47 protein-coding genes (1 of these 47 only partly in view) are annotated in these 57671 nt (G+C 37.0%); 11 read left to right on the top strand and 36 right to left on the bottom strand.

Annotated features, from left to right (window positions below; translation table 11 throughout):
* Window positions 1-146: 146 nt before the first annotated feature.
* Entirely contained in the window at window positions 147-719 is a 573-nt protein-coding gene (locus BN6556_RS10320) for a nitroreductase family protein (RefSeq protein ID WP_066190696.1), read from the bottom strand.
* A 198-nt stretch (window positions 720-917) separates the two neighbouring features.
* Here BN6556_RS10320 and BN6556_RS22090 point away from each other — a divergent pair, with 198 nt between their 5' ends.
* From BN6556_RS22090 to BN6556_RS10310, 3 genes are all read left to right on the top strand, one after another.
* A complete protein-coding gene (locus BN6556_RS22090; RefSeq protein ID WP_161485688.1) occupies window positions 918-1079 on the top strand; it encodes a hypothetical protein in 162 nt (53 codons plus the stop codon).
* Between the two features lie 74 nt (window positions 1080-1153).
* Complete coding sequence (locus tag BN6556_RS10315; protein ID WP_066190693.1) at window positions 1154-2398, top strand: helix-turn-helix domain-containing protein; 1245 nt, start codon at window positions 1154-1156, stop codon at window positions 2396-2398.
* A gap of 553 nt (window positions 2399-2951) precedes the next feature.
* On the top strand, window positions 2952-3107 hold the full coding sequence (locus BN6556_RS10310) for a DUF1540 domain-containing protein (RefSeq protein ID WP_066190690.1): 156 nt from the start codon (window positions 2952-2954) through the stop codon (window positions 3105-3107).
* 84 nt (window positions 3108-3191) lie between these two features.
* On the opposite strand, the gene BN6556_RS10305 is transcribed toward BN6556_RS10310, so the two are convergent.
* From BN6556_RS10305 to BN6556_RS10290, 4 genes are all read right to left on the bottom strand, one after another.
* Window positions 3192-3326 carry a YvrJ family protein gene (locus BN6556_RS10305; RefSeq protein ID WP_066190688.1) on the bottom strand — a complete coding sequence of 45 codons (135 nt, stop codon included), beginning with the start codon at window positions 3324-3326 and terminating at the stop codon, window positions 3192-3194.
* Window positions 3327-3396: 70 nt separating this feature from the next.
* A complete protein-coding gene (locus BN6556_RS10300; RefSeq protein WP_066190686.1) occupies window positions 3397-3615 on the bottom strand; it encodes a DUF2922 domain-containing protein in 219 nt (72 codons plus the stop codon).
* Window positions 3616-3651: 36 nt separating this feature from the next.
* Window positions 3652-3876: a DUF1659 domain-containing protein gene (locus tag BN6556_RS10295; RefSeq protein WP_066190683.1), complete on the bottom strand. Its 225-nt coding sequence runs from the start codon at window positions 3874-3876 to the stop codon at window positions 3652-3654.
* A gap of 163 nt (window positions 3877-4039) precedes the next feature.
* Window positions 4040-5113, bottom strand: coding sequence for a glycosyltransferase family 4 protein (locus BN6556_RS10290; RefSeq protein ID WP_066190680.1), 1074 nt, complete (start codon window positions 5111-5113; stop codon window positions 4040-4042).
* A 200-nt stretch (window positions 5114-5313) separates the two neighbouring features.
* On the opposite strand from BN6556_RS10290, the gene BN6556_RS22085 reads away from it, so the two are divergent.
* The 4 genes from BN6556_RS22085 to wecB all read left to right on the top strand — a co-directional run bounded on the left by BN6556_RS22085 (window position 5314) and on the right by wecB (window position 9301).
* Window positions 5314-5454 (top strand): hypothetical protein, encoded by a 141-nt coding sequence (locus BN6556_RS22085; RefSeq protein WP_161485687.1) that lies wholly within the window; start codon window positions 5314-5316, stop codon window positions 5452-5454.
* 263 nt (window positions 5455-5717) lie between these two features.
* On the top strand, window positions 5718-6878 hold the full coding sequence (locus BN6556_RS10285) for an LCP family protein (RefSeq protein WP_066190676.1): 1161 nt from the start codon (window positions 5718-5720) through the stop codon (window positions 6876-6878).
* 122 nt (window positions 6879-7000) lie between these two features.
* Window positions 7001-8002 carry an LCP family protein gene (locus BN6556_RS10280; protein WP_066190673.1) on the top strand — a complete coding sequence of 334 codons (1002 nt, stop codon included), beginning with the start codon at window positions 7001-7003 and terminating at the stop codon, window positions 8000-8002.
* A 198-nt stretch (window positions 8003-8200) separates the two neighbouring features.
* Window positions 8201-9301: a non-hydrolyzing UDP-N-acetylglucosamine 2-epimerase gene (gene wecB / locus BN6556_RS10275; RefSeq protein ID WP_066190670.1), complete on the top strand. Its 1101-nt coding sequence runs from the start codon at window positions 8201-8203 to the stop codon at window positions 9299-9301.
* Window positions 9302-9534: 233 nt separating this feature from the next.
* Here the strand turns inward: wecB and BN6556_RS10270 are convergent, their stop codons facing one another.
* The 8 genes from BN6556_RS10270 to BN6556_RS10235 all read right to left on the bottom strand — a co-directional run bounded on the left by BN6556_RS10270 (window position 9535) and on the right by BN6556_RS10235 (window position 20911).
* Window positions 9535-11862, bottom strand: a complete 2328-nt coding sequence (locus BN6556_RS10270) for a CDP-glycerol:glycerophosphate glycerophosphotransferase (protein ID WP_066190668.1) — start codon at window positions 11860-11862, stop codon at window positions 9535-9537.
* A gap of 527 nt (window positions 11863-12389) precedes the next feature.
* Window positions 12390-13112 (bottom strand): WecB/TagA/CpsF family glycosyltransferase, encoded by a 723-nt coding sequence (locus tag BN6556_RS10265; RefSeq protein ID WP_235817485.1) that lies wholly within the window; start codon window positions 13110-13112, stop codon window positions 12390-12392.
* A 45-nt stretch (window positions 13113-13157) separates the two neighbouring features.
* A complete protein-coding gene (gene galU, locus BN6556_RS10260) occupies window positions 13158-14033 on the bottom strand; it encodes a UTP--glucose-1-phosphate uridylyltransferase GalU (RefSeq protein ID WP_066190665.1) in 876 nt (291 codons plus the stop codon).
* Window positions 14034-14052: 19 nt separating this feature from the next.
* Window positions 14053-14850: a teichoic acids export ABC transporter ATP-binding subunit TagH gene (tagH, locus tag BN6556_RS10255; RefSeq protein ID WP_066190664.1), complete on the bottom strand. Its 798-nt coding sequence runs from the start codon at window positions 14848-14850 to the stop codon at window positions 14053-14055.
* Between the two features lie 15 nt (window positions 14851-14865).
* The gene (locus BN6556_RS10250) at window positions 14866-15687 is read right to left on the bottom strand and encodes an ABC transporter permease (RefSeq protein ID WP_066190663.1); all 822 of its coding nucleotides are present in this window, start codon (window positions 15685-15687) and stop codon (window positions 14866-14868) included.
* An 84-nt stretch (window positions 15688-15771) separates the two neighbouring features.
* On the bottom strand, window positions 15772-16971 hold the full coding sequence (locus BN6556_RS10245; protein WP_066190658.1) for a CDP-glycerol glycerophosphotransferase family protein: 1200 nt from the start codon (window positions 16969-16971) through the stop codon (window positions 15772-15774).
* Window positions 16928-19618, bottom strand: coding sequence for a CDP-glycerol glycerophosphotransferase family protein (locus BN6556_RS22750; RefSeq protein WP_066190654.1), 2691 nt, complete (start codon window positions 19616-19618; stop codon window positions 16928-16930). The genes BN6556_RS10245 and BN6556_RS22750 overlap by 44 nt, the downstream gene beginning before the upstream one ends.
* A 255-nt stretch (window positions 19619-19873) precedes the next feature.
* Window positions 19874-20911, bottom strand: coding sequence for an acyltransferase (locus BN6556_RS10235; protein WP_066190651.1), 1038 nt, complete (start codon window positions 20909-20911; stop codon window positions 19874-19876).
* 290 nt (window positions 20912-21201) lie between these two features.
* Between BN6556_RS10235 and BN6556_RS10230 the strand changes: the two genes are divergently transcribed.
* Window positions 21202-24495 carry a CDP-glycerol glycerophosphotransferase family protein gene (locus BN6556_RS10230; protein WP_066190648.1) on the top strand — a complete coding sequence of 1098 codons (3294 nt, stop codon included), beginning with the start codon at window positions 21202-21204 and terminating at the stop codon, window positions 24493-24495.
* Window positions 24496-24683: 188 nt separating this feature from the next.
* On the opposite strand, the gene BN6556_RS10225 is transcribed toward BN6556_RS10230, so the two are convergent.
* The 16 genes from BN6556_RS10225 to BN6556_RS10150 all read right to left on the bottom strand — a co-directional run bounded on the left by BN6556_RS10225 (window position 24684) and on the right by BN6556_RS10150 (window position 46002).
* Window positions 24684-26285 carry a Na/Pi cotransporter family protein gene (locus tag BN6556_RS10225; RefSeq protein WP_066190645.1) on the bottom strand — a complete coding sequence of 534 codons (1602 nt, stop codon included), beginning with the start codon at window positions 26283-26285 and terminating at the stop codon, window positions 24684-24686.
* Window positions 26286-26334: 49 nt separating this feature from the next.
* Window positions 26335-26979: a phosphate signaling complex PhoU family protein gene (locus BN6556_RS10220; protein WP_066190642.1), complete on the bottom strand. Its 645-nt coding sequence runs from the start codon at window positions 26977-26979 to the stop codon at window positions 26335-26337.
* 81 nt (window positions 26980-27060) lie between these two features.
* On the bottom strand, window positions 27061-27795 hold the full coding sequence (locus BN6556_RS10215) for a Cof-type HAD-IIB family hydrolase (protein WP_066190640.1): 735 nt from the start codon (window positions 27793-27795) through the stop codon (window positions 27061-27063).
* Window positions 27796-27837: 42 nt separating this feature from the next.
* Complete coding sequence (locus BN6556_RS10210) at window positions 27838-28659, bottom strand: MBL fold metallo-hydrolase (protein WP_066190636.1); 822 nt, start codon at window positions 28657-28659, stop codon at window positions 27838-27840.
* 78 nt (window positions 28660-28737) lie between these two features.
* Window positions 28738-29712: a Gfo/Idh/MocA family protein gene (locus BN6556_RS10205; RefSeq protein WP_066190634.1), complete on the bottom strand. Its 975-nt coding sequence runs from the start codon at window positions 29710-29712 to the stop codon at window positions 28738-28740.
* On the bottom strand, window positions 29709-30365 hold the full coding sequence (locus BN6556_RS10200) for a hypothetical protein (protein WP_066190628.1): 657 nt from the start codon (window positions 30363-30365) through the stop codon (window positions 29709-29711). Before BN6556_RS10200 ends, BN6556_RS10205 begins: the two co-directional genes overlap by 4 nt.
* A 50-nt stretch (window positions 30366-30415) precedes the next feature.
* Window positions 30416-31474: a Gfo/Idh/MocA family protein gene (locus BN6556_RS10195; RefSeq protein WP_066190626.1), complete on the bottom strand. Its 1059-nt coding sequence runs from the start codon at window positions 31472-31474 to the stop codon at window positions 30416-30418.
* Between the two features lie 19 nt (window positions 31475-31493).
* Complete coding sequence (locus BN6556_RS10190; protein WP_066190624.1) at window positions 31494-32228, bottom strand: glycerophosphodiester phosphodiesterase; 735 nt, start codon at window positions 32226-32228, stop codon at window positions 31494-31496.
* 65 nt (window positions 32229-32293) lie between these two features.
* Window positions 32294-32917, bottom strand: a complete 624-nt coding sequence (locus tag BN6556_RS10185; protein ID WP_066190621.1) for a YesL family protein — start codon at window positions 32915-32917, stop codon at window positions 32294-32296.
* Window positions 32918-32945: 28 nt separating this feature from the next.
* Window positions 32946-33836: a carbohydrate ABC transporter permease gene (locus BN6556_RS10180; protein ID WP_066190617.1), complete on the bottom strand. Its 891-nt coding sequence runs from the start codon at window positions 33834-33836 to the stop codon at window positions 32946-32948.
* A 14-nt stretch (window positions 33837-33850) separates the two neighbouring features.
* Window positions 33851-34804: an ABC transporter permease gene (locus BN6556_RS10175; protein ID WP_066190615.1), complete on the bottom strand. Its 954-nt coding sequence runs from the start codon at window positions 34802-34804 to the stop codon at window positions 33851-33853.
* Window positions 34805-34956: 152 nt separating this feature from the next.
* Complete coding sequence (locus tag BN6556_RS10170; protein WP_066190610.1) at window positions 34957-36564, bottom strand: type 2 periplasmic-binding domain-containing protein; 1608 nt, start codon at window positions 36562-36564, stop codon at window positions 34957-34959.
* A gap of 493 nt (window positions 36565-37057) precedes the next feature.
* Window positions 37058-39334, bottom strand: a complete 2277-nt coding sequence (locus BN6556_RS10165) for a helix-turn-helix domain-containing protein (RefSeq protein ID WP_066190607.1) — start codon at window positions 39332-39334, stop codon at window positions 37058-37060.
* A gap of 754 nt (window positions 39335-40088) precedes the next feature.
* Window positions 40089-41840 (bottom strand): IS1634 family transposase, encoded by a 1752-nt coding sequence (locus BN6556_RS10160; protein ID WP_066190602.1) that lies wholly within the window; start codon window positions 41838-41840, stop codon window positions 40089-40091.
* 389 nt (window positions 41841-42229) lie between these two features.
* Window positions 42230-43735 (bottom strand): glycosyltransferase, encoded by a 1506-nt coding sequence (locus BN6556_RS10155; protein ID WP_066190599.1) that lies wholly within the window; start codon window positions 43733-43735, stop codon window positions 42230-42232.
* A gap of 290 nt (window positions 43736-44025) precedes the next feature.
* Window positions 44026-46002: an acyltransferase family protein gene (locus tag BN6556_RS10150; protein WP_066190597.1), complete on the bottom strand. Its 1977-nt coding sequence runs from the start codon at window positions 46000-46002 to the stop codon at window positions 44026-44028.
* A gap of 480 nt (window positions 46003-46482) precedes the next feature.
* Between BN6556_RS10150 and BN6556_RS10145 the strand changes: the two genes are divergently transcribed.
* From BN6556_RS10145 to BN6556_RS10135, 3 genes are all read left to right on the top strand, one after another.
* A complete protein-coding gene (locus BN6556_RS10145; RefSeq protein WP_066190594.1) occupies window positions 46483-49560 on the top strand; it encodes an SH3 domain-containing protein in 3078 nt (1025 codons plus the stop codon).
* Between the two features lie 408 nt (window positions 49561-49968).
* Window positions 49969-50367: a glycerol-3-phosphate cytidylyltransferase gene (tagD, locus tag BN6556_RS10140; protein ID WP_066190592.1), complete on the top strand. Its 399-nt coding sequence runs from the start codon at window positions 49969-49971 to the stop codon at window positions 50365-50367.
* 91 nt (window positions 50368-50458) lie between these two features.
* The gene (locus tag BN6556_RS10135; protein WP_235817484.1) at window positions 50459-51514 is read left to right on the top strand and encodes a CDP-glycerol glycerophosphotransferase family protein; all 1056 of its coding nucleotides are present in this window, start codon (window positions 50459-50461) and stop codon (window positions 51512-51514) included.
* A 12-nt stretch (window positions 51515-51526) separates the two neighbouring features.
* On the opposite strand, the gene BN6556_RS10130 is transcribed toward BN6556_RS10135, so the two are convergent.
* The 7 genes from BN6556_RS10130 to murJ form a co-directional block, all read right to left on the bottom strand.
* Complete coding sequence (locus tag BN6556_RS10130) at window positions 51527-52579, bottom strand: glycosyltransferase family 4 protein (RefSeq protein ID WP_066190588.1); 1053 nt, start codon at window positions 52577-52579, stop codon at window positions 51527-51529.
* A 122-nt stretch (window positions 52580-52701) separates the two neighbouring features.
* A complete protein-coding gene (locus tag BN6556_RS10125; RefSeq protein ID WP_066190583.1) occupies window positions 52702-53670 on the bottom strand; it encodes a GNAT family N-acetyltransferase in 969 nt (322 codons plus the stop codon).
* An 11-nt stretch (window positions 53671-53681) separates the two neighbouring features.
* Window positions 53682-54161, bottom strand: coding sequence for a PssE/Cps14G family polysaccharide biosynthesis glycosyltransferase (pssE, locus tag BN6556_RS10120; protein WP_066190581.1), 480 nt, complete (start codon window positions 54159-54161; stop codon window positions 53682-53684).
* Window positions 54158-54628, bottom strand: coding sequence for a PssD/Cps14F family polysaccharide biosynthesis glycosyltransferase (pssD, locus tag BN6556_RS10115; RefSeq protein WP_066190578.1), 471 nt, complete (start codon window positions 54626-54628; stop codon window positions 54158-54160). Before pssD ends, pssE begins: the two co-directional genes overlap by 4 nt.
* A gap of 11 nt (window positions 54629-54639) precedes the next feature.
* Window positions 54640-55722 carry a glycosyltransferase gene (locus BN6556_RS10110; protein WP_078060025.1) on the bottom strand — a complete coding sequence of 361 codons (1083 nt, stop codon included), beginning with the start codon at window positions 55720-55722 and terminating at the stop codon, window positions 54640-54642.
* A complete protein-coding gene (locus BN6556_RS10105; RefSeq protein WP_066190576.1) occupies window positions 55719-56957 on the bottom strand; it encodes an O-antigen ligase family protein in 1239 nt (412 codons plus the stop codon). The genes BN6556_RS10110 and BN6556_RS10105 overlap by 4 nt, the downstream gene beginning before the upstream one ends.
* 12 nt (window positions 56958-56969) lie before the next feature.
* On the bottom strand, window positions 56970-57671 hold the end of the coding sequence (murJ, locus tag BN6556_RS10100) for a murein biosynthesis integral membrane protein MurJ (protein WP_066190572.1). The gene runs 804 nt beyond the window's last position; only the last 702 of its 1506 coding nucleotides appear in the window; its start codon lies beyond the right edge, outside the window; its stop codon occupies window positions 56970-56972.

The raw sequence follows: 57671 nt of genomic DNA, 5'->3' as shown, positions 1-57671 counted from the left end.
TATCCATTTTGATTGTAAGCGTTAACTTTTGATTTGTCTATGGGGGAGGGGGAGTGATAGATGTCTATTTTTGTGAGAAGTAATAAAAGAAGAGGGAAATCATTGCAAACAAAAAGAAACCTAGGGAATCCCCTAAGTTTCTCCTCTTACCCTCTATATTCTCCTTCAAAAACTGTTTCTGCTAATGGACGACGTGGAGAAGGTGCTTCACGTTGTTGCAGCTTCTCTGCTAATTTTTCTTTGGCATCCTGATAACCAATCGCAATCACGGCATGAGGTTGGAACTGCTCTGGAATATTTAAGGCTTCACGAGCTTTGTCTTTATAGAATCCACCCATCGCATGGGTTACTAAGCCTTTTTGCATCGCTTGCAGGGCTAAATATCCCCAAGAAGTACCTGCGTCAAAGGCATGAGAACCATTTGCCTCAGCGTCTGAAACGATTAAGGCTAAGACCGGCGCCTTCTTACACCAAGCAAGATTGGTATCCTTAATAAAAGAATAAAATTTCTCTTTATCCACTTCTGAACGGGCAATAATATAACGCCAAGGCTGCTTATTGCTACCTGATGGCGCCCATCGTGCTGCCTCAAATAAACTCATTAAGTCCGACTCTTCTATCTGTTTATCCGAAAACGAACGCGGCGACCAACGCTTCAAGAAAAGCTCATCTATCGGATGATCCGCTATTCGATAATCCTTGATATTAACATCTACCATACGTATCTTCCTCCTTTGTTTCCTTCATCATTATAGAACAAAATCCTCTCCTTCTCAAAAATCACGCTTGAACGGCGTCGGCATATCTTATAAAGAGATGGGCGAACGAATCAGAGGCATGTCTCCAAACACCATGCTTGCATTCCATGAAGGTAAAACCATCGATTCGGATTCCAAACGACGAAAAGAGGAAATCTAATGAAGACATTTGTGTATTTTCAGCTTTTTATGATCTTTGCTTTTCTCTTATTTATCCCTATTTTATTGTTAGTTATTCCACTAATAGGGATAAAAACATTTGTCATTATTATACTTATCCTCATCATCGGATATCTGATTGAGCTATTTTTGTGTAAATAATTTGCTTAATCATCATTTTTATAGTATTATATACTTAGTTACAAATAATCATATAAAGGAAGTGTGAGGAATTAATGTATGAAGTAGGAAGAATCATTAAGATACACCGTAATAAAAAGAAATGGTCACAGAAGCAATTGGCCCACTTAGCTAAATGCAGTATTTCCACTATAAGCAAGTTGGAACAAGGAAAACAAGAACCTTCTCCTGAATTGCTGTTGCGGATTTTTCAAGCGTTAGAATTGGAAGCGCTAGCAAAAGAAAATAAACCGATTCGTTTTCAACAATTGAGTAATTGGCTGAAAAGTATCGCACATCGCCAATATGAATCTGCTGATAGCCATTATCAACACTTAAAGGATTTTCCGATTGCTTGCTTTGGTAATCAAAAAGAACAACGTCACTTATGTCATTTTCGCTATGCTTTGCTATATTGTGATCTGGAAAAGGCAGAAAGATACTTACCCCACGTGATTAGCTATACAGAAGTATTAGCTTCCCCCGTTAGCTACCCTTATTTAAAAGCGGTTGGTTACTATTTCATGTTAAAGCGACATTTCATCCATGCCCTTACCTACTTAAATAAAGCCGCTGAATCATACCCAAAACAATTAGAACATGATGGGGAACTTCATTTGTACTATGCAAATACATATTATCACATGAAAAAACATGCCCGTACTCATGAACATGCTGCAAAAGCGTTTCAATTATTTCAAAATTCATGGAATACCGCCAATATGGTATTATCACGCCTATTGCTGATGATCAATTCCTTTGTAGATCGCACGCTGGCTCATCATCATTTGACCAGTGAATTACAAACTATGCTAGACAATGACGGGAAGTCGAATCATTATTTTATTTATTATGTATTAGGTATGGTGCACGCTGACAAGAAAGATTATGAGAGTGCACTGAAATATAGCAAATTAAATCTGCGTCAATCGGCACAGGGATTGACACTTAAACTGAATGCCATGTTGTTCGCTGCCTATATTTATCTGCTTCGAAAAGAAAGGGATAAGGCCATTCACGTCATTCAAACAGCGGAGAAGTCCAAGCTTTCGAAGGCTTTTGAATATCAATTTTTCATTTTAAAAGGGATCGCCAAGCGTACCTATCATTCGGAATTATTTCTGCAGCGCTTAAAGGACAAAGTCTTGCCTTTTTTTGAGAGGACGGGAGATTGGATGTCGATTGATTATTGTCATGATATCTTGGGATATGTTACTTACCATAAGCATAATTACAAAGCAGCAGCCAATCATTATTTTGTTCACCGACGTGATGTTGTTATCAATCATTTGTTGACGTGAGATGTTTGAAAGATAGTGCAGTGGATTGGGGGGCTGCGCGTTTGGGTCTTAGCGCCTAGGAACGGGAATGGCTACTACCAGTCCGCGTGATTCTTATGGACTTAGGAACGCGATTGTTTTCCTCAGTCCGCGAGATTCATTCTTACGGACAAAACTTTGCGATTCAGCGGTTTTTTGTCCGCGAGATCCATTCTTACGGACAAAACTTTGCGGGTTGGCGGTTTTTTGTCCGTTAGATTCATTCTTACGGACAAAACTTTGCAGGTCGGCGGTTTTTTGTCCGTGAGATCCATTCTTACGGACAAAACTTTGCAGGTCGGCGGTTTTTTGTCCGTGAGATCCATTCTTACGGACAAAACTTTGCAGGTCGGCGGTTTTTTGTCCGTGAGATCCATTCTTACGGACAAAACTTTGCGGTTCGACGTTTTTTTGTCTGTGAGATCAAATTCTCACGATAAAATTTTACAATCCAGTCAGCTTCCTAAGGCAAAGGAAAAATTACCATGCATGATTAGCGGATAGCTCTGCAAACTATCACTAGGAGGTGTGCCAGATGGCGAAGGATGTTAAATGTGAAGTGAACAATTGTATGTTTTGGACGGAAGGCAACAAATGTAATGCAGACGTCATTTATGTAGTAAGTCACACGGGCCACAGTGCGGCTTCGAAAAAAGAAACCGATTGTACAACATTTCAGCCTAGCATCTAATTCCCTTCTCGGTTGGAACATGTCACCCCTACCATCAATGAAAGAACCTCTGCCTGTTCAACAAGCGGAGGTTCTTTCGATTCACTACATCTTATCGGGCAGGGCGACAATGGATTCGATCAGCATATTGAGTTTTGTTTCAATGCGATGCAACAAGTAGAATGTCACAATAACTGGAAAACCAACGTCTGTTAGCATGGAAATCCATGTATCTTCCATTTTATATTCCCCCTTTTTTCGTATGATAAAAAATAGAAAAGGAGAGCACGGTGGCCCTCCTTTTTCCTGCTTAAACGCCGATGTCAATCTCTTCCACATTGCGTTCCACAACGCGGGCGCTTTTTTTAGCAATCAGGTCCCCGCCGGAAGAAAAAATCGCATTCTCTGCAATAATCGTGTCCATTGCTGCTGAAACCACTGATTCATCCACTGGCTCGACAGGTTGATCCAAAGAGATCGTCGTTGTTTTACCCTCTTCGTTTTCGAATTTGAGTTCCAATTTTTTCATTGCTTTCACCTCCTTTTTGACTAACGTGGGTGTTCGTTACTCTGCCATCAACAATTCGGTGTCATTACGTTTCACAGATGATAAGGTTAACTGCTGTAATGGCGCAAGTGCTGAGGCGATTGCAAATAACTGATCTGCTGTTGCCGCCGTCTTTACATTGTTGAAAGACTTGGTCTTATACAACTCCCTGCCAGAGATCGGGTCAAGTCCGTTCTGGAAGGTTAACTTCAGTCTTGAATCGAGATGTTCTGCTACTGCCATGTCGCTCACCTCCTTTCACTTCTATAATCAATCGGCAGGAGAAAAAGGTGTCAAACCGATTTAATTTTTTCGTGAAAAGGGACGCCTGTGAATGTTCAAGACATTTATCTCAACTAATAGTAACCAAACAAAAACCAGTATCTCCGTAGAAATACTGGCTCGTTTATATCTTTTGATTTTTTCCAAATAGCTTGCGGATACTGCTAATCAAAGGTTGCTGCCCGTTGAAAACAATGCCAGACAATTCGGCGATTAACTGGATCGCTAAAGTGATAATCCCTAAAATAATAAGTGATGTCAGCATAGTGGCGCTGTTAAAGATAATCGCCATCAGGCCAAAGAAAAAGCTAAACGCATAGATGATCAATACCGCCGTTTGATGGCTGTAGCCCATCTCAATCAATTGATAATGGACATGTTTGCGATCGGCTGCACCTATACTCTGCTTATTGATAAGACGGCGAATAATCGCAAAAATGGTATCAAATATCGGCACCGCAATAATAATGATCGGAATAATAAAACTGAATAAAGCGACGTTTTTAAACAAACCGAGCATGGAAATAACCGAGATCGAATAACCCAAGAACATCGCTCCCGTGTCGCCCATAAAGACTTTGGCTGGATAGAAATTGTGATATAAAAAACCCAAACAACTGCCCACCAATACCATTCCTAAATAAACAACCACCACTTGATAATCCATAATCGCAATAATCAAGATACTGGTTAAACCAATGGCCGAGACACCAGCAGCCAGTCCATCTAGCCCATCGATTAAATTAATCGCGTTGGTGACACCAACCACCCAGAATACCGTTAAGATCAATCCGGCTTGTGATATGTCCACCGTTCCCAAAAAAGGCATCGTTACTTTATCAATAATAAGGCCAGATGAAACAAGCACCAGTGCTGCAGAGACTTGTCCAATTAATTTTTGGTAAGGCTTGAGTCCAATAATATCGTCTAATATACCAGTAATAACGATGATAATACCGCCAATAATTATTTCCATCATATGCGGATGTTCTGGGTGCTCATACAAGAGACCAGCCACAACCCCAAGCACAATGGCCAATCCACCTAGCCTTGCTTTAACTCCTTCATGCTTTTTACGACCCGTCGGATAATCTACTGCACCGATCTTGATCGCCAGCTTCTTAATGAAAGGAGTCGAGGCAAACGCTACCGCGGCAGAAATCAAAAAGGCCACAATTAACTCCATAATATTATACATACACACACCTACTTGTTTTAGTTACCGTTTCTCGCTTTGCCTCATTATAGCACGAGTGTTGTGGAAGAATACAGCACTGTCTAGCATTTTATAAAAAAAGAATGTGAACTGTAACTTTTTACGCTTTTTATCGTCCATTACAGTAACAGCTTTTTTAGGAAGGAGGAGTCGATTGATACGAGCAATATAGTGTTATAGTATTGGAATTTATAAAAATAGAAGCAAACGGATTAAAAACCTTGAACATCATAACGAACGATTATGGCTATACCTTATCAACGTATCAATTATCAGAAGAGCAGCTGCTCCAACTGGATGCTTCTATTGATTTTTCAGGATAGCGGTAGCGCGTTGTATCAAGCCCTAGCAGGGGTGAAACGGCTTTAAATTCTTGTGTTTTGATCGATTTTACAGTAAGATGATAGAACAAGTATCTGTTGTGAAGGTTTTTGAACGAGTGTAACAAAAATTTAATCTATTTGACATGGAATGACTAGTGACTATTTACCCTATCCATTGTACAATGAAGGTTGATGTTTTTTATAAATGATCGATCATGCACATATAATAATGATGACTTAACAATCAAGGGAGATCTCATACAATGAAAAATAAAAACAAGAAGTCAAGAGTGGTAAGACGAAAAACGAAAAAAAGAAATAAATGGGCCCTTATTTTAATCCCTTTACTAGTGATTGCGGTAGGGATCGGTATTTATGCCATGCAGATTATTAATCAAGCCGAAGAAATTATGGATTCTTCTTATGAAGATGATGGCCGAGAAAAATCGGATCTACGTGAAGAGCGAGTAGACCCCAATGTGGATGATGTTTCGATTCTTTTTATCGGTGTGGATGAAAGCGAGAAACGAGGCACCGACACCAACGGACGCTCTGATGCCCTGATCCTTGCCACATTAAACAAGGATGAGAATAGTGTCGACCTGTTAAGTATCCCGCGTGATTCTTATGTGTTTGTCCCTGAGATAGCGACAGAAGATGGCTATAAGGGCGGTTATGAAACAAAGATTAATCACGCACATGCCTTAGGAGGTCCTCAAGCAAGCATTCAAACCGTCGAGAACCTATTTGATATTCCGGTCGATTATTTTGTGAAAGTGAACTTTGACGCTTTTGTTGATGTCGTCGATACATTGAATGGTATCGATGTAGAAGTTCCTTATGAAATGACCGAACAGGATTCCGATGATCAGGCAGGCGCGATTCACCTTATGCCTGGTGAACAAACACTGGATGGCGAAGAAGCATTGGCACTTGCCCGAACCAGAAAACAAGACAATGATATTGAGCGTGGTAAAAGACAGCAAGAAATCATTAAGGCGATTGTAAATAAGGCAGTATCCTTTAACTCTGTCTTAAAAGTAGATGACTTAATGACAGCCGTTGGTGACAATATGAGTACAAACATGTCATTCGATGAACTAAAAAGCTTTATCTCTTATGGATCGACCGGGAATTTAGATCTCGAATCGCATAACCTAGCAGGAGTGGACCGCTGGGGAGAGGCTTATTATTATGATATTGACCCAACCGACTTAGAAGAGAAACAACAAATGCTGAAAGAACAATTAGGTTTATCCTCCTCTGACAGTAGTGAGGAAAGCAACACAGATGAGCCAACGCAGGAAGAACAAGGCGAATCAGAATCGGATGTAACAGAAGAAGATTCTTGGGAAACCAACCCTGAAGAAAATGGACAAAGTGAGACTTGGACCCCGGAAGAGGATAGGAATTCAGCTTATTAAATTTAAAAAGAAGCACAGATCGGTTTTGTGCTTCTTTTTTGCGGTTGCCCTCCTCTTTATTAAGGTAATGACAACAATTACATAGTTTTGAAACAAAGCAACAAGATTAAAATGCAAGGTAGGTGTTAACCATTCGTTCCCGATTAGAAAAAAAGCAGAAAAGTAAGAAAAAACGTATTATTCTATACTCCCTGTTATTTATCGTACTAGTCCTTTTAGCAGGTGTTGCTTATATTGTTAAACAATCAGCCGACGCCTTTGATAGTTCTTACCATGAGTTAGAAAGACCAGATGACAAATCCCCATTTCGAGAAGAGGGCGTAACGATTAGTGATGACCCTATATCGGTACTATTGCTTGGGTTGGAGGATTATGCTACGAACGGAGAAGGTGGTCGAACAGATACGATGATCTTGGTAACTTTAAATCCAAAGACTGAGCAACTAACAACCACCCTTATCCCGCGTGATACAAGAGTAGATTATACCGCAGAAGAAGCAGGAAGCTATGCAGGCACGCACAAGATAAATGGCGCTTATAACTATGGATCACTATCGGGATACGGGGCAACAGAGTTGACAGTGAGTAAGGTGGAAGAATTTTTGGATGTTCCCATTGATGAATATGTCACTGTTAATTTTACAGGTTTCCGCGATATTGTCGATGTATTAGGCGGAGTAGAAATTGATGTCAAAGAAGGCTTTTGGGAAGATAATATCTTCAACAACGAAAGAATTGACTTTACAGAAGGGGTTCAGGAGTTAGACGGTGAAGAGGCATTGGCATTTGTGCGCATGCGTAAACGTGAAGTGAATAATATCTATTCCAGAGAAGAAAGACAGGTACAGTTTATTCAAGCGTCCATGCAGGAAATACTATCGGCTTCAACTTTGTTTAAGGCAAATGAAATTAGTGATGTGATCGGTGAGAATGTCATGACTAGCCTTAATGCTACGGAGATCTATAATCTTCAGCGAGCTTATTCCGATATGGATTCTTCAAAAGTAGAGAAATTAAATGTCCCTGGAGAAGATCAAAGAGTCAATGGCGTATGGTATTTTATTCCGGATGAACAGCAACTAAGTGAAACCATTGATGAAATCAAAGATAATTTGGAAATATAAAGAATCCATCAAAAACTTCAACATAGGCATCTGATTGTCGCGGAGACTGTCTGTAAAATTTGTTCTTATGGATGGTCTCCGCTTTTCTCCCCTATATGGCTGTTCGAGTGTTTTACTTTTGTTCTTGCTTTACCCTTTTCTCAAAGGTACAATTTTCTTATATGGACAATATTCCAATCAGAATGGACGGTGTCAGTCATGAAAAAAGTGATGGTTGTCTTTGGGACAAGACCAGAAGCGATTAAAATGTGTCCCCTCGTCAATGAGTTAAAAACACGTAAAAAATTAGAAACTATTGTCTGTGTTACTGGTCAACATAAGGAAATGCTTGCCCAAGTACTCGACGTGTTTCAGATTGAGCCCGATTATGACCTCTCCATTATGAAGGATAAACAGACGTTATTTGATGTAACGATTCGCATTTTAGAAAAGATGAAACAAGTGATGGATGAGGCAAAACCAGATGTGGTACTGGTACATGGCGATACCTCGACAACCTTTGTCACCTCCCTAGCCTGTTACTATTTGCAGATACCTGTCGGCCATGTCGAAGCTGGTTTACGCACTTATGACATCTATTCCCCTTACCCAGAGGAATTCAATCGCCAGGCTGTCGGTATTATTGCACAGTACCATTTTGCTCCTACGGAATTAGCACAGCAGCATTTATTAAAAGAAGGGAAAGACCCTGCTTCCATCTTTATTACAGGCAACACGGCAATCGATGCGCTGCACACTACCGTTCGTGACGATTATAGCCACGAACAATTGACCTGGGCAGCGGATAGCCGTTTAATTATGATCACAGCACACCGTCGTGAAAATCTAGGTCAGCCTATGCGAAATATGTTTCGAGCGATTAAACGCATCCTTGATGAACACCCTGATATTAAGGCGATCTATCCAATCCACAAAAACCCGGTGGTACGTGAAGCAGCCTATGACATTTTGGGCGAAGACGAACGCATCCGCCTTATTGAACCATTAGAGGTGATCGACTTCCATAACTTCCTCTATCAATCCTATTTGATACTGACGGATAGTGGCGGTATCCAGGAAGAGGCCCCTAGCTTGGGTAAACCGGTATTGGTTATGCGCAATACTACCGAACGTCCTGAAGGGGTAGAAGCTGGTACATTAAAATTAACAGGAACAGAGGAAGAGAATATTTATCGCCACTTCAAACAACTACTCGAAGACCCTGTCGCTTATCAGGCAATGAGTAAAGCCAGCAATCCCTACGGAGACGGCTTTGCAAGTAAACGGATTGCGGATATATTGGAAGATGATGCAGAGTAGTTCCTGTTAGTTGTTTGTTTGTGAGTATCCTGTCGACAAAGTGATGTCGTCTTTGCTGATTTTGTGCATAAGATCTTGAAATAGAGCTGCATTCAAAAAATTTCAGATAAAATCAAAATAGTTCATGTATTTTAGCCAGGCTAAACCCCTTGCCATATCTTTTAATGGCAGGGGTTTCCTTATGACCTTATCATATTCCCTTTCGACGCAATTGTTTCTTTGCTAAGGTAAGGCTATTCTAATACGTCCTCCTCCACTCGAAATGTCTCAGAGCTATGAAATACATCCTCAATCACTTTCTCTGAGGCTTTCCCTTCTTCTAAATAACAAAACCTTTGATAAAATGCCAGTTCTGTTCCTGAGGGTTCAAAAACATTCTGTTCCAGTTTTTTGACCTCTGCCAGCACTTGCTGGTTCGTCTTCACCAAAGGCCCTGGTGCGTCTTGTTCGAAATCGAAATAAAAGCCTCTTAGTGTATCTCGGTACTCTTCCAAATCATAGACAAAGAAGATAATCGGTCGTTTGAGATTGGCATAATCAAAGAAAACAGACGAATAATCCGTGATCAGAATATCAGAAATGAGATATAACTCGCGAATATCCTCGTACGTGGAACCATCCACTACGAAGTTATCCAAACCTGTTAAATCGATGTGATCAGCTACCAGATAATGCATGCGTAAAATAACGACATAGTCTTCTCCCAATTCTTGCTGAAGCATGTGTAGATCCAGTTCCGCTTGATATTTATATCTTCCCTTGCCAAAATACTGATTATCCCTCCATGTTGGTGCATAAAGGATAACTTTTTTCTCGGGAGCAATTGTTAACTTCTGTTTTATCTGATCGATTGTTTCGTGATCCTTTTGGTGATTTACGATAAAGTCGTTCCTTGGATATCCCGTCTCTAAGACCTTTCCCTCAAAACCAAATGCTCGTGTAAAAATGTTACTAGAGTAACGGTTAGGAGCGACCAAATAATCCCACTTCAAGGCCTCTTGTTTAAAATTGTACTTATATTGTTCCGGGTTAGTCCCAGGCATATGAACATCATCCAAATCCAATCCTAGTTTCTTCAAAGGTGTTCCATGCCATGTTTGCAAGTACTTAGTTTTCGCGGATTTTGTCATCCAGTTAGGAAGACGACTGTTAATCACCCAATAATCGGCCCGTGACATCGTCCACAACCACTTCCAGGAAAACCGAGTTAGTGTCTGCAGTTGATGTTTTTCAAAAACGGAAAGTGATTGTTTATCTGCACTCCAATATAGTTGATAAGAAGGATAATTTTCTTTCATATATTCATAAATGGCCCGAGGATTGTCGCTATATTGTTTCCCATGAAAGCTCTCAAATACTACCGTTTTCTTTGAGTTGGAGAATAAAGAAATCGCAGGTAACTTTGTGAATATATATTGTTGTACTATCTTTCGTCTTAAATTTTTGTTTTTCGGTTTCAGATAACGGGTTAATTCATAAAGCTTTACCCTGCTTTTACTAAAGAAGTAAGCTATCCTAAACTTGCCGCGCTTGATAGTTGATATTTCTAAACGATGCCTTGCTACTAAATTAATAAATTCTGAATCAATATTTAAAATCTCTTGTAATTCTTGATACATTGGCATGTTTTCGTTAAAACCAGCAGAAAAATAATCACTTTTGGCTATCTTATACAGATAATAATTAATGGCTTTTCGCTTTACTTGCCTGGCAACAGATAAATTATCTACTTCCATCAATCCATTTCTTAGAGCTCTGTAGAATTGAAAAAACCGCTCTTCACGGACCTCTTGTGACAAAGAAGGATAATTAACCGAGTCACTATGTATTAATTTATAATACAAGCCGACTGTCGTTTCCTGAATCGATAGTACTTTATTATAAATTTGTATTAAAAATGGTACTTCTCCATAAAGATCAAGTGATTCATCAAAAAGCAGTTGATGATCCATTAAAATTTGACGTTTAAAAATAAAGCCGTGTACCTTTAGTGATCGATTAATGGTTTTCAAAAATTTATTTTGTGTTTTTACATTACAGTTAGCATTTAATATATTTTCTTCGAATAATTCATTTATAAGTGCGGTTTGCTGTTCATTTGTGACATTAATCTCTAACTTATCAAAAATTTTAGTTAATTGAGCGGATGTATCATCTTTATAAAATGCTTGATTATTATTATTTAAAGTAGTTCTTTTGTCAAAACGCGTTCCTTTAATTTTTAGTCTGATGACTTCTGCATACTCACTATCAATTACCTTTTTCGCATATACCAAAGCATTAGGATGCAAAAAATCATCAGAGTCTAGAAATAGTACGTACTCCCCTCTCACCTCGGATAATCCTTTATTTCTAAATATGCTCACATTCGAAGTTTCCTCCATTTGGATTAAACGATAATTGAAAGTCACCCCTTCAAACAAGTAGTTTATTTGAGTGGGATCTTGATAGACGAATAATACTTCAAAATCTTTCATGTACTGTTCTTCTAAGCTTTCTATACAATTTTTCGTGTATTCTATATTAGTTTCTTTGAATGGTATGACAATACTAAATAACATGCGACGCCCCTCTCTTTTTTATTTGCTACTCAGAAATGATTTTCTATTTAGATGATGCGGTTTCATGAAACAGCATTGGATGGGAGGCTTGTGTGTGTAAAAGACTTGTTGTTCTCATAATACCGGCGACATTGTAGGTTATTATATGTATACGCTTTCATTATTTGGATAATGTCATTTTATCTAAATGTTTTTAGATAAAATGACTTACTAACATTCATATCCAATTATTGATGAAACATTTGATTCATACATGGCTTAGTAACCAGTACTATTGGATAATTAATAAGGCAAAGCAAGAGGTTAGAAGGACTTAGTGAGAATTAGGTCCACTTTACTGAATTATGTTAAAAGTCTTTATATTATATAGTTTAACTTAAAATATCTCAAATTAAAAGTAATTTTGTATATCTCTTGAACTATGCTAGTAAATATTTTTCTCTTCAAATGCCTCTAGCGTTTTAAATACAGTGCGAAAAAGCTTTTTACAGCTAAGTATATAAACAAATTAGACTACAACGTACAGATCAATACCTTTTGCTCATGATCCGCAAAATAAACTCAAACACCTTCAACATTCTCTTCCAGCGGAATGGCTGCTTAATAAGACGATAAAGCCACTCTAAGTTTAGTTTAATCCAAATATCAGGGGCCCGCTTCACTTCACCTGCTATAATATCAAAGCTACCGCCAATGCCAATAAACGTGCCTTTATCGAACAATGATAGATACTTAGTAATCCAAAACTCCTGTCTGGGTACACCTAAAGCAACAAAGACAAAATCTGCTTTTGATTGGATGACATCTGCTACGATTTCCTGATCATCCAGATCGAAGAAGCCATGATGATGACCAGCAATCCGTAATTCGGGATGTAACTCTTTTAATTTATCTATCATTCTATCGTTCACATCTTTACTTGCTCCAAGAAAATAACAGCTTAATTGATGGCCTGCTGCATAATCAATCAAATCTGTCATTACTTCAAAACCGGGAATGCGTTCTTCCAACGGCTCCTTCTGTAACTTGGAAGCTAACACTACTCCCGTTCCATCCGCTATCATATAATTTGATTTTTGAATAGCCGTTCTATATGCCTTATTTTCCCGTGCAAGCATCACGATTTCCGGATTAGCCGTGACAATAAACGACTTCTTGCCTTGCTCGGTCCTTGTTATTATTTCCTCGAGCAAGGCTTTTTTATTTGTATTTAGGAAGTCAATCCCCATAATTTTTACTGTATCTTTCACGGTAACCTCTCCAATATGGTGCTGGCTGGTCAGCACCTCCTTGCCTTAAAGGCGATAATCTTTTTGATGAAGTTCTACTAAATAATCCATTAACTGATCTCGTAAGTCGTCTCTTTGTAAGGCAAATTCGACCGTGGTTTTAATAAAATCGAATTTTTCTCCTACATCATATCGTTTTCCTTCAAATTCGTAGGCATATACCTTTTGGACTTTGTTTAATTTCTCGATGGCATCGGTTAACTGGATTTCCCCACCCGCACCGATTTGCTGTTCTGCCAGAAAGTCAAAGATTTGCGGAGTTAATAAATATCTTCCGATAATAGCCAGGTTAGAAGGTGCTGTACCTTGTGGTGGTTTCTCAACAAAACGTTCTACTTGATATAATTTATTCTCCTCTGTTAATGGAGAGATTACACCATAGCGATGCGTTTCAGACTCTGGAACCTGCTGCACACCAATGACTGACTGCTCCACTTCATCAAAACGATCCATCAATTGTCTGAGGCAAGGTGTTTCATTCTTAATGATATCATCACCTAACAGCACGGCGAATGGTTCATTACCAATAAATTTCCGAGCCGACCAAATGGCATGCCCTAACCCTTTTGCCTCTTTCTGTCTAATATAATGGATATCCACATTTGATGATTTATGAATTTCGTCTAGCAGATCATATTTTCCTTTGCGTTTCAGGTTTTCCTCTAATTCAAACGAATAGTCAAAATGATCTTCAATCGCACGTTTCCCTTTTCCGGTCACAATAATAATATCTTCAATGCCTGAATCAACGGCTTCTTTGACGATATATTCAATTGTCGGGCGATCGACAATCGGAAGCATTTCTTTCGGCATTGCCTTGGTCGCTGGTAAAAACCTAGTACCTAGACCGGCTGCTGGTATAATTGCCTTTTTAATTTTCATATGGTCTCCTACTCCCTTTCTAGACGTTTTCAACGGCATTGTCAGAGATGACCTTCTGCTTGTGCGCATCTTTCTCTTTCTTACTCAACTTCTTCCAATCGGTTAAATATTTCTCATAGTGTTCGATCACTTCATTAACCGGACCGTGTTCCCGGACCGTTCCGAACTCCAGCCAGAGAATCTTCTCACAGAATTTACGCATTTGTCCTAGAGAGTGGCTGACAAAAATCATCGTTTTTCCTCGCTCTTTAAATTCCATCATCTTGTTTAAACTTTTCTCAGCGAAGGCACGGTCCCCAACTGAAAGAGCCTCATCAATAATTAGAATATCTGGGTCTATATTGACGGAAATAGCAAAGCCTAACCTTGATTTCATCCCGCTGGAATAAGATTTTACTGGCTGGTCGATAAACTTTTCCAGCTCTGAGAATTCAATAATATCCGGTTCTAGCGCAGCGATCTGATGCTTATCGAAGCCTAACATTAATAGCTTCAGTTCAATATTATCCCGCCCTGTTAAATCAGTCTTCAGACCGGAAGCCACAGCAATTAAGGCAGCTTGCCCATTAATTTCGATCGTCCCTGATGTCTCAGGGACGATACCTGCCAGAATATTCGATAAGGTGGATTTGCCGGAACCATTCGTACCAATTAAACCTAGGATATCACCTTTTTCCACATCAAAAGAAACATTGCGTAAGGCATAAAAATCCTCACCATAGCTTTTCGGTGTCAGTAAATCAAGGAATCGTTCTTTTGATCCTTTATACAACTTATATTTCTTGGTTATGTTTCTCACTACAATAGATTTTTGCATTTTATTCACATGCCTTTATAAATAATCGATAAAGTGCCTTCTAAACCGAACATGGATCGAGGCACCGATAATTAATAAAATCAATACGACTGCCCAAAACCATAACGTATACTGCCATTGGGTCACCATGTACCATTCCGATCCAAAGATAGCGGCTCGATAGCCGGACATCAAATAATAGAGCGGATTAAGCTTCATTAAATTCATAATCAAAGGGAAGTCGGCCAGCTTGGAAATCGGCCATAGGACCCCAGAAACATATAAAAACATACGAAGCGTAGAATTCAATAACATATGGATATCTCTAATAATGGTCGATAATGTTGAGGTGATTAAGGATATCGCAAAAACCAAGGCTATGGTAGCAAATAGAAAATAGATAATTTGCAGATAATAGATATTGGCATAATATCCACCTAATTGAAAAATGACAATGGTTATTCCCAACATAACAAAATGGACATATAATTGCGAAAAAATCACGTAACTTGGAATCACACTCATCGGAAAATTCATTTTGGACAGCATCTTCAATCGCGAATAAATCGATTTGGAGCCCTGAATCGTTGATTGATAAAAGAATGTCCAAAGAAAATAGGCTGGCATTAACCAGAAAATAAACGGCACCACTTCTCCGCCTACCGTGAGCGGATCGCGACGCAATAACGTCCCAAAGACAAACCAGTAAATCAATATCTGGATCGAGGGAGTTAGAATTTCCCAGAGCATTCCTAAGTAGTTATTCTTATTCTTACTCTTTAATTCATATAAAGAAAGCCGTCTGACTAAATAAAAATATTGAATTTGTTCTTGAATTACGGTTATAACAGATTTCATCTATAGATTACCTTCCTATTTCTTAGGCATGGTTGTACCTAAGAAATTATACTATACATTTCTTCTTGTGAACACTATTTCTAGTTAACCAAATACCTCCTCGATTACTTTCTTCGAGGCCTCCCCATCTTCTAAATAACAAAACTTCTGGTAAAACGCCAAATCCGTCGGAGATGGCTGTCCATCGTTGTGCTCCAGTTGTTTGATTTCGTCCAGCATTTGCTGATTCGTTTTGACTAAAGGACCTGGTGCGTCCTTTTCAAAATCAAAATAAAAACCTCTTAAGGTATCTCGATATTCTTCCAAGTCATAGACAAAGAAAATAATTGGTCGTTTCAGATTAGCATAATCGAAGAAAACGGATGAATAATCTGTGATTAGGATATCAGAAATGAGATATAACTCGCGGATATCCTCATACCTGGACGCATCTACTACAAAGTTCTCCAATCCCGTTAAATCAATGTGATCGGCTACTAAGTAATGCATTCGTAAAATAATCACATAGTCTTCCCCTAATTCTTGCTGAAGCATGTGTAAATCTAACTCAGCCTGGTATTTATATCTGCCCCTGCCGAAATATTGATTATCACGCCATGTAGGAGCATAGAGGATTACTTTTTTCTCTGGAGTAATGGCTAATTTCTGCTTGATTTGATCGATGACCTTGTTATCATTTTGATAGTTTACAATAAAATCGTTCCGCGGATAACCCGTCTCTAACATCCTTCCTTCAAATCCAAAGGCTCGACTAAAAATATCGCTGGAATAACGGTTGGGAGAAATCAAATAATCCCATTTCATCGCCTCATGTTTAAAATTACGCTTATATTGCACCAGGTTGGTCCCAGGCATATGAACATCTTCTAAATCCAGCCCCAGCTTCTTCAATGGGGTTCCGTGCCATGTCTGCAGATACTTTGTCTTTCGGGACTTCGGAATCCAGTTAGGTAAACGACTATTAACTACCCAATATTCTGCCCGTGGCATGATTTTCAGCCACTGCCATGAAAAACGCGGCAAGACCGGCAGTCCATGGCTGTGAAACAAGGACAGATATCGCTTGTCCGCACTCCAATATAATTGATAGGAAGGATAATGCTCCTTCATATATTCGTAAATGGCCCGAGGGTTGTCACTATATTGCTTGCCGTGAAAACTCTCAAAAATCACGGTTTTCTTTGCCTTGGGAAATAGGGAAATCATAAGAAAGGCCAGTTTATATACAAACAGCAGAAGTTTACTCCGCCTGACCCTTATAATCAATGCTTTCAGTTTGTTCATGATCCAACTCCTTGCTAAGCTTGCGCATTACTGCTTGATACGTTCTTTCACAGTTCCGATGATCCTGATACTTGATAATATTATCTAGCTCGATGTCAAAATTCTTGAAATGATTTTCGATACTTTCTGTTAACAGATCGACCATCTCGGTCTCGTTTTTGGCGATTTTGCCCAGGAACGTTTCTTCCACTGGCCTTAGTATGCCTCTCTTGAAAAATCGCTGCACGTCAAAATGATAATAGATCACTGGCTTGTTCATCAAGGTGAAGTCAAAGCTGACACTACTGTAATCCGTCACCAACAAGGCATGATCAATTAACAACTGCTGAACCGTCTTCGATCCTAAGCGGATAAACTTCACACGACTATTCGCCTCGGCAATATCTTGCGCAAAGAAATCCTGCGCCCGGTAATGCGGATAAAAATGCAGGTTCACATCATATTCCTCTAGTAGCTCCAATAATTTTTCATTGTGAATCAGACTGTAATAATAGTTATAATACTGGCTTTTGAGAAATTGTTCATCGGTATGAATCCAATCACGCCATGTTGGCATCAGCAGGATATCTCGCGGTTGGTTGGTAGTCGTCAAATGATCGAATCGTGCCAAACCAGTCACTGCCACCTCTTCTTCCTCATAGCCCATCTTGTCCATTACTACATCATATTTCTCCGGATCACTGCTGACAATAAACAGATCAAATGGTAATTCATAGTTTTTTTTATCATATTCCACCGGTTTTCTGCCTAAGACACCATGCTGCAGAAAGACCTTTACGGTATCTTCATAACCAAAAAAGCCTTTGGCAGGTTTATATGGTAGTAAATTTTCTAAATCATGGGTACCAAGCAAAACCTTGGCACGGCTGGCTATCTCAAAATGCACCTTACTGCCAAAGGTCAGCACGTGTTCTTTATCGGGTAATGCCTGATAGTCTTCTGCGTCCGCTTCGATAACATAATAGGCCTGGATATTGGTATTCGCCCGCAACCAGCGAAATAAGGCAATCCCATTATCTTGCGCTGTATTATAGCGTTCTCCGATCAACCAAATATTATCGTCCTTTTCTGATGTATCCTGTTGCATCTCCACGTCAAACGGGACCATAAACGTCTCTATTTTCAAGTTTCCAAATGGAGTGGTCGTCACAAGAAAATAATGTTGGTTGCCAGATTCATCCTCGCCTTGCAGTGATTCATAATAATTATCCTTGCGATAGTCGGCTAACTCATACTTGATTTTTTCTTTTCTGACCTGATTTCCATCCACATCTTTCACGACAATAAAAAAGTCCAGCACACTCTTTTCTTTCCCTTTTACAGAGATTAAGTCGTTGGCTCTTAATGGAATATCAAAATCTTCTGCAATAGGATACTCTTTGATATCAAAGGTATTGCGGTCTTCTACCGCCAAATAAAACGTGCACTCCTTAAAGACACGCAAGTTACCAATATAACCGGAAAAATTAAAATTTTCCACTTGCTTGATTAACCTTTTTAATTTAGGGCGACGCACGATCATACTGCCAATCGACCGATCCTTTCTGCGATAAATACGTAGCAGAAATTCTTGGGAATGATAGTCTACTTTTAGACTGCGTTTTTTAAATACTTTGGCACTATCGATGAAGAATTGATATTTATAGGATTTCTCTCCCTGAGACATAAGAAAAAAGCGCTTGAACGTCCCACCTTCGAGCAAATCTTCATGGTTGATAGAAATATTCAATCCTGTGTTGGTCAGATAAACTTCATAGTGACTTTCTGTGTCAAGCCTGGTATCTTCCACAATGAAAATATAGGATTGCTCCTGTTGCTGGATATCCATAGTCAGATTTAACTCCACAGCTTGATTCTCTGTTGCCACTTCCACATCATGCACCGGTAAACGATGACTCACCAAATAAAATTGCAATAATTCCTCTTTGGTACGAATCCTCACTTGATGGTTCGGTGTATCAAACGAAGATAGCTCCTCATCAACAGCTTTAAGAAAATAAGCCTTTTCGTCAATAGAAAGCAGTAATTGCCAACTACCATTGGATAAGGCTTGCCAATCGAAAATTTCTAGACTAGGGACCTCTTTGTTGATCTCTGCCTCTAGTGGCTTGATGGTACCATTTTTGACAGCGAACACCTTCCATACATCACCTTGGATGGGGTGATCAGCTGTTAACTCACCGGAAAAATGATTAAAGTCAGTTTGCATATTTGTTAAGGTTAATCGCTCCTCCGAAAAGTTGATTTCTGGAAGCAAACGCTTGATTGAAATGGTTTTATGAACCGATAATCGGTAGTATTTACCTTGATACATTTGAAAATGTTGACTATCCTCTGCTTCTTCATCCATTTTCAACCAAAAGGTTTGGTTATGATTCATTAAACGAATCACATTATTATTCGTGTCGGATAATAGCTGGATAGGAACTGTAATCGTAATAAGGTTCTTTTCTCGCTGCCATTCCAACTCTTTGGCATGAGTTCCATCACTGATGGTTGCCCGTATGTGGTTATAGGTTAAGAAGTTCTTAGCTTGCACTTCTATTTTTAATTCGTTGTTTTCGTTCAAATAAGAACCAATAACCATTGTTCTTTTGACAATGTATTTCTTTACTTTTTTGATTAATGTTGTTTTATTGAAACCCATCATCATCTCTCCTAGTTAATGAATGATCGTTCAATAAAACCCACCTTCTATTATATAACAAATTCCTGCAAAAAGATATATTTCTTGCTGTCCAAACGTGGTGAGTTTTATTATTTGTTAACTTCCCTATAAATAGAATTTATATTCATTGCGGATTATCTGAGGGTGGTTTGCAGAATAATTTTGATTCTACCTTTATCGTTCACTTTTTTGTAAGAGGATAAACCAAAACGAGGATGATTTTTCCAATCATCCTCACTTTAATTTATTTTTACCTACAGGAATCATATACGAGGAAAAAGGCAGCCATAAAATAACGCGAATCAGTAGCATAGACAGTATCATCACCAACAAGAAGACAACGACGAGTTGATAAGACACCAGCGGACGCAGGGCATACCATTGATCAATAATGGTAATGACAAGCGGGTGCACTAAATAGATCCCCATGGAATAGTTACCAATAACACGCAAGATCGTAGTTACTGTGGTATTCTTATTAACAAAAGGAAAGACCATGAGTAAAAATAACAGCCAAATTGGAATATACAGCAAATTTTCTACTCTGGAGGAGGCAAAGAGCTTGCCCTGTTCGATTTCATAAAAAGCTAAAGTGATCATACCTATAAAAGCAATCACAATCCAATACTTATACTTAGAACAGACCGCTTTAATTTCAGGATAATAAAGCTGTAACACTGACCCCATCATGAAATAAGCAATCCAATAGAAGATAAAGGATTGATGATTAATAATGGTGTTCACAGGATCAGAAAAGAGTGAAATATCCCCTTTTTGAAACCACCAATAATTAATCGGCAGACTGACAACAAGTACACCTAACATGATTTGTTTGTTTTTGATTAACTGCAGCAGCGGAAAAAGGAGATAGAACTGGATCACGGTTACGATAAAATATAAATGATATTGTGCCGTTCCTAACAGAAAGTACTTCATCGATTGCCTGACATTAGGAAATACATCTTCACCAAGATAGGCTCTTACTCCGAGATAGACAAACGACCAGATCACAAATGGAATCACAATCTTCGTCGTTCTGGAACGAAGAAATCTGCCGAACTGGAAGGACCTGCCATTTACCGAATGGAACAGTAAAAAACCACTGACAACCGCAAACACCGGGGTGCCCAATCGACTGAATTGATTGATATACAAACTCCAATTATCAGCAAAATACGGTCCTTCATAGGAATTACTTGATACATGCACTAAAACGACCATCATACAAGCTATGGCTCGAATATAGGGGATTTCATCATAGTATTTATTCATGGCTTACTCCTTCACAAGAATGTGATCAAGACATGAACTATTTTATGGGATGAGAGAAACTTATCCAATGGGTTTTACGGTTTTTTAACATGGAATTTACAGTGGGTATACAATACACTTCAAATATGCATAAAAAAAGCATAAAATATGTAGCTATTTATTTCAGTAGCTATATATATTATAATAAATTGTAACTCATTAAAAATAGAAACTATTTTGTCCAAGCCTTCAAACATATATAATGAAGTTCTTGAGTCAATTGTCATATATATTTCAAAGGGAGTTTGAAAATGAAAAAGAAAGCTATGCAAAAACTAAAAAAAATGATTAGTTATTCTCAAGCAAATGGCATACTATCCGTAAGCGGAACTTTTGCTAGAGAAAATTTTGAAGCTAAGGAGTTGTGGCTATTCTCAAAGGAAAACGTTGATCATAGATTAAAAATCGCAGAAATAGAACCTAATTATTCCTTTTCGTTCGCAATAAACTTAATTGAGGTAATGGAAACTATTAAAGACACTGAAAGTTCTGAGTTTGATTGGTATTTCAAGATTCGTACCCCTCTTAAATCAATTCCTGCTAATCGTAGAGAAAGAGATGACTTAGAGTTACTGGAGATAAATGAAGTAACCTATGCCGAGTATTTTATTCGTTGTGGGCGATTTGCAACTACTTATGAGAATGATTTATCCTATTATACTTCCAATAATGATAAAATCTTAAATTACATCACCATAAAAGGGAACTTATCCCTGGTTTATAATACAAAGCCCGATGCTCCAACAAGGATACAAATTGACAAGGCAAAAAAAAGTGGTAGCACTATCCGATTAATCGGCAAATTATTCACACGCAATTCAAAAATATTAGGTAGTCAGCTTGTTTTGCAAGGGAGAAGTACAGGTTTGAGTCTATCAGCTGATACAATAAAAACATTACATCTAAGTAATCAGGTAAAATACAATTATGGTTTAAACAGATATATTTTCGATGGCGAGATTGATTTTTGTAAGCTGAATAACGGCGAACCGCTACAAGATGATATCTATGATTTATTCCTAAAACTAGATTTACATGATAATGATGAAGCAAAGTATATTCGAGTTGGAAGACCAACTTTTAGAGCACGCTTATTTCTTCGAGATTTAAATGCAGTTTTTGATGAAGAAGCTAATATCATACACCCTTATTACACTTTTAAAATGAATAATTTGTCATTTGAAGTGTATCAATACGATATTGAAAAATTCCGTTATCTAAAGAAAATTACACGTTGGTCATGGCTGTTGAGAAAGCTATTCAAGAAACAAGATACATGGATTGTTGGAGAGAGAATCTATAAAGCACAGGATACAGGCTATGCTTTCTTCAAATATATGCGAGAAAATCATCCGAAAAAAAATGTCTATTATGTTATTGAGGCAGACTCACCAGAAAAGAAAAATGTAGAAAACTTAGGAAATGTTATTGAATATAAGTCCAAGGAACATATGTGGAAGACATTAATAGCTACAAAGGTTATCTCATCTCATCATCCGGACTACCTTTACCCTATTAGGACAGATAAATTTAAAAATAAAGTAAAAGCGGATAAAGTTTTCTTACAACATGGCATCATGGGTACTAAAAACATGATAGCTAATTACGGTAAGCAAGCTCCTGGTTTTGATACGGATTTCTTTATTGTTAGTTCCAACTTTGAAAAACAGATGATTGTAACAGATTTTGGTTACTCTCCAGAGAATGTCTTTGTAACAGGACTTTCAAGATTCGACACCCTATTCAAGGATGATGTAGAACCGAAAAGGCAATTATTAATTATCCCAACTTGGAGAGATTGGATTGTATCAGATGAAGTATTTTTGGAAAGTGATTATTATTCTCGATACACACAATTAATTAATAGTGACTATCTAAAACAGCTAGCTAAACACTATCATTTTGATATTTTATTTTGTTTACATCCTAACATGCAGCAATATAGCGATCATTTTGACAATGAACATATACAAATCGTTCACCAAGGCGAAATTGACGTTCAATATTTAATTAAACAAAGTGCTATGATGTTAACTGATTATTCAAGTGTCGGTTTCGATTTTAGCTTTTTACACAAGCCAGTTTTGTATTATCAATTCGACCGTAATCGATTCATAGGCAAACGTCCTTCCCATCTTGATCTTGATAACGATTTACCTGGAGAGATTGCTTTTGACCATGATATCCTCCTATCAAAGATTGAGGTGTATGCAGAGGATGACTTTATTATGAAGGATGAATACAAACGTAGAGCTGACAAATTTATTCAATACCGTGATCAACATTCATCTCAACGCATTTTTGAGCATATCGAAAGAAACCAGGCTCATAACTCTATCTTGGATAATGGAAAGATCAATATTCTTTACCAAGCGCTATTCAAGAAATTCCGAAGAAGCAACTATTATTTCCCTATCATGAAGTCGTTTTATAAAATTGGGAAAATTGTTATTCCAGTGGATCCAAAATTAGTTATATTTGAAAGTGGTCTAGGGAAACAATTTGCAGACAGTCCAAAAGTTATTTATGAAGAAATGGTAAAACAAGGCTTAGATTTCAAAAAAATATGGGTTTACAATAAGAACTATCGCTTTATTGACCCTAAAACGAAAAAAATTGATCGTCTAAGCCCACAATACTATTTCTACCTATTACGAGCTAAGTACTGGGTGAATAATCAAAATTTTCCTGCTTATATCAAAAAAAGAGCTAAGACAACCTATTTACAAACATGGCATGGTACACCTTTGAAGAAAATGTTGTTTGATATTGAAAATGTTCAAGGCAGAGATGATGACTATGTAGAGAGAATTGGTAATGCGGTTAAAAATTGGGATTATTTAGTTTCTCCTAGTCAATATGCCTCTGAAAAATTTCGGAGTGCGTTTCAATATAATGGAGAAATTTTAGAACTAGGTTATCCAAGGAACGATCTTTTCTTTATGAATAATAAGAAAGACTCTATTTCTAAGATTAAAAATAAGTTGCAACTACCGATTGATAAGAAAATTATATTATATGCGCCTACATTCAGAGATAATCAAACCTCTAAAAATAATAAATTTCTTTTTGATATTAATTTGGACTTACAGCAAATGCAAGAGCGATTAGGGGACGAATATATACTCTTATTAAGAATGCATGTTGTTGTGAGCAATAAAATTAAGATTGAACCCGAATTAAAAGAGTTCGTAAAAAACGTGTCCAACTATCCAGACATTCAAGAATTATTATTAATGACAGATATACTTATAACAGATTATTCTTCAGTGATGTTTGATTTTGCTAATACCAAAAAACCAATTATCTTCTATACTTATGATTTAGATAATTATAAAGATAATTTACGTGGATTTTATATGGACTTTGAAAATGAAGCTCCAGGACCATTTGTTTATAATACAGATGAAGTCATCCACACCATTGAAAACATTCGTGAATCGGAAGCTAACTATAAGACAAAATATCGGGCATTTAATGAGAAGTATTGTTATCTAGATGATGGTGATGCTGGTAAGAGAGTTGTTGAACGGATATTCAAATAGATAGAAACTAATGGATGAGCAAATCCTCAAACTAAACAGTAATTGGGATTTGCTCATCATTTATTCCAAATTAATTTATATTAATTCGCCAGTAAAAACATATGATAATAATTAGTGTTCCCTATAATTAATGTAATAGATCTATCCAAACACCAAAATTTTTCTATTCTCCTATACAAATTCTATTTTTAAATCAATCCTAATACCGTTCGAGATATATTTTGATTATGATGATAGATTTGGATAAGTTGATTGATAATATCCAAGTAAACCGCACTTATATCAGGATTATGTTCTTTTTTATTAATAAGATTGTTAAAGTGTTCAAACTTGATATCTTTTTCAAATTGGCTAATGATAGATTGACCTTGAATGTTGCTACGCGCAAGTTGATGACTATCTTCCTTAAATGCTGCCAAGGAATCTGAAAAAGATTGTTCTATAAACTCTAGTAGTTCATCAAGTTGTTGTTGTTCTTTTTGATCGAGCAATATATTTTCCGTACTTATTTTTTCTGTCTTGCTAATAAAACGCATGACTATATCTCCAATATGTTCAATATCATTAAGGATATTCAGTAATTTCACTTCCTGATTGGATTGTTTGTTTGACAAATCACGTTGTCCAAGCTTTAACAAATATTGTTGGATTTGAACATAAGACATATCAATTACCTGTTCTACCTGGTATAGTTCTTCTTTCATGTCATTATCTTTTATATAATCTGTTAATCTATTGATCATTCGCTCTTTAACAAAATCAGCCAAACGAAAAATTTCATCTTTTCCATGTATTAAGGCCTCTTCAGGTACATTTAATAAACTTTCATCAAGTCGAACTTCGAAAGTCGAGACGGAGGATTCTCGTTCTGGAAAAAAACGCTTAAAAAGTTGTGCGATCCATGGCAGAAAAGGGAAAAATATAATAGCAATAAAAATATTAAAAAATGTATGAAAGTTGGCAATTTGGCGTTCTGCGTTTCCAGGCAGCATTCCTATCCATTGGTTGTTAAAAGTTAAAATCAATAAAGCGGCAGTAACACCAATCGTTTTAAACAAAAAATAAAACAGGGCGAGTTTTTTTCCCTCGGGTTTGGATGATAAACTAGAAACGAGCACAGGTAAAGTGGCACCTAAATTAGCACCAAGCACTAGGGGTAATACTGCCTGTACGGATAGTATATTAGATGTGACGAACGCAATACCAATTACAATCATAGCCGCACTACTATGCATTAATGCCGTTAGTAACATACTAACCAAAGTTAACAGAATCGGACTCTCTGATAGTTGAACTAGCACATTTAATATAGCCTCATTTTTACTTAACGGTTCCAAGGAATTAGTGATTAATCCAATCCCAAAAAATATAAAGCCAACACTTAACATGGTTTGGCCAATTGTTTTGTAAATGCTGTGACGAACAAAAATAAAGAAAATAGCACCAATAAAAATGAAAAGTGATGAATATTGTGTAACCTCGAATGTTAATATTTGCACAGTGAGAGTTGTTCCAATAGCTGAACCAAGTACAATACCAAATGCTTGAGCTAAAGTTATAATAGAGCCACTGACTAAACCGACTACAAGAATATTTGTGACTGTGCTGCTCTGCAGGAAAAAAGTAACAATAACTCCACTAATGACACCTTTCCATCTAGTATTCGTCATCACAGTTAAAGATTTTCTCATTTTAGCAGCCCCAATCTTTTGAAGACTGCCACTTAAAAGGTGATTACCATAAAGAAAAATCCCCAACCCTCCAAAAAAGCCCAAATAAATAACTACCATATATATTCCTCTCTTATTTATATTTATAAAGGATGATAGAAAACCACTATCATCCCTTACCAGCGTCATCTATTGTATTTTTATAGATTCTAGCCGTGTTCACTAAATGATCGCCAATGCGCTCTAAGAAACGACTAATAATGACCATTTGAATTTTACTTTCCGTTACATTTGATTTTTGATTCACTAGAGAAATGATATATTGATAGTTCTCTTTGTTTAATTCATTTACATATTCATCATGGTTCATTACAGCTTCTAGATTCACTACCTGTTCATCTCTTATCCCGTTAACTAACCAATTCATCATTTCTTTCTCATAATGAAAAAAATTACGAATCAATGGCCGCAATTCAGCAATATCAACCATATCACTAATAGTTATTATATTCGTTAATTGATCACCAATGCGCTCTAATTCACGAACTATCCGACTCATAGAGAATAACCATTTAATTTCTGAAGTATCTAATTGTTCCAATGAAATAATTTCCAATATATATTTTTCGATGATTACCTCACGAGTATCAATAAAAGCTTCACCCTCTAAAATACTGTTCTTTCGTTCAGCTGTTGGGTTACATAGAAAATCATCAAAGTTTTTTAACATTTGATTAATACTTGCTAGGATATCCAATACTTGCTGTTTAATTTGTCCACGACGATTATCATAGTAATTCTGCCGAATAAGCATTTCCCAGTCTCCTCCTTATTTTCATGGACGTTCAGGAGATCACTATCAAAAGAGTTATAGTATGATTTATTCTTTACAAGCTTAGAAAAGGTACTTTTGAATTGCTTTTGCAACCCCGTCTCTTTCATTAGTATCAGTTACAGCATCAGCCTTTTCTTTTATTACTTGTTCAGCATTTCCCATTGCTATTCCTAACCCCGCTGCCTTGAGCAAACAAAGGTCGTTATAATTATCACCAATTGCCATCACTTCCTCCATCTTTAGCTCCATATAATCACATATTTTTTCTACTCCGGTTTTCTTCGACTTTCCATTCAATCCAATTTCTAAATTATTAGATCCTGAACTTGTAATACCTAAAGTCGGAATTTCAGATATCTGTTCTCTAATTTTTTGTAGAACGTTTTGGTCAGAATGTCTAATACCGAACTTTAACCATTCTTTACTAAACATCTCTTCATTCCATTCCTTACGCCCAACAAAACTCTCTACATTGTATCCCCAATAACTTGCATTAGCATTTTCGGAAAAATGATGTAATTTCCGAATATCTTCTGCAGATATTATCGATCTCTCAAGTATCTCTGAATTATTTCCCCATACCTCCCCTCCATTTACTAATACCATTAATGTATCTAAACCAAGTTCTTCTTGAATTTTTGTAATCCTTTCTCGACCACGCCCTGTTGCAAAAATTACAATCACTCCACTGTTGATGGCATATTCAATCCATTTTTTGTTTTGCACCGATATACGTTTATCTTTCGTTAATAATGTTTCGTCTAAATCTAATGCTAGTAAACGATAATTTACCACGTGACATTACCTCACTTTTTGATATCAATAACCTTAACTTTCTTAAATCTCTACAATTAATCCATCATAAGCACATTGAACCCCTATTTGGCGTAACGCACTACTCAGTTCTTCATGAGGAGGACAATGCTGATGAGAAAAGTGAGTTGCATATACTATCGTATTTTCATTAATTGCTTGAATAGCTTTCATTTTCCCCAGCATGAATTGCATATCACGAATGTTCAAATGAACAGAGCTTGATTTAGTAGATATGGATCGCGTACATTCCATGACCACAAGATCCAAGTTTACATTTTCTAAATGTGGCCATACTTCTTCCTCATAAATGGCTGTATCTGAAGCGATAAGTATTTTTCTCTCTCCATCATCAATTATATAATTGACGGCATCTCCAACTGTTTGTAAATGCTGTGCTTTGATTGATTTGACCGTGTATTTATCCAGTTCCACCCTATCAAATGGATGGATTGGATGTCTTGTCAGTTCCATGCCTTCATCTGTAGAACCATAAGCATTAAGTAAAGTCATAACCGACGAAGGTGCAATCAATGTTAGATGCGGTAATTCTGTTTGTGCTCGCATACCTTTAGTACGCATACCAAGATTCTGAGCAAAAAAATGATCCAGATGACTGTGTGTAATTAACGTATATTTCATATTTAATAAATCAACGTCATGCATTGCACAAGCCGAAAACAGGTCTGGACCCATATCAACTAGGAGATCATCATTAATTATATGAGAAGTTCTCTTTCTCATATTTTTACCGTGAAATTTCCTAGCCTGCATACATGTGGAACAATTACAATAAGGGGTTGGTATCCCTTGGGCAGCACCAGTACCCAAAAAGGTAATCTTCATGCTAAGTTTTCCTCCCTCTATTCTCCTGAACTAGCTAGACATTCTTAGTGCATCGTGTGGGGTTTCTTATTTGCTAATCTATATTTTGACCGATTCATTATATTTATTAGATTGATATGCCGCTAAAGCAACCTCCAGAGCTTTCAAACCGTCGTATCCAGTGATAGAAGGCTTTCTGTTTTGTTTAACACATTCTACAAAATCTTTGATCAAGCCGTAGTTCATATCATTTCCGAAGGCTATATGCTTTAATGGCTTATCTCCATCTTCATACATTCGATAATGTTCCTTTAGCGCATCCACACGAACAATATTACTAGTACCTACTACCTCAATCGTAATATCTCCCCAGATTGGATAAGTGGAGCATTTTGACCAGCTTGCATCATGTGTTGCCACCACACCATCTTCCAATTCAAGTGTAAGAATTCCAGCGTCATCAATATCTATATTATGAAAATAAGAATCTACTATTCCATACACTTCGCAAACTTCCTTTCCAGTAAACCAGCGAATGATATCCACCATATGTACTGTATGATCCAATACTGCGCCGCCACCTGAAAGGACCTCATCTATAAACCACCCACCTGGATTTTTGCCTCTATTTGTAGTTCGAATGGCAATAATTTCTCCAAGTGTTCCATCATCCATCATTCCCTTTAATTGTTGGATGGGATAGTTGAAGCGAACTGGAAACGCAACTTGTAATATAACATCGTTTTTCTCACAAGCCTCAATCATTTCAGTAGCGTCTTCCACAGTAGTAGCAATGGGTTTCTCAACTAATATATGTTTTTTTGCATTAGCCGCATGAACCACCATGTCCTTGTGGTAAACATTTTCACTGCAAATAATCACCGCGTCCATTTGCGCTTTTAAAAAATCATGTTGACTATCATAATAATCTACGTTAAATGTTTCGGCTGCTTTCAGCCCACGCTCTCGATTGTCGTCAAAAATTGCAACTAACTGAGTATCTGAGAGTTGATTTACTTTATTTGCATAGCTATTTGCATGGCTATGAGCAAAACTCATCATTCCAATTCTCATTTTTTATCACCAGCTTTTATAAGTTTACAATACTTATCAAGCGTTTCCAGTAATTCCACATCAACAAAGTACGATCTGTCTAAAATAGTCTTTGTATTTAGCCCTAAAGAAAGCGCCTCTATATTTGAACCATTTGACATAAATGGATTCATTTCATCACTATCAAATTCCAATATTCTTCCCACTCCGCTCCATTCTAATTCAATTTGATCTTTATTGGTGACCGTATATTCTACATGTGCCATTGTTCCACCACCGAAGTTCAATGTAATAATAACGTGGTAAGGGTGTTTTTGTTTTGATCGCTTGGTGAAAACATGTTCAGTGTCACCAAAAAAAGAACAAATGACAGCCATATCTTCAATAAGCAATGATTCATTGATATCTTTTTTTGTTTTTCTTCGATAACGCAGTACTCCTTTGGGCTTAACTTGCTGCCCGATTAAATTCCTAACCTTATCAAAAAAGGGATAACATTCTAATTCAAAATAAACATGAACATTATTTCTTTCCCCTGCCATTGCTAATAGTGAAGAAGAAATATAGATGTCCTTTCCTTCCTCGCCAACTTCATCCAAACTGTCCGCTACCAATGTTTTTTCGGCATCAGCCAACCTTATTCTATTGGGGTCAGCAATAATAACTTTTTCCATCTTCTTTTCCTCCTGGTTAAACCCTATCAGATTGATCATTTAAATCGGCTTTATAAATAAACTTCTTTACCGTTCTTGGCTGATTGATACACAGCATTCAATATTTTCATTATTTGAACACCATCATCAACAGAAGCAATATTTTCCTTTCCATCCAAACAGCATGTTACAAAGTGATCTATCTCTTCTTTAAATGCCTTTTTAAAATGGAGGGACCTATTATCAATCTGAGGTGATACATTTAGTATGGTATTATGTTTTTCTGACGTAATCAGCAATTCTGGTTCTACCTCCGCTCCTGCTTTTTCACCATATATTTTCACGTTGACTTCATTTTCTTTTGCATGTAACGTAAAACTTACATCTACCATAATAGAGGCCCCATTCTCAAAACGAATAATGGCATTCGCCAAGTCCTCAACGTCATTTAGTTCAGGATTATAGTCTGCCGCTTTATAAAAGGAGAGATTTTCAATGTTACTTCGATTTCCCAAACGATGATAGGTGTTTCCACTTACAGATACCGGTTTGGGTTTTCCCATTAAGTACCAACATATATCAATAACATGTACACCTAGATCGATTAACGGCCCACCTCCTGATTTTTTCTTGTCACTAAACCACCCACCTGGATTACCTAAGCGCCTTAAATAAGACGCTTTTGCATAGTAAATATCCCCTAGATCACCATTATCAATAAATTCTTTCAGTATTTTTGTGCTTTCACTATGGCGTCTGACGAATCCAACTTGTAGGACTTTACCAGTCTTATGAACCGCCTCTTTAACAGCTAAGGCTTCCTCTACTGTCATACTTAGGGGTTTTTCCACCAAAACATGTTTACCTGCTTCCAAGGCAGCAATAGCAATTTCAGCGTGGCTATTATTCCAAGTACAAATACTAACAGCATCCAAATTTTTATTTTTTAAAAGATCATGGTACTCACCATAAAGCTGTTCTATATTGTATAACTCTCCTTTTTCCTGCAAGCGTTCTATATTGTGATCACAAAAAGCATGTAAATGAACATTCTTATGATGTAAATACTGCTCAATATGATGGCGGGAGATAGACCCTACACCTATTACACCTACATTTAACATTGTCATCCTCCTTGGATGTTATATTTTAGTTATTTGTTAGTTCATCTCTTATCTGTAATGCTAACTCTGGATAGTCTGTCATAAGAGCGGTGACATTATAGTTTATAAACCTTCTCATTTGATCCTTTTTATTAATCACATAGACTCTTACTGGTATATTTCTTAGCTGCATTTCAGTAATCATCTCCTGATCGCATTTTAACCAGTGAGGATGGATACTGGTAGCGCCAACCGAAGTAATATAATTCCATGGTTGATATTGTTTATCCAAGGTTAATACCCCACATTTTATATCTGGATACGATTTACCTATTTCATGAAGCGAAATATGGTTAAAAGAAGAAATGATAACTCGATCTGTTAAATGATATTTCCTCACCATTTCAACCACTTTATCTTCGAGACCATGATAATCTAATACTACATTTTTCAATTCAATATTTAATATTTGTTTTTCCTTTTCCAAAAAGATTAGTACTTCTTCCAAAGTTGGAATACGCTCTCCAGTAAATTCCTCAGCGAACCACGATCCAGCATCCAATTGTTTTATTTCTTGCAGGGTAAAATCTTTTACATATCCCTTACCATTTGTTGTTCTATTGACAGTGTTATCATGAATAACTACCAGTTCATTGTCTTTCGTAAGATGAACATCTATTTCAATACCATCTGTACTCATTTTTACTGCTTCCCGAAATGCGGAAAACGTATTTTCAGGATGAGTTCCTGAACTGCCTCTATGAGCAAATATTTGTACCATCTCATTTCCTCCTGTTGATACTGTTCTTCTTTTGTTATTCATTAACTTACTAAAAAATAATGATTCTAAACAGTCTCTACTTCAACCTTCTCGTATTTCGAAAAGGTCTTGAATCCTCCCCATGTCAGAAAATAAGCAGTAATGCTACCTCCAAAAAAGAACAACAGTGCCGGAATAGTCATAAAGACAACATAATAAGAAACACTCAACGTTAAGACGATAAAGACTGTTAATATGGGATGAATGATCCCTATCACTAAAGGCCATTTTAAGTAGTTGACCATACTGAGATTAAAATGAGAAAATATTGGAAAAAGGAACAGTAGCATAATTACATATAAAAAGACTAAAGCTAGCACGCCGAAGCTTGCCAGAACATACATAGTTTGACCACTTGACCATAGTATCTGAAATTCAATATATAATATATAGCCAATTGCCAGCACCAAGTAACCTAAGATATTAGCTTTTATAAAGTCTTTTCTTACATATTTCCAAAACGTTTGAAATACTCGTATATCCTCTTCCAACATCCATTTTCGTATGACAGCGAACAATGCTGCTGTCGCTGGAAAAAAGCCTAATATCCCCAAACCAGCTACCGAAAAAAGAACCCAAAGCATATTAAAATACGCAAGTTGTGTAACCCAATTTGCAAGTCGATAATAACCATTTACAAATCCCTTCATTTATAGTCCCCCATTTGATATCTCTATCCTATTCTTTTACAGAACCAATTAAGACCCCTTTTACGAAGTACCGCTGTAAGAAAGGATAAACGATTAATAACGGTAAAGACGAAATAATAATTACCGCATATTTAACAAGACTCGCATTCTTCACCTGTTCTACTAAAGATTCCATTACACCGGCACTACCTTCCTCTAGCCCCATTTGATTGACAACAAGAATTTCACGGATAATCAACTGTAAAGGATATAGCTCCCTCTCACTTAAATAGATAAGGGCAGTAAAGTATTGATTCCATAGACTGACCCCGTGGAATAAAGCCATAACAGCTATAATGGGCAGGGATAACGGTAATACTACTTTTCTGAATATATAAAAATCGGATGCACCATCTATTTTAGAGGCCTCAACTAATTCATCCGGTATGCTGTGCTGAAAAAATGTACGCGCCACCAAAATGGACCATGCACCTACTACGTTTGGAATTACAATAGCCCATATCGTGTCTAATATCCCTAATGACTTTACTACCAAATAAGTAGGAATTAACCCACCATTGAATAACATCGTAAATAATATAAACCATAAGATTATTTTCTTACCCATTAGCTCCTTTCTTGATAATGCATATGCACATGGCAATAAAATAACTAAATGAATAAGTGTTCCTAGTAAGGTATACATAATCGTATTACGGTACCCTGTCCAGATATCCTGATTTTCGAATACTCGCTTAAATCCTTCAAAAGTGATATCTACTGGCCAAAGCCACATTCTCCCTGATGTTACTGCAGCAGGATCACTAATCGATGCGCTTAATACAAATATAAGCGGGTAAATGACAACAATGACGATGAGAGAAACTAAAAAATTATTTATTCTATCAAATGATTTATCAGAAAGTCCTCTTTTTTCCATATCTAATCAACTCCTTACCATAGACTGTTTTCGCTTGTCTTCCGTGCAATTTGATTAATCATGACTAATAAGAAGATATTAATAGCCGAATCAAATAGACCAATCGCTGCTGCGAAACTATATTGCCCTTCTAATAAACCTGTTTCATAGACAAACGTTTGAATAATATCAGATGTTTCTGAGTTTAAGGAGTTTTTCATAAGTAATACTTTTTCGAAACCTATTGACATAAATTTCCCTATGTTCAAAATAAACAGTATAACCACTGTTGGTAATATGGACGGAATATTAATGTGTAATATTCGTTGCATCCTTGTTGCTCCATCCACTTTAGCTGCCTCATGTAGTTCGGGATTTACTCCTGCTAATGCCGCTAAGTATATAATCGTTCCCCAGCCCAATGATTGCCATTCTCCTGACCAAACGTATACATGCCTAAACCAATCCGGGCTTGTCATAAATGAAATTGGTTCACCGCCCAAAGCTACAATGGCATGATTGATTAATCCTGTAGATGGTTCTAAGAACGCAACAATCATCCCAACAACCACCACTACTGAAATAAAATGTGGTGCGTAGGTAAGTGTTTGTGCCCACTTTTTAAACACACCGTTTCTAATTTCATTTAACATAAGAGCAAATATGATTGGTAATGGGAACAATACCAATTGGTACAGGTTGATAAGCAATGTATTCTTTAATAGTCTCCAAAAATAATAAGAATTAAAAAATCGTTCAAAGTGATCAAATCCTACCCATGGACTTCCTAGTATCCCTTGATTAGCTATAAAATTCTTAAAAGCAATCTGCACCCCATACATTGGTATATAATGAAGTACAAAAAAATAGATAATCGCAGGTAAAAGGAAAACGTATAACTGCCAATTAGAAATTAAATTCTTCTTAAATGAATGAAGTTTTTTATTATCCGTGTTCCTTACATTAATAGTTCCTTCCTTTGACGCCATAAAACAACCTCCAATCTCACTACAATAATCGTCTAAATCATTTAGCTGAATTTAAATTTTGCATAAGAGAGGTTGAAACATTGAAATTTTCCTTTTGCTTCCGATTTTGTCTCAACCTCTCTTACTTATAATCAATTAAAAGATGGTGAATTCTAGTTTTCTAAATATCTCTCATATGCAGCCTGCTGTATTTCCATATACTCATCTAACCCCATATTTTCTAGTGTTTCTACATAATTGTCCCAGTTATCAAAAGATTCTTCACCCGCAATAAATTTATCCTGCATTTCTACTACATATTTCTCAATGTCGGCTTTTAATGCTGATAACCGTTGATTTTCTTCCACGGTATATGGGAAGTCTGGCCAAATTTCATCAATTATGTCAGGCTCGATTAATTCTGTCGCCTCAATGGATTCAGGAGAATTTTCTGCCCCTTTAAAGTAATCTGACTGAACTAATCCTGGGTATCCGCCACCTAACCAAGTAATATATGGTCTTAATGCTTGCTCAAAGGTTAGACCATCAGGGTTGTTTGTGATTTCTTCCACATATTCCTTATCTCCTTCTTCTGTCACTTCATACGTTTCTCCCTCAACTCCCATAAAGAGCATAGTAGCACCTTCATCACCATAAAAATAATCAATCCAACGAGCTGTGGCTGCTGGGTTTTCATTTTTATCCGTCATTACAAATGCTGCTTTATGCACTACTGGAGCAGTAACATACACCCAATCCTTATAGCCATCAGGTCCTTCTATTTGTGGCATTCCAGTAAAATTATCCGTGCCGAAGCGTGTTTCAGGGCTTGTTGTGACAGTACTACCGTATAGTCCTTGTGAACCCTGTTCATGATATTCGTTTGTTTCTAATGTAAAGATATTTTCGTTTAATAAACCTTCCGTGTATAGTTTATTTATATACTGAAGCATTTCTTTATAACCATCAGCTGTACGGTAAAAACGAAGTTCCTCTGTTTCTGGATCAAGGTCAATATATCCATGTTTTCTTCCTTTATTACCGATGTTATATGCACCCTTAAACCAGCCGATAAGACCATCTACTGAAGTATTGCCATAAGGGATTTCATCTGCTTGACCATTCCCATTCGGATCATCTTCTTTTACTGCTTTCAGATATTCATAAAATTCATCTGTCGTTTCAGGCATATCCATATCTAACGCTTCAAGCCAATCTTCTCTAATCCAAGGCTTAATATTACTTGTCATAGATAAGAAGTCAGGTGAATAAACAGTTGGAAGTGAGTAAATTTTTCCATCCGCATTTGTTAAAGCCTTTTCTATTTCAGGATATTCTTCAAAAAGCGCTTTCACATTTGGCATGTACTCATCAATTAAATCATTTAATTCAAGAAATACCCCTTGATCTCCATACTTCATGATGTCAACATCAGAGAACTTTGCTGTATAGAAAGCTTCTGGATAATCTCCACCTGCCAGCCCAAGATTACTTTTCTCTCCAAATCCTTCAGTTGGAACTAATCCCCAATCAATCGTTACATTTGTCATTTCTTCATATTCATCCCATATAAGAACTTCATTATAATCATTCTCTGTGGTGGGCGGTTTGCGAGTCATAAAATCAATAGTGATTGGTTCATCTACAATTGGAAATCCTTCCTTGTTTACATTTTCAAGATTTTCTTCTAAATCTGCTGCCGTATCTTCACTGTCGTTACTACAGGCGGCTAATAATAACATTGGTAAAATCATCAACAAAATCAAATAATATCGTCCCATCTTGATTTAAACCCTCCTTGTAATTTTTAAACACGATCTCTGAAAGCGCTGTTAAATTGAGTTAATCCCTCCTCTCGTTATCTGACTTATCTTTGAATATAGCAGGCAAGCCGTATTTTTTTAAATATGTAGATTGTGATTCTGATATGTAAAGTATGATAGTGGGTATTTGACATAGCTTACAATTTCATAACCGACTAGTTGTAGCTAATGATTTGCATAGCCTCTCTCGCTGTAATTATTTAAGTTAATATGCTGAATGATTCATATTTGTTAAAAGTTCGTAAAAAAAACCAGGCAATTTCTGCCTGGTTTTTAAATTGAAATAACACCTTAAGTAAGTTTTGGTTTAGTGAAGAAAAGATTCTTACGTTAGAATTTTTGTTTTCGTTTTTTCTACAACTTTTGAATACCATCATAACCCCAAAATTACGCATCTGCATTTTAGAAGATAACCAACCATTTATTTCATACAAATGATCTTTATATGAGACTACAAAGCATTTTTAAATTTATAGTCTTTTCTGTATTGCCCTGGTGTCACCCCTTCTACTTTTTTGAATTTCCTGGTGAAATTAGCTACATCAACGTAACCAATATCCAATACAATCTCTTTGATTGCCTGGTTGGTTGCAACTAACTGGCGTTTGCATTCTTCATTTCGCAGTTCCCATAAGTATTGAGTAAACGTTGTACCCGTATGTTCTTTTATAAAACGACTTAAGTGTGAAGTAGAAATCTGAAAATGTTCTGCTGTGTACTCAAGACTCAAATCATGTTTTTTATAGTTCTCATTAATAAAGTTTAGAATATGATCACGTAAATAATTATTATGACTTTCTTTTCTTAAATCAACTACTTCACAAATATAAACAATCATAAAATTGATTTTTTTCTCCAGATCTTCTAATGAATTAAACTCAACGAGTGCTTTTACATCATCCGTTTTATGCGATAATCCTAAATTCACCATATTTTTGAGAATAATATTAATCAAGTCAAAACAAATCGCTCGAAGCATATAAATAGAAATATCTTGTTCTTTAAAATTTTTCATAATGACTGCTAATGTTTCTTTGGCTACAGCTTTATTCCCTTGTTTTAAACTATGACTAAATTTAGCTTGATCATCTAAGGAATACCAATTATGGTCTTCCTTAGATTCGGATATTTTCCCAAAGTAAACAATATTTCGATTATTCAAAGGAATGTATTCTAGAGCTGCATTAGCCTCAATAAATGATCGATTGATCCCATTTGTCCCTTCATATATTTTCCCTACTCCTACTGATGGGAATGTATGACAATAGTCTTCTAGTTGTTTCCCCAATTCCTTAACGAAATTTTGCTGTCGTTTTTCCAAATCAGTATACTTACCTTTAATACTTGTAATTAAAGCAACTCCATTCTCATGGACCAACTCCACACCATAACCTATACAGTATTGATCTGACATCTTCATGAGGAGATCTAATAATCGTTCTCTTTCTTCGATGGTCTCATTCTCGACTATTTTGTCATGAAATGAAATCATCACTATGAAGTAGTAATCTCCTTTAAATGAAATATCTAGATCTGTTAATAATCGTTTCATCTCTTCATGATTACCAGTATTCTCTTTTAATAGAAGTGTTAACAACTGATCTCTTAAAAACGGCTGTTGCACCTGTATTTTTTTATGCATTTCTCTACTATTTTGATACATTGTTTCGATTGATTCCCGAATTTTATCCAGCTCATCCTTGTTCTTCGTTTTAATTGAATGTTCAATTTTTCTCGTGTTAAGCGATTGAGCTATATTTTTAATTGGTCGATATTGTCGCAGGGCCATGAATATCGCAGCAAACATGCCTATTAAAGCAATTAAGATTAAAGTAAGAATAATAGACGTTTTCAGTGAAGTCATTCGCTCGTAAAATTGGTCTGTTGGCATAGCGCTCACAAAAGTCCAACCACTTGAGTCTGAGTGAACTGTCACTAAAGAATAATTTTCATTATCTAGCTTTTTATCCACAACTCCTTTCTCTTCTAAATTAAACCGATTTAGGTACTTTGGATCTAACTTTTCCCCATTATTATGAGATGTTAACAAATCCTTTTTATCATTGAATATATACATGTTACCCTTAAATTCTCCTAGTGCATTTTGTATTAATTTTTTAAATGCGATTTCCTTTATGAAAAAGGCTACCGTACCATAACTAGCCGTACTGTTAACCGGAACAGGATACAAATAAGAAATAACTTGTTGCTGATCTTCTTTATCTGTCTCTATATCTATGGACTGTACTACCGGACTTGAAATCGCTTCCATTTGTGTTCTTAATTTAATTTCTTCAGCGTCCGTAAGTCTATAGGTATTCTCAATAAAAGTAGTCATACCGCTTGTCCCTCTAGGGGAATATATTTGTTCCTCATCATGATAATATAAATATAATTCATCAACAATGGCACTACTTACCTTATAAGAAATTAGTTTTTCAATCGCCTCCTTACTATTATAAGGTTGATTCAGCATATATGGTGTCAAATGGTGATCTAATGATATCCTTGTGGCAATATCTCTTAACTCCTCCATTCGAGAATCAGTTATATCAATTACTTGTTCAATTTTATCTATATTGGAACTGATAATCTCATGACGGAGATTTTGAACAGAAACTTGATAGAAAATTATACTTATTGTAATGTACGGTATTAAAAATATAATGAAATAGGATAATAAATATTTATAAAGCAATAGTGACTTTTCTTTATTCAAATACTTCAATTCAATCCCCCTTTTCTTCTAGATTATCATTCTACATATTGACTAAAAAATAAAAGATGGTGCTAATATTTATATTACTTCATCTCGACTTTCATGAATAAAACATAAGATAATTGCTTATCAAACCTGCATTCACCATTATATTACACTTCATAAACAATAAATCTTATTCATCAGTACATTATAGAAATAACTTAAAAAATGGATGTTTTCTATAGTAGTTAGGTTTGATCAAATGGTGAAGCTGAATTCTTGTGTCCATAAATAGGGCTGAATTTATTGTTTAGTATTCTCTTCATACATCTGGATAACATTGCATAGAAAAAGGACTCTACTCACTATGTTACTCACTCCAATCAAGATTGTTCATCTACCTCACTTGTGATTAGCTGTTACGGAAGATTTCACAAACAAAAGGAAAGCGTTTTCAAGTAATGAAGACAATTTTCCTAATGATAGCTGAATACTGTTGTTAAATAAAATACAAAAAGACTTTTCTCCACTTTTGACGGAATAAGCCTAAAGGAATTAGTTACCCTCAAATACTATCTATGAAAAATAAAGTACGTGTATCCCATCGAAGTTCTTTTGATTATTCTAAAATGATTGGCTCGATTCAACTGGTGAGTATTTTCTGATCGATTGCGTTTTATGAAGTTCCCACCTTTTTTATAAATTACCCAAGTTTGGCGACAAAATTTACCAGTTACAGCCATATCAAGGGTTGTAGTATCTCGAAAAATTATTTTAGGTACTACAACCAGCTTTCTACTTTTTTAATAACCCCTTTTTTATATTTTTCTTGTATAATTTCATCACATTGTAATACCTGCAGCCATTCCATTTGTTGATCGGAAACTTTTTGTAGCTTAAGCATTTTCTTTGTTGTTGCGATTTCAATTTGATGGACTCTGCATGCTTCCAATTCTTCAAGAACATCTTTGGGAGATGTCTTATGGTTGGCTTTGCGCAGTAATTGTTCCATGTCATTCATCAGAAAATTCGCCAGCATACATATCGTCACATGCGCTTTTACTCGTCCAGTGCGTGTCACGTGCATGGGGCGCAATTGTAGATGGGACTTTATTTCATGAAAGGCCTCTTCCACTTTGTTTTTTCGACGATACAACTCCATTGCTTCCCGATCACCTAAGTCTTCTATCTTCATATTTGTGATGAAGCAAGATAAACCATCCATACGTGCTGCATCTTTGATTGCTTCATTCAACCAATCCAGATGAATATGAAAACTTTTCACCGTACGTTTTTTTCCTTTTGGCGTGTCCACAGTAAGCGAAAGAGGCTCTATCGTTATTTTTGCCTTTTTCTTGAATCCTTTACGAGAAAGAAGTTGAGAAATCTTCTTTTCAATGGTTTCTACTCGCCTGGACTTCTTTGCGTTTAACAATTCATCATTCATTTCCTGAATGACTTTTTCGATATGTGCCATATGACGTTTGCGCTGCTTTGTTTGTTCGATAAATCTCCCAACATCAAATGTGATGATGTAACGTTTTCCATTTTGCATAACAGGGCGATAAAATAAAAATTGATTTTCATCCCAAGGAACAAATTCTCTCATGGCAACGACCTGTTCCCAGTCTTCCATGGTGGCAGCCTCTGGCATAACGGTGTCAAGTAACGTATTGCGAATTTCGTCTTTATCCATTGCCGAGACATAGGCAAGGTTTTCTTGTTTAATCGCATGTAAATTATTTGCGGAAACCATGCCACGGTCAAAAACAAGGGTACACTTACTAATGCCAAATCGTTGACGTACATCTTTAATCAAATCCTCTACCGTTGTAATATCCTGCGTGTTGCCTTCCAAAACACGCCAATAAAAGGGGTATCCTTCAGGTGTGACCATGAGTGCAATGACAATTTGTTCACGATCTGGTCGATGATCACGTGAATATCCATAGTTGGAAATAATACAGCGACTCCCTTCCAAATAGGAAGATGTGATGTCGTAAAAAAAAGCTTCTGAACCAATCCGATTTCGGCGCTTTAATTGTTCCAATAAAAACACCTGTAAATCATCTTCCTGTCTGGCTAAGCGGTCAAGTTCTCGATAAACATCGTACTCATCATATTTTTGTAAGGCAGGAATGATGGCAGGAAGGACGGTCTTTTTTGTCCAGGCAGATAACTTGATTTCACTGCATGGATCAAGGCAACGATTAGTAACCAAAGCTTGTACCCATCGATCATCAGAGAAGAACTGATCCAAATTCCATTGTTTCCATAAATGGTATAAGGTCATGACATTCAAATAATCAATGTTTTTCGTTACCGCAATATCCTTTTCTTTCGCAACAACGATAGATGGATTACTTTTAACTTGTATGGCGAGCTTCAATTGTTCTGCCTGTTCATCGGTTAACCTGCCAACGTTAAATAGGATACGGTGTTTCACCTTATTGTCTTCCCTAAAAGACTCCACGATTTTATAATGATTATATTTTTTACCGTTAATAGTAGTAGTTGATTTTTTTAAGAACAACGTAGTCATCCTTTCGTTATTACGGGACTACTTATATTATACTATAAAATCGTTATATAATCAATATTAATAAAGTATATTAAATGAATTAACAACTTATTTTAAGGGACTACACTTTAGGTTGGCATTCTCTTGGAAACTTGATACATCAACGTTTGGAAAAAAATGTCGCCAAACTTGGGAAATTACTTTAACATAAAAAATTGACTTGCTTCCAAGATTGAAATACCGATAGCAATCTATTGTTCTTGTTAGGGACAGAAAACGCAATTCTATAAGAACATATTATCTTATAGAATTGCTATTATCAATCTTTAATTAATAGTTTTAGACCTTTAGTTTCTGATTTATGTTATTGATTTGATTCGATACTGCATAGTATCTTTTGATTATATTTTGTCTATCAAATCCAACCATTGTTCTTCATATTTATCAATGCTAAATCGTTCAGTTACTTCTAGAGCATTATTTGAGAATTCTTCTCGCAATTGGTTATTCGTCATTAGCGTAATTATTTTTTCTGCCAATTCTTTTTTGTTACCCTTGGGAACTAAATAACCATCCACTTCATTTCTAACGATATCTTTCGGTCCATACTTGATATCATAAGAAATAACTGGTGTTCCTGCTGCTAAACTTTCTGTTAATACTAAGCCAAAACCCTCAAAGTCTGAAGTTAAAATAGAACATGCTGCAGATCTATAAGTTTTAATAGGATCGCTTGTAAAACCTATTAGTTTCACATTATTGGTTAAGTTCAGCTTTTGAATCAAGGTCTCTAAATCTTCTTGTAAGTCTCCAAAACCGTAAATGTGGTATTGGGCATCTGGTAATTCCTCAACTACATAACTAAATGCTTCAATTGCTTCATCAAGCCTTTTTTGCTTTTTATATCTAGCTAACGTGACTACTAAATATGGATTTCTTTTTACGTCTTTTTCTAATTGACTTTTCTCAATATGTGGAACTGCATGAGGAATTACTGTTGATGCTTTTAATGGTCCATATTGTCGCTCAACATCTTCTTTCTGTTCTTCTGTTAAAAACACTATACGATCAAATTCATTGATATTATCAAAAAATGGATTCCATAATTTATTAATCTCTGCAGTATTATCAAAAGGACTCTTGAAATGATTATTATGTAATACTGCAACTTTTTTTATATTATCAGATTTCAAGCCTGCAACTAGCGAATCTGTATTTCTTGAATCAGATATGACAACAGGCGAAGACACACCAGAAAGTATTTCTTTAATCCATAAATTATATAGTCCCTCTAATTGAGCATATTCTCCTTGATTTTTTTTATCGAAAGAAATAACTCTTTTCGCATTGCCTTTGCCATCTACCCAAATTGTAATTGCACACTCTCCATCGGAATTAAAATATCTATCTAGTCGTGGAAGATTATTGTTTTGATCCATGTGACGAGAACGTATCATTTCCCCTTTTTTATTGTATTCGTCCCTTTGATAACGATGCCTAGCTTCATTCATATAATCAACAAACATTAAATTCCCTGATTTATCATATTGTTTGTACTTCACATAAAAACCATCTTTGTAATACCTATACCCATTAATATCTGGATTTCCGCCTTTAAAGACATAGAAACCTTTTTCATTTATTACATCTTCCTTTTTTCTTTTCCCCCCTCCTTCTCCAAGGATGTCATTAAAAAAATTCAATACCTTTATCTTCTTATCTAAATTTCCTCGTTCATATAATTTATTCACAACTCCTACGAATTCAGGCTGAAATGATAGTGTAAGAATAATTACATCAATGTTATATTTAACTAAAGTATTAGCTCTTTTTAACACTGCATTACTTAATCCACCTCGTACTACACCTAAAGAATTAAATACAAACACAACCGTTTTTTTCTTCATTTATGAGTTCACTCCTTCAACAAGCTATATTCTGATTTACTTTTCTATTTCCTTATTGAACTTTTTTGTATCATAATAAATACTAGATATTTATGTTACTGTAGACACTGTATAATAAATCGTATTTATATTATACAACTTTTAAATACAAGTACAAAGTATTAATAGCACCATTTAAAAAAATTACCAATATAGGGGAGATCATGATTATTATACTGTGAATAAAAACATAAGCGTCAGATAACCTTGTTCAAACGCTACATACAGGTTACTTGACACTTATGGAAATATTATTCAAATATTTTTTCGAACTCTTCGCTAAAAATAGGTCCAAATGATTCAGAAAATGTATTAGTCATGTGTTTATTATCACGATAAACCACAACATTTCCTATGATAGGTCTATACTCACCGTCTACTTGAAAATAATTAGTTAAATCTAACTTATAAAAAGAATCATTGGTTTCATTGAATTGCTGCCAAAAAGCTTCATCCTTTTGAGGATTCATACTGTTCATTGAAGATATTGTATTTATCTCCCCTTCTAAATCTAATGTCTCTAAAACATTAAAATCATAACGCGGATTATCCCTTAACGCCAATATTTTTATTCCCGAATTATAGATTTCATTCAATTTGTCTACCATACTTTGTTGAATTCTTGTGTTCTCTGTGTCAGCTGCAGTAACATGGGAAATTACCAGATCAATATCATGGTTTTTGATGTACTCTGTCGCTTTACTAACCCACTGTCCTTTTAAATCGTCATCTTCATATCCAGTAGAAAATCTAGTTCCTGATCTGGTTATAGATAACACTCTATAATTGGTGTTTTCCACTCCTGCAATGACCGCACCTAACCAGTGTTCAGAATGAGAGCTTCCTACGACAGCAATCGTCTGCTCATAATTCTCTGTTTTTCCATAAACACCTACTTTAACCGCAGTTTCTTTTAAACCTTGATTACTATTATCTAAATGAGAAATCGGCAAGTCGTCAAATGCCTCTCCCAAAGAAGGGATAGGGTTAGCATCATTAAGAACGATATTCTCTTCTTTTACCATAGCTCCAGGATGATCAGCTTCTGTAATATCTTTTGCTTGCATATAACTGCTAAAAGCGTTGGTAGAAAATAAACCAATTATTAAAACCAGATTAACAAATGCCATAAAACCCAATTTTTTGAAGGATATTTTCAAACTTTTTGTGCTTCTTATAGGAGATTCAACGTAATTTGTCATGATAAATGATAACATTATAGAAATTACTATGATAAGTACACCCATAAATAAGCTTGGTGGTTCCGAAACATTGTAATTATAGAACGATAAAATCACCCAATGCCATAAGTATAAGCCAAAGGATAAACCTCCTAACTTAATCATAATTGGCGATCCTAGAAATCTTTTGACACCAAACTTGGTATTCTTTGTTCCAGATACTATAATCATTACAGCACATAACATCGGCCACAATGCAATATAACCCGGAAAGGATGTTGAAACATCAAAAATAAGACCCGTTAGAATAAGTCCAACTAATCCTAGCCATCCGAAGATAATTGAAAGGAAATTATTCACTTTTATTTTTGATAGATTAATACACAATAATCCACCTAATGCGAATTCCCAAACCCTTGTAAACGTGATGAAATATGCAAAAGGTTGATTTACCGCCGTTAAATAAATGGAAAATAGTAATGAGCCTATAAATAAAATACTAAGTAGTATGTTTAATAAACTTTTTACCCTTGTGATTTGATATTTTTTCACAAAGAAAACAACCAAAGCGAAAATCAAAAACCATATAATATAAAATTGACCTTGGATTGACATCGCCCAAAAATGTTCAACTGGCGTTTTCATTTGGTTAGCATCCAAATAATCTGTGTTAGAAAAAGCTAATTGCCAATTTTGATAATAAAACATAGAAGCTACTATTTCCTTCAACGTCTTATCAAAGATAGATGATGGTAACCAAAATAAAGACAAAATAATCACTACGGCCAATATAGTAAATACAGACGGTAGTAACCTTTTTAATAATTTAGTGATATATGGAATGAATTTGAAATCACCTGTACGGTTTATTGTTGAAATAATGGATGTAGTAATAAGAAAACCAGATACCACAAAAAATACATCCACTCCCCCAGATACTCGACCAAACCATATATGGTAAATTGCCACTAAAAGTGCTGCAATCACTCTTAAACCTTCAATTTCTGGTCGAAACACTTTCTCTATTGAAATCATTTTATCATTCATTGTTTAACAATCTCCTAGTTTTCATTTCTTTTATGGTAATTAAAAACAGATAAAGTATACTTCCTATTATTTCATACTAACACCTATCTTTCCCTATGTACTTATTCTTATGAACATGGAAGATATAAAACAAAACTAGTATAACAAAATTCTAGGAATTTTTATATATGAAGTTTAAAAATAATAAGTCTAAAGTTTAGTTGATTACCATTTACTGATTAAATTAAATTTAATTGATTTGCTACAATCACACATATCATATGATTTGGCATTTTATATTAAGATGTCATACAGATATTTACATGTTTATAAATTAGCATTATCTAAAAATCTCAATAAAATTATTAAAACTGACAAAAAAAGCTTAACATCTACATTATTTTTTGCGATAATAAATATGTATGATTTTTTTACTATTATTTTCACAGGAGGTGAACTATTAACTAGTTCTTAAGTCATGAATTGGAGGGGTAATCTTAATTGAAAAACCGTAACATCTTTAAGCGTCTTTTCATTTCTGCTCTTGTTTTATTTATTGCTTTTCCTCAAATGAACTTAGCTGCGATGGCAATTTCAGATGAAAAACAAATAAATAATAATTTTGAAGAGAATCTTTATACTTTTAATATAGATGATGAGGAACAAGAATTTATCTATCTATATGAAGAAAAAAATAAAGATGAAAAATTCATATTAGCTGAAATTCCAAACCATTCGGAGATTACTATTTTAGAAGATACAATGGATCACACAACTTTAGATAAACCTGATGAAAATGAAAAATTTATTCTTGTAAGGTTTACAGAAGAAACTGAAGAAAAGCAAAAAGATCCAAATGTCTTTGAAGGATATGTTCTCAAAGACTATGTATTCACTGAAACAGAATTAACAGATTTAGAGGAAATACTAAGTAAAGAAAAACAAGAAACAGATATAGAAAAAGAACGTGACGAACAAAATACTGAAGACAATGAAGGTGACCAAGTAGATTCTGATGAGCAAGGTTCTGAAGACAGTGATGGTGACCAAGTTGATTCTGATGAGCAAGGTTCTGAAGACAAAGATGGTGACCAAGTTGATTCTGATGAGCAAGGTTCTGAAGACAAAGATGGTGACCAAGTTGATTCTGATGAGCAAGGTTCTGAAGACAAAGATGGTGACCAAGTTGATTCTGATGAGCAAGGTTCTGAAGACAGCGATGGTGACCAAGTTGATTCTGATGAGCAAGGTTCTGAAGACAGTGATGGTGACCAAGTTGATTCTGATGAGCAAGGTTCTGAAGACAAAGATGGTGACCAAGTTGATTCTGATGAGCAAGGTTCTGAAGACAAAGATGGTGACCAAGTAGATTCTGATGAGCAAGGTTCTGAAGACAAAGATGGTGACCAAGTAGATTCTGATGAGCAAGGTTCTGAAGACAAAGATGGTGACCAAGTAGATTCTGATGAGCAAGGTTCTGAAGACAAAGATGGTGACCAAGTTGATTCTGATGAGCAAGGTTCAAATTTTTCAATCAGCACTTTTAGCGCCAAAGGCTATTTCAGCCAAAAGAAATACACTGGAGTTGCTTTGAAAGATAATACCCACGTTTTCACTAGCAAGTCTCTTAATTCAAAGGTACTAAAAAGTTATGCGAAAGGAAGCATTTTAGTTTATCGGTCACATAACTCATCTTGGTATGAAGCTCGGGTTATGGTAAACGGTGACTGGCATTATGGTTATATACATAAAAACCATGTAGATAATGCTACAAACAATCAAAAAAGATTAACAGGAGTGGCAACTCAAAGTTCTACAAGCGTTTATCAAAAAGCTTCTACTAGTTCTAAGGCTCTTAAATCTTATTCAAAAGGATCTATTTTATACTACAAGACCTTTTCGAGTGATTGGTATCAAACCGGTGTTTACATTAATGGTAAAAAGGTGACTGGCTACATTCATAAAAGCCATGTAAATAATGCTACCGGTAATCAAAAGAGTTTAAAAGGGGTGGCAACTCAAAGTTCTACTAGTGTCTATCAAAAAGCTTCCACTAATTCTAAGGCTCTTAAATCTTATTCAAAAGGATCTATTTTATACTACAAAACCTTTTCGAGTGATTGGTATCAAACCGGTGTTTACATTAATGGTAAAAAAGTGACTGGCTACATTCATAAAAGTCATGTAAATAACGCTACTGATAATCAAAAGAGTTTAAAAGGAATTGCAACTCAAAGTTCTACTAGTGTTTATCAAAAAGCTTCTACTAGTTCTAAAGCTCTTAAATCTTATTCAAATGGTTCTTTATTATACTATAAGACCTTTTCGGATAATTGGTATCAAACTGGTGTTTACATTAATGGTAAAAAAGTGACTGGCTACATCCACAAAAATCATGTAGAAAATGCAACAAGTAGCCAAGCAACCAAACAAGGATATGGCAAGAAAAAACCAACTAAAGTTTACTCCAAAGCATCGACTGGTTCAAAGGTTTTAAAAAGTTATTCATTTGGTTCATCTTTAAAGTTTAAAACTTTTACTTCTAATTGGTATATCGCCACTGTTTACTTAAATGGCAAGCCAAACACTGGTTTTATCAATAAAAATGATATTAGTTTTGAGCCAATTAGAACGGTGGAAAATTCATCTTATAACTATTCATTTAAACATATGGTGGATAGGCAAATGGCTGGTGAGCCAAAATCTAATGGAGCAGGGACCATTAATGCCTCTCGTGGGGAAGTGGAATTTTACTCAAATCCTAATAACTTTGGTTCGGACAGTCAAGAATTTTTCCAATTTCTTGTCTTATCTAACCCTGCAGGCTTAAACGCTGCAGAGATAAATAGGAAAATCTTAACTAGTTCTACAGGAATACTTAGTGGACAAGGACAAGCATTTATCAATGCGGCAAAACAATATAATATGAATGAAGCGTATCTAATTTCCCACGCTATACATGAGACTGGAAATGGAGATTCACGTTTAGCTACTGGTATTCCTGTTGACGGAAATGGGAATGTAACAAGAGACTCTAATGGGAATATAGCAAAAACATCCCGTACAAAGTATACTGTCTATAATATGTATGGTTATGGAGCATATGATAACAACCCTATTGAAGGTGGGGCAAAATATGCGTTTGAACATGGTTGGTTCTCTCCAGAAGCCTCTATTATTGGTGGAGCTAAATCTATCCATACTTATGTTAGCAGAGGTCAAGATACGTTATACAAAATGCGCTGGAATCCAGATAACCCTGGATATCCTCAATATGCAACACATGTTAAATGGGCAACTGCACAAACAAAAACAATGTATGGTATTTATCAAACATTAAATGATTACAGTGTCGCCTTTGATGTCCCTACTTTTAATACTAATCCATCAACGGGTACTGTTAATGCTTCAGCCTTAAATGTAAGATCTGGACCTTCTACTAGCAATGGTAGGATTGGTACATTAAGTAATGGTGCTAATGTTAGTATCATAGGATCTAATGAAAATGGTTGGTATCGCATTAAGAGTGGTGGTATTACTGGTTGGGTAAGTGCTGCATATATTTATTTAAATCATTAAATTTAAAACTGTCAAAAGTCATGTGCTTTTGACAGTTTTTTAATAAATTAATAAGCGTTCATCAATATATATTTACATTTTAAAAAGGATGGTGTAAAGTATTAAACAATTGATTTATTACCTTTATAATGTTAGTTATCACTTTTGAATTCAATTTTTTCAACTTTGAAATTGAGAAAATAATCTATTACTTACAAAACATTGATTGTTGAAGATAGGTCATATATAAAAGTAAAAGAAGTATAAAGAGGGTTGTTGAGCTACGTTCCTTTCATTAGTTTAAACTAATACAGTGAAGAGGAGAATGTTGATCCTAATTTCACCCATCAAAATACGATTAAAGTAACTCAATGATGTTAACTATAATAATAGAGATTCAATTGAAGTAACACTCCCGGGAGGTTTATCATGAAAAAAGTAATTACTTATGGAACATTCGACTTGATCCATCGGGGTCATATCAATATATTAAAACGCGCAAAGGAATATGGGGACCATTTGACAGTCGCTATTTCTTCAGATGAATTTAATGCGATTAAGGGAAAAAAGGCTTACCATGATTTTGAACATCGCAAATTGATCTTGGAGGCGATCCGCTACGTGGATGAGGTGATTCCAGAGCATGAGTGGGAACAAAAGATTGACGACGTGCAAAAGCATGATATCGATGTATTTGTGATGGGGGATGACTGGGAAGGCAAGTTTGACTTCTTAAAGGACTATTGTGATGTGATTTATTTGCCTAGAACCGTTGGGATCTCTACCACGCAAATCAAAAAGGATCTAGGTACGGCGAAGGATGGCTAGGGAGTTTCTTATTTCCTGCTATTTAGTGGGAATCTGGTGTCTGTTTCACCTCTTCCGGTTATGGCCATTGCGTGCGGAGAAGGTTTGCTTTGTGCTCTCCTTTAATGATACGGCGGATCGGGTTTGGGACAAGCTGGATGAGCGTTACACCAAGATTATCATTGAAAATGAACGGCCGATTGATTATCCTCGCGAGGAGACAGGCTTTCATTTATTTCGATTGCATCCGAAGCGACCGTTGCAATTTATTCAATCGTTATATCATTTGGCGACATCCAAAGTCATTATAATCGATAATTACTTTGGGTTTTTGTCTGTGACAAATTTTAAAGCAGGTGCGCGGGTGGTACAGCTATGGCATGCGAATGGTGCGATTAAGAAGTTTGGGTTGCAGGATCCTGCGATTGCACGGCGTAGCTCCAAGGCGCGAAAAAGGTTTCAGCGTGTCTATGATCGGTTTGATCAGGTTGTGGTTGGTTCCAATAAAATGATGGCAATTTTTCAAGAAAGCTTTGGTTTGGAGTCGTCCCATTTTTTGAAAACAGGGATTCCGCGGACGGATTTTTTCTTTGATCAACAGGAAATCGACCAGCGACAGGCGGAGTTACTGCGGCAGTATCCGATGATAAATGGCCGGAAGGTTATCTTATATGCCCCTACCTTTCGTGAAGACCAATTGCACGCGCCGGATCTGGCATTGGATGTTGATAGAATGGCGGAAACGCTTAGCGAGGAATACGTCTTGCTTGTACGGCTTCATCCAGCTGTTTCCCAGCAAACAGCTATTTCGGCCGGAGATTTTGTGCTGGATGTCTCGGCGTATCCTAATGTGAATCATTTACTGACGGTCACGGATATTCTGATTACGGATTATTCTTCGATTCCGTTTGAATTTGCCTTACTGGAACGCCCGATGATTTTCTTTCCTTATGACTTGGAAGCTTATGAGCGAGAGCGGGGGTTTTGGGAGCCATATATCGAGCAGATGCCTGGGCCAGTGGTGTTTACGAGCGATGAACTGCTGCAAGTGATTCAAGAACAGGACTTTGATTTAGAACAGGTTCGTCGTTTTTGCCAGGAGTGGAATCCATATACCGATGGGATGGCTGCGGACAGATTAACTGATTCCATAGAAAAAGCGCCGTAATTGGCGCTTTTTTTATTTCTTATCCTTCTGGTTACTCGCTTCAATCAAGTTCAAGATCGGGCGGTAGTTCTTGCCGATAATCCCGGTGATCTCCACGACTATTTCGATCAAGAGGATCATGGCGATTAAAGTGATCATACTGCCCCACATGGTCGACTTGGTAAAGATGATTGCTGCTAAGCTAAACAAGGCGCTAAGCATATAAATCATAATTACCGCTTGCCGGTGGCTAAAACCAAAATTGATTAAGCAGTGATGTAAATGGAGCTTATCCGGTTTATGCCAAGGCTGCTTGTTGCGGATTCTTCTAATAATCGCAAGGCCCGTATCTAGTAATGGCACCCCTAGGATGACAATTGGGATAATCAAGGTGAATAATGTCGCATTCTTGAAGCCTAATACCGACACAACCCCGATCATGTAGCCTAAGAATAAGGCGCCGGTATCCCCCATAAATATCTTGGCCGGGTAAAAGTTGTAGAATAAAAACCCGAGTGTACTGCCTAGTAACATAAAGCCAATAAAGGCGGCGAAGGTATCGCCGAGTGTGATCGCCAAACCAGAAATAGTAATTAATGCGATAGATGACACACCTGCTGCCAGACCATCTAGCCCATCAATTAAATTAATGGCATTGGTTACCCCAACAATCCAAAGAATCGTGACTGGAATACTCAAATAAGCAAACTCCACAGTATAATCAAATGGCAAGTTAACGACCGTAATCTGTGCTCCACCTAATACGACAATACTTGCTGCGATGAATTGGTTCAGTAATTTAATTTTTGCAGAAAGTTCATACATATCATCCAAAATACCGGTGATCGTGATCACTAATGCGCCAATAAAGATCGGCCAAAAATAAGGGCTGTCCGGATTGAAGATAATAAAACCGGCGAAAAAACTAATAATAATAGCTAATCCACCTAATCTGGGCATGACCTTATCATGAACTTTTCGGTAATTGGGTTGATCGGTTACATTTAATTTCAAGGCAAGTTTTTTAATATATGGTGTTGCAATTAACGCGATAATCAAGCATATAAAAAAGGAAATTAACATCATAATTGGTTCCTCCTGGAATGAAATCATGCACACACGCCGGTTAGACGCTTATCCATTTTCCCACTTAGGCTACTATACCACTTTTTCAGGCAAATGAACATAACAAAAGTGTGTAATTTTTTTTACTTATACATGTCAGCCCAAATCAGCCACCATCTCTTCTTCGGTATATGACGGTAGGAATCCTGTAATGGATGAACAGAAATGGATAGTGGTTTAAACCACCGCCTCATACCGATTCCCCTTAGGTAGTGATCAATCGTTGCGTCAGGAAGCATGGATAACTCGACAATGTGCATTTTTTTAATGATTTGTTTGACTGCTTGTAATAGCAATTTCCATGTGAACGGCTCGTCAATAGCAAGCAAATCCACGATACAAGCCTTTGTTAGCCTGCCCTTCATCGACAATTGAAAAACGACATAACCTTTTATTTCCCCATAATAGGTTAAAACTAACGTAAGATACAGAGCTTCTTGTTCTCTTTGATTGGTGTGTACAGCCTTGCCATGTGATTTCATTGCAATAAAGCGAACAAGTTCTGGATTGGTGTCCTCCCATTCTTCGAGCTGCCAACCTTTAGGCAAGCTTCGATTCTTTTTGGTGACGACCTGACAGAGATCCTTAATATAATCGTCTTGGGACAAGGGTGAGTGATAACATAAATGCTTGCAAATCGACATCGGGCGATTGATCTTCATATATCGCTGTAATGGTTTGATCACTTCCTTGTCAGAGTCTGTCGCCTGTTTAGGGTCTGTATAGATATCAACGATACAGGTAACGCCAAATTGCTGGGCTTCCTCGGCCAGGTGCTCTTTGAGTTGCTGGTATATCGTTGTCTGACTCGCGTCGGGATCGATCATTTTGTCGCTGATCACACCGATTAGCTGTTCTTCGCCATGGATATAGGTCCGTCTGATGGATAGCGACATATGGCCGATAATCTGCCCGTCTTTTTCATAAACGAAGGTACAGGAACGCCATTCTTCCCCCATGACTCTTGGTTTTCTTTTTTTACGTGGAACGACTTTATAGAACAATTGATTAATATAGGGTTCATCTGCTATTTGATATCGTCTTATCCCCATCTAATCATCTCCTATGCCTCATTAATAAATTCATGAAGTAACCCAAACATCTTCTCTCTTCCGGAATGGAACACGGTTGGCTGAAACTGATAAGCTTGCTCAAGGACATTCTCCAACCTATCTCCTTCTCTTAGCGCTAGGATATGCCCTGCTGCTTCAAATACGTCAACGAGCTGGAGCTGGTGGTCGTCATTGTGCTCGCCAAATTTACTTAATCTTGGTGCGGCGATAACGACCTTGTTCTTCCGCAATCCGGATATGACAGAACCGGTACCTGCATGGGTGATTAACAGATCGGCCTGTTCATACAACACCTCCATCTCTTCAAATTGGAAAAAGCGATGCATGTGCATATCATTACTGTGATACGCGGTGTGCCCTGCCTGGACAATGATCTCTTCGTCTGGTATAACGGTTCTTTTACATCGTTCTACCTCTTGTAACAATCTTGTAAAAGGTAATTCATGTGTGCCTAAGGTAACGAAAATCAATAGATAGACCCCCCGTATACCGCTTTTGGATAAATCTTTTTCATGCTTTCCCATTGGACAATAAACAAATCAGAGATCGGATAGACCAATCTTCCTGATAAGGTCGGGCTCGTCGATTTCGAAAAGCTTTCAATAAAGACGACCTTACGTCGGAATAATTTGGCCAGATAGCACATCGGTACGGCGGTATGCGCGCCGGTTGAGATAATCACGTCGGGTCGGTATCTTAGAAAAAGGTAGAGTGATTTGATCACATTAAATGAAAATTTAAAGATATACCGGAACGGATAGTTTCTCCCACCGTACATCAAGAAGGATACTGGGTATTTCTTTTTCAGCTCCTCGGTGATTTCAGACTTCTCGGTGACGATATGGTACTGGTAATTTTTAAATAACGATTCTAACTGGAGTAACTGGGTTAAATGACCGCCAATAGACGAAATGAGAAGTAATTTCTTTTGTTTCATCAGCTATTCTCCTATCGATCATAGATTGTAAATAATGATTGGATTAATTTTTCTTGATCATTGTTGTCTGCCTTTGCCTCTCCATTTAAAATCATGTTTTCTCTTAGCTCTGGATCGTGGAGCACCTGCTCGATCGCTTGCTTGAGAGCGGACGGATCTTTTGGTTCGACGCTGAGACCGGCTTGATCTGCCAATAAATATTGCAGCCCACCCACATGAGAGCCTACCACCGGCGTGTGACAAGACATCGCCTCTAATGCAACCAAACCGAAGCCTTCGATATAAGAGGGAACCACCTGGACGTCGGCGATATTCATCCAGCGGGCCACCGTCTGTTGATCGGCTGCCGGCAGGAAGTGAACATTTTCAATCGCATGGTCGGCAATATATTGCTGTAATACTTGGTAATATGCGGGCTCTTTTATGGCACCAATGATATATAAAGCTGCTTGCGACATCTCAAGCTGTTCAAAGGCTTGCAACAGTTCACGTACGCCTTTGTTCTCGATAATATTGCCGACAAATAGGATAATCGGCCCCTCTTCGTTAAGCTGTTGCCCTTTTCTCAGGTCGGTTTTGGACATCGGATAGAAAATCGAGCGATTTACCCCCATGTTGAGTAGGGAAATCTTGGCTGCGTCGATTTGGTACTCCTGCATGAGCTGTTTCTCTAATCGGCTGCCGACTGCGATGACGTGATCAGCTGCTTGCAGGATGTCTGTCGTATAACGCTTGATGCGCTGGTTAATGTTGGCCATCTTATCGAGATCGCCGCCATGCACGGTGATAATCAGTGGTACCTTGATCATGCGTTTGAGCCAGAGTCCTAATAAGCCGCTGGGAAACGCATAGTGGGCATGGATCACGTCGTATCGCTGTCGCTTTCTGACGACGAGGTCAAGCCATTTCAAAAACCAGACGCCGTATTTGATAATAAGGTTAGCTTTTCCCATCTTCGGGTTTTTTATGACTAATAAATCAGCGGAATAACCGTTTTGACGGATTCTTTTCACCTGATTTTCGACAAAAATGCCGAAAGACGGATATTTTTGGGATGGATACATGGTGCTGATAATGAGAATGCGTTTTTTCATCGCCTCCCTCCTCTCGTTGCCGCAAGTCCGAATAATGCGGCGAGATAAATGCTTGCTGCTGGGGAGGAAAGCACATGGCCAGCTAATGCGGCACTTCCTAATCCCAGTCCGATGGCGATAAACAGCATAAACGGCTGTACCTTGCGCAAAATATCTATGCTTAGGATCCGGTAGAAGCTATAGATGATTGGGATCAGCAGGATGAGAAAACCAATGATTCCATAGGCAATAAACCAGTCGATAAAGTCCATCTCAATCAACTTCGGTTCGTCCTGATAATTGCCGGCGTAACCAAGACCAAATAGCTGTTGCAACAGGGGTGCTTCTTGGTATTGCTGCAGGCTTTCCTGGAAGAAGGCTTCTCTTCCGTTGAGCGCCTGGACCGGGACACGATCGGGTGGTTCCTCCTCTTGACCGATGGACGGATTCCTTTTGCTTTCTAACGTTGGATAACTGATATTCAGGTTATGACCAATAGCTGACAGCGGCGTGAATAGTACCATACCTACCAGCAATAACAGCAATGGCGTGATTTTTTTCTGATAACTCTTCTTCTTGAAGGATTCAATGAACAACCAGGTGATCATCGCTACACAGGCAAGGATGAGCGCACCAAAGCTGACTTTCGTTCCAATCGTCATCATTGCCCAGCCAGTGGCGGCAATCAAGACTAGGTAAAAGAGCTGGAGCTGCCATTTGGTTTGTTGGATAAAACCAAGGAATAAAAAGACGATTCCCATGGCGGTAATGGCGCTTAGTTCATTCCCAGAGAAAAACCAGCCGGTGTGCCCTTCTTTGGCCAGCATACCGTAGCTTCGTTGTCCGCTGGAGGTAAGTTCGGCCAGGATCATCACGATGGCAATGATTCCGAGATTGATGACGAAGAAGCTGCTCACTTTTTTTCGCCATTTCGATTGGCTTAATATCTCGCCATATACGCCTAGCATGACGAAAAAGTATGCGGTTTTGATCAGAAAATTCACTTCTGTGACGAGATCGAAGCTTGGTTTCAGAAAATAATTCATCACCAGATTACCGAACAAGAAGGCGGCGATGGTTAGAAAATAGATTCGATGCTTACTAGCCATCAAGATATAACAGCCGCCAAGCAGAAGGGCCAAGCCTCTAACTGGTTCTGACAGCGGTATGCCGGTGTAGGCGATCAGATCTAGTATTGGTTGCAGTAGAATATAATAAATAAAAAGCTGCTCTATTTTTTTCTGGTACGTATTCATATAAATCCTCCGTTAATCTCGTAATCGTCTTATTAAAAAGGTCAAGGCTTTGACGCGGAATAACTGACAGCAGCCAAAATAAATGATGATCCCTGCTGCTACCAATAAGACGACCTGCACGATGGTGTGTAATGGCTCGATGGCTTGCTGCATCCATAAGATAACGGAAGCCATGGCAATGGCAGCTAAGACGATTTTGATAAATTCAGAATACTGTCTTTCTGCCTTTGTCGGCGTTTTTGCCTGATTGATTTTCAGGTAAACCAGATAGGTGCTAATCGAGTAATAAGCACCTACTAAGGACGAGGCAAGTGGAATGCCGTAATAGCTGATCCAACCTGTCAGCAGCTGATTTAAGAGTATGTTAAGCCCGATGGAAATCAGGCCGATCTTGAATATCGCCGTGCCTTTTCCCATGGTGTAAAGCGCCTTGTTCCAAACGACGTTGATGCTGAAGAAAAAGGCGGATCCGGCATAGAAATAACCTACCCTCGCCGTTTCCAGTGTGGCGTTTGCGCTGAATGCTCCTCGTTCAAACAACATCTCGATAACGGCGGGCAGGATTAGTGTTAGGCCTGCTACTGCCGGTAATGTTAAGAAAAAGGTAACCTGGCTCGCCCGTGACAAAGATTGTTGGAAGGCGGTTAGGTTCTGTTTGGCATAGTTTTCTGAGATATGAGCGAAAAGGACCGCTCCGACCACCGCCGCAATAAC

It is taken from the genome of Gracilibacillus timonensis (assembly GCF_900086715.1).
Classification (GTDB): Bacteria; Bacillota; Bacilli; order Bacillales; family Amphibacillaceae; genus Gracilibacillus; species Gracilibacillus timonensis.
The sequence above is the reverse complement of the archived record's forward strand: the minus strand, read 5'-3'. Positions and strand labels throughout refer to the sequence as shown.

Excerpts from the sequence above, each read along its gene's own strand:
- BN6556_RS10320 (WP_066190696.1), bottom strand. The coding sequence starts at position 719 with ATGGTAGATGTTAATATCAAGGATTATCGAATAGCGGATCATCCGATA.
- BN6556_RS22090 (WP_161485688.1), top strand. The coding sequence starts at position 918 with ATGAAGACATTTGTGTATTTTCAGCTTTTTATGATCTTTGCTTTTCTC.
- BN6556_RS10315 (WP_066190693.1), top strand. The coding sequence starts at position 1,154 with ATGTATGAAGTAGGAAGAATCATTAAGATACACCGTAATAAAAAGAAA.
- BN6556_RS10310 (WP_066190690.1), top strand. The coding sequence starts at position 2,952 with ATGGCGAAGGATGTTAAATGTGAAGTGAACAATTGTATGTTTTGGACG.
- BN6556_RS10305 (WP_066190688.1), bottom strand. The coding sequence starts at position 3,326 with ATGGAAGATACATGGATTTCCATGCTAACAGACGTTGGTTTTCCAGTT.
- BN6556_RS10300 (WP_066190686.1), bottom strand. The coding sequence starts at position 3,615 with ATGAAAAAATTGGAACTCAAATTCGAAAACGAAGAGGGTAAAACAACG.
- BN6556_RS10295 (WP_066190683.1), bottom strand. The coding sequence starts at position 3,876 with ATGGCAGTAGCAGAACATCTCGATTCAAGACTGAAGTTAACCTTCCAG.
- BN6556_RS10290 (WP_066190680.1), bottom strand. The coding sequence starts at position 5,113 with ATGTATAATATTATGGAGTTAATTGTGGCCTTTTTGATTTCTGCCGCG.
- BN6556_RS10285 (WP_066190676.1), top strand. The coding sequence starts at position 5,718 with ATGAAAAATAAAAACAAGAAGTCAAGAGTGGTAAGACGAAAAACGAAA.
- wecB (WP_066190670.1), top strand. The coding sequence starts at position 8,201 with ATGAAAAAAGTGATGGTTGTCTTTGGGACAAGACCAGAAGCGATTAAA.
- BN6556_RS10270 (WP_066190668.1), bottom strand. The coding sequence starts at position 11,862 with ATGTTATTTAGTATTGTCATACCATTCAAAGAAACTAATATAGAATAC.
- galU (WP_066190665.1), bottom strand. The coding sequence starts at position 14,033 with ATGAAAATTAAAAAGGCAATTATACCAGCAGCCGGTCTAGGTACTAGG.
- tagH (WP_066190664.1), bottom strand. The coding sequence starts at position 14,850 with ATGCAAAAATCTATTGTAGTGAGAAACATAACCAAGAAATATAAGTTG.
- BN6556_RS10250 (WP_066190663.1), bottom strand. The coding sequence starts at position 15,687 with ATGAAATCTGTTATAACCGTAATTCAAGAACAAATTCAATATTTTTAT.
- BN6556_RS10245 (WP_066190658.1), bottom strand. The coding sequence starts at position 16,971 with ATGAACAAACTGAAAGCATTGATTATAAGGGTCAGGCGGAGTAAACTT.
- BN6556_RS22750 (WP_066190654.1), bottom strand. The coding sequence starts at position 19,618 with ATGGGTTTCAATAAAACAACATTAATCAAAAAAGTAAAGAAATACATT.
- BN6556_RS10235 (WP_066190651.1), bottom strand. The coding sequence starts at position 20,911 with ATGAATAAATACTATGATGAAATCCCCTATATTCGAGCCATAGCTTGT.
- BN6556_RS10230 (WP_066190648.1), top strand. The coding sequence starts at position 21,202 with ATGAAAAAGAAAGCTATGCAAAAACTAAAAAAAATGATTAGTTATTCT.
- BN6556_RS10225 (WP_066190645.1), bottom strand. The coding sequence starts at position 26,285 with ATGGTAGTTATTTATTTGGGCTTTTTTGGAGGGTTGGGGATTTTTCTT.
- BN6556_RS10220 (WP_066190642.1), bottom strand. The coding sequence starts at position 26,979 with ATGCTTATTCGGCAGAATTACTATGATAATCGTCGTGGACAAATTAAA.
- BN6556_RS10210 (WP_066190636.1), bottom strand. The coding sequence starts at position 28,659 with ATGAAGATTACCTTTTTGGGTACTGGTGCTGCCCAAGGGATACCAACC.
- BN6556_RS10205 (WP_066190634.1), bottom strand. The coding sequence starts at position 29,712 with ATGAGAATTGGAATGATGAGTTTTGCTCATAGCCATGCAAATAGCTAT.
- BN6556_RS10200 (WP_066190628.1), bottom strand. The coding sequence starts at position 30,365 with ATGGAAAAAGTTATTATTGCTGACCCCAATAGAATAAGGTTGGCTGAT.
- BN6556_RS10195 (WP_066190626.1), bottom strand. The coding sequence starts at position 31,474 with ATGACAATGTTAAATGTAGGTGTAATAGGTGTAGGGTCTATCTCCCGC.
- BN6556_RS10190 (WP_066190624.1), bottom strand. The coding sequence starts at position 32,228 with ATGGTACAAATATTTGCTCATAGAGGCAGTTCAGGAACTCATCCTGAA.
- BN6556_RS10185 (WP_066190621.1), bottom strand. The coding sequence starts at position 32,917 with ATGAAGGGATTTGTAAATGGTTATTATCGACTTGCAAATTGGGTTACA.
- BN6556_RS10180 (WP_066190617.1), bottom strand. The coding sequence starts at position 33,836 with ATGGAAAAAAGAGGACTTTCTGATAAATCATTTGATAGAATAAATAAT.
- BN6556_RS10175 (WP_066190615.1), bottom strand. The coding sequence starts at position 34,804 with ATGGCGTCAAAGGAAGGAACTATTAATGTAAGGAACACGGATAATAAA.
- BN6556_RS10170 (WP_066190610.1), bottom strand. The coding sequence starts at position 36,564 with ATGGGACGATATTATTTGATTTTGTTGATGATTTTACCAATGTTATTA.
- BN6556_RS10155 (WP_066190599.1), bottom strand. The coding sequence starts at position 43,735 with ATGAAGAAAAAAACGGTTGTGTTTGTATTTAATTCTTTAGGTGTAGTA.
- BN6556_RS10150 (WP_066190597.1), bottom strand. The coding sequence starts at position 46,002 with ATGAATGATAAAATGATTTCAATAGAGAAAGTGTTTCGACCAGAAATT.
- tagD (WP_066190592.1), top strand. The coding sequence starts at position 49,969 with ATGAAAAAAGTAATTACTTATGGAACATTCGACTTGATCCATCGGGGT.
- BN6556_RS10130 (WP_066190588.1), bottom strand. The coding sequence starts at position 52,579 with ATGATGTTAATTTCCTTTTTTATATGCTTGATTATCGCGTTAATTGCA.
- BN6556_RS10125 (WP_066190583.1), bottom strand. The coding sequence starts at position 53,670 with ATGGGGATAAGACGATATCAAATAGCAGATGAACCCTATATTAATCAA.
- pssD (WP_066190578.1), bottom strand. The coding sequence starts at position 54,628 with ATGAAACAAAAGAAATTACTTCTCATTTCGTCTATTGGCGGTCATTTA.
- BN6556_RS10110 (WP_078060025.1), bottom strand. The coding sequence starts at position 55,722 with ATGAAAAAACGCATTCTCATTATCAGCACCATGTATCCATCCCAAAAA.
- BN6556_RS10105 (WP_066190576.1), bottom strand. The coding sequence starts at position 56,957 with ATGAATACGTACCAGAAAAAAATAGAGCAGCTTTTTATTTATTATATT.